This is a genomic window from Actinoallomurus iriomotensis (genome assembly GCF_030269445.1).
In the GTDB taxonomy this organism is placed as follows: domain Bacteria; phylum Actinomycetota; class Actinomycetes; order Streptosporangiales; family Streptosporangiaceae; genus Actinoallomurus; species Actinoallomurus iriomotensis.
In genome coordinates this window covers 1-57,671 of record NZ_BSTJ01000024.1, presented here as the reverse complement: position 1 = coordinate 57,671, position 57,671 = coordinate 1, and the positions used below count along the sequence as shown (strand labels likewise).

General features: G+C 73.1%; 42 protein-coding genes and 1 pseudogene. 19 read left to right on the top strand and 24 right to left on the bottom strand.

Annotation, left to right across the window (positions count from 1 at the left end; translation table 11 throughout):
* Positions 1-261 precede the first annotated feature (261 nt).
* Complete coding sequence (locus tag QSK37_RS50585; RefSeq protein ID WP_285637084.1) at positions 262-1,011, top strand: nuclease-related domain-containing protein; 750 nt, start codon at positions 262-264, stop codon at positions 1,009-1,011.
* A gap of 85 nt (positions 1,012-1,096) precedes the next feature.
* Here the strand turns inward: QSK37_RS50585 and QSK37_RS50580 are convergent, their stop codons facing one another.
* Both QSK37_RS50580 and QSK37_RS50575 read right to left on the bottom strand, forming a co-directional pair.
* Positions 1,097-2,053: a CU044_5270 family protein gene (locus tag QSK37_RS50580; RefSeq protein WP_285637091.1), complete on the bottom strand. Its 957-nt coding sequence runs from the start codon at positions 2,051-2,053 to the stop codon at positions 1,097-1,099.
* Positions 2,054-2,076: 23 nt separating this feature from the next.
* The gene (locus QSK37_RS50575; RefSeq protein ID WP_285637083.1) at positions 2,077-2,679 is read right to left on the bottom strand and encodes an RNA polymerase sigma factor; all 603 of its coding nucleotides are present in this window, start codon (positions 2,677-2,679) and stop codon (positions 2,077-2,079) included.
* A 290-nt stretch (positions 2,680-2,969) separates the two neighbouring features.
* Between QSK37_RS50575 and QSK37_RS50570 the strand changes: the two genes are divergently transcribed.
* The gene (locus QSK37_RS50570; protein ID WP_285637081.1) at positions 2,970-4,268 is read left to right on the top strand and encodes an SGNH/GDSL hydrolase family protein; all 1,299 of its coding nucleotides are present in this window, start codon (positions 2,970-2,972) and stop codon (positions 4,266-4,268) included.
* Positions 4,269-4,305: 37 nt separating this feature from the next.
* Here the strand turns inward: QSK37_RS50570 and QSK37_RS50565 are convergent, their stop codons facing one another.
* Together QSK37_RS50565 and QSK37_RS50560 are read right to left on the bottom strand one after the other, a co-directional pair.
* The gene (locus tag QSK37_RS50565; protein ID WP_285637078.1) at positions 4,306-5,304 is read right to left on the bottom strand and encodes an aldo/keto reductase; all 999 of its coding nucleotides are present in this window, start codon (positions 5,302-5,304) and stop codon (positions 4,306-4,308) included.
* 22 nt (positions 5,305-5,326) lie between these two features.
* Entirely contained in the window at positions 5,327-6,187 is an 861-nt protein-coding gene (locus QSK37_RS50560) for an aldo/keto reductase (protein WP_285637075.1), read from the bottom strand.
* Positions 6,188-6,385: 198 nt separating this feature from the next.
* Here QSK37_RS50560 and QSK37_RS50555 point away from each other — a divergent pair, with 198 nt between their 5' ends.
* A complete protein-coding gene (locus QSK37_RS50555; RefSeq protein WP_285637073.1) occupies positions 6,386-7,291 on the top strand; it encodes a LysR family transcriptional regulator in 906 nt (301 codons plus the stop codon).
* Between the two features lie 117 nt (positions 7,292-7,408).
* On the top strand, positions 7,409-8,038 hold the full coding sequence (locus QSK37_RS50550; protein ID WP_285637071.1) for a scabin-related ADP-ribosyltransferase: 630 nt from the start codon (positions 7,409-7,411) through the stop codon (positions 8,036-8,038).
* 40 nt (positions 8,039-8,078) lie between these two features.
* Here the strand turns inward: QSK37_RS50550 and QSK37_RS50545 are convergent, their stop codons facing one another.
* Positions 8,079-8,237, bottom strand: a complete 159-nt coding sequence (locus QSK37_RS50545) for a hypothetical protein (RefSeq protein WP_285637037.1) — start codon at positions 8,235-8,237, stop codon at positions 8,079-8,081.
* Between the two features lie 35 nt (positions 8,238-8,272).
* Between QSK37_RS50545 and QSK37_RS50540 the strand changes: the two genes are divergently transcribed.
* Entirely contained in the window at positions 8,273-8,608 is a 336-nt protein-coding gene (locus tag QSK37_RS50540; RefSeq protein WP_285637035.1) for a hypothetical protein, read from the top strand.
* A 28-nt stretch (positions 8,609-8,636) separates the two neighbouring features.
* On the opposite strand, the gene QSK37_RS50535 is transcribed toward QSK37_RS50540, so the two are convergent.
* The 8 genes from QSK37_RS50535 to QSK37_RS50500 form a co-directional block, all read right to left on the bottom strand.
* Positions 8,637-10,700, bottom strand: a complete 2,064-nt coding sequence (locus tag QSK37_RS50535; protein ID WP_285637033.1) for a transglutaminase TgpA family protein — start codon at positions 10,698-10,700, stop codon at positions 8,637-8,639.
* A complete protein-coding gene (locus QSK37_RS50530) occupies positions 10,697-11,875 on the bottom strand; it encodes a DUF58 domain-containing protein (RefSeq protein ID WP_285637032.1) in 1,179 nt (392 codons plus the stop codon). Before QSK37_RS50530 ends, QSK37_RS50535 begins: the two co-directional genes overlap by 4 nt.
* Positions 11,872-12,879, bottom strand: coding sequence for an AAA family ATPase (locus QSK37_RS50525; protein ID WP_285637030.1), 1,008 nt, complete (start codon positions 12,877-12,879; stop codon positions 11,872-11,874). Before QSK37_RS50525 ends, QSK37_RS50530 begins: the two co-directional genes overlap by 4 nt.
* 19 nt (positions 12,880-12,898) lie before the next feature.
* The gene (locus tag QSK37_RS50520) at positions 12,899-15,205 is read right to left on the bottom strand and encodes a serine/threonine-protein kinase (protein WP_285637028.1); all 2,307 of its coding nucleotides are present in this window, start codon (positions 15,203-15,205) and stop codon (positions 12,899-12,901) included.
* 97 nt (positions 15,206-15,302) lie between these two features.
* A complete protein-coding gene (locus QSK37_RS50515; protein ID WP_285637026.1) occupies positions 15,303-19,634 on the bottom strand; it encodes an FtsK/SpoIIIE domain-containing protein in 4,332 nt (1,443 codons plus the stop codon).
* Positions 19,635-19,643: 9 nt separating this feature from the next.
* Positions 19,644-19,901: a WXG100 family type VII secretion target gene (locus QSK37_RS50510; RefSeq protein ID WP_285574821.1), complete on the bottom strand. Its 258-nt coding sequence runs from the start codon at positions 19,899-19,901 to the stop codon at positions 19,644-19,646.
* Complete coding sequence (locus QSK37_RS50505) at positions 19,879-21,195, bottom strand: MFS transporter (RefSeq protein WP_285637019.1); 1,317 nt, start codon at positions 21,193-21,195, stop codon at positions 19,879-19,881. The genes QSK37_RS50510 and QSK37_RS50505 overlap by 23 nt, the downstream gene beginning before the upstream one ends.
* Before the next feature lie 107 nt (positions 21,196-21,302).
* Positions 21,303-21,995: an FHA domain-containing protein gene (locus QSK37_RS50500; RefSeq protein WP_285637018.1), complete on the bottom strand. Its 693-nt coding sequence runs from the start codon at positions 21,993-21,995 to the stop codon at positions 21,303-21,305.
* A 128-nt stretch (positions 21,996-22,123) separates the two neighbouring features.
* On the opposite strand from QSK37_RS50500, the gene QSK37_RS50495 reads away from it, so the two are divergent.
* Positions 22,124-24,583 (top strand): PASTA domain-containing protein, encoded by a 2,460-nt coding sequence (locus tag QSK37_RS50495; RefSeq protein ID WP_285637016.1) that lies wholly within the window; start codon positions 22,124-22,126, stop codon positions 24,581-24,583.
* Between the two features lie 2 nt (positions 24,584-24,585).
* On the opposite strand, the gene QSK37_RS50490 is transcribed toward QSK37_RS50495, so the two are convergent.
* From QSK37_RS50490 to QSK37_RS50475, 4 genes are read right to left on the bottom strand one after another with little or no spacing between them, the layout of a single operon-like run.
* Positions 24,586-25,872: a hypothetical protein gene (locus QSK37_RS50490; RefSeq protein ID WP_285637014.1), complete on the bottom strand. Its 1,287-nt coding sequence runs from the start codon at positions 25,870-25,872 to the stop codon at positions 24,586-24,588.
* Positions 25,856-26,752, bottom strand: coding sequence for a hypothetical protein (locus tag QSK37_RS50485; protein ID WP_285637012.1), 897 nt, complete (start codon positions 26,750-26,752; stop codon positions 25,856-25,858). The genes QSK37_RS50490 and QSK37_RS50485 overlap by 17 nt, the downstream gene beginning before the upstream one ends.
* A complete protein-coding gene (locus tag QSK37_RS50480) occupies positions 26,749-27,045 on the bottom strand; it encodes a hypothetical protein (protein WP_285637010.1) in 297 nt (98 codons plus the stop codon). The genes QSK37_RS50485 and QSK37_RS50480 overlap by 4 nt, the downstream gene beginning before the upstream one ends.
* Before the next feature lie 3 nt (positions 27,046-27,048).
* Positions 27,049-27,225: a hypothetical protein gene (locus tag QSK37_RS50475; RefSeq protein WP_285637008.1), complete on the bottom strand. Its 177-nt coding sequence runs from the start codon at positions 27,223-27,225 to the stop codon at positions 27,049-27,051.
* A gap of 146 nt (positions 27,226-27,371) precedes the next feature.
* Between QSK37_RS50475 and QSK37_RS50470 the strand changes: the two genes are divergently transcribed.
* The 5 genes from QSK37_RS50470 to QSK37_RS50450 all read left to right on the top strand — a co-directional run bounded on the left by QSK37_RS50470 (position 27,372) and on the right by QSK37_RS50450 (position 30,754).
* The gene (locus QSK37_RS50470) at positions 27,372-27,635 is read left to right on the top strand and encodes a hypothetical protein (RefSeq protein ID WP_285637006.1); all 264 of its coding nucleotides are present in this window, start codon (positions 27,372-27,374) and stop codon (positions 27,633-27,635) included.
* Entirely contained in the window at positions 27,632-28,480 is an 849-nt protein-coding gene (locus QSK37_RS50465; protein WP_285637004.1) for a hypothetical protein, read from the top strand. Before QSK37_RS50470 ends, QSK37_RS50465 begins: the two co-directional genes overlap by 4 nt.
* Positions 28,465-28,680 carry a hypothetical protein gene (locus tag QSK37_RS50460; RefSeq protein WP_285637002.1) on the top strand — a complete coding sequence of 72 codons (216 nt, stop codon included), beginning with the start codon at positions 28,465-28,467 and terminating at the stop codon, positions 28,678-28,680. The genes QSK37_RS50465 and QSK37_RS50460 overlap by 16 nt, the downstream gene beginning before the upstream one ends.
* Positions 28,665-29,927, top strand: a complete 1,263-nt coding sequence (locus tag QSK37_RS50455; RefSeq protein WP_285636999.1) for a D-alanyl-D-alanine carboxypeptidase family protein — start codon at positions 28,665-28,667, stop codon at positions 29,925-29,927. Before QSK37_RS50460 ends, QSK37_RS50455 begins: the two co-directional genes overlap by 16 nt.
* A gap of 71 nt (positions 29,928-29,998) precedes the next feature.
* Positions 29,999-30,754 (top strand): metallophosphoesterase family protein, encoded by a 756-nt coding sequence (locus tag QSK37_RS50450; protein ID WP_285636997.1) that lies wholly within the window; start codon positions 29,999-30,001, stop codon positions 30,752-30,754.
* Here the strand turns inward: QSK37_RS50450 and QSK37_RS50445 are convergent.
* The gene (locus QSK37_RS50445) at positions 30,751-31,287 is read right to left on the bottom strand and encodes a CGNR zinc finger domain-containing protein (RefSeq protein WP_285636995.1); all 537 of its coding nucleotides are present in this window, start codon (positions 31,285-31,287) and stop codon (positions 30,751-30,753) included. The genes QSK37_RS50450 and QSK37_RS50445 overlap by 4 nt on opposite strands.
* 79 nt (positions 31,288-31,366) lie before the next feature.
* On the opposite strand from QSK37_RS50445, the gene QSK37_RS50440 reads away from it, so the two are divergent.
* From QSK37_RS50440 to QSK37_RS50430, 3 genes are all read left to right on the top strand, one after another.
* Positions 31,367-32,593 (top strand): MFS transporter, encoded by a 1,227-nt coding sequence (locus tag QSK37_RS50440; protein ID WP_285636992.1) that lies wholly within the window; start codon positions 31,367-31,369, stop codon positions 32,591-32,593.
* An 81-nt stretch (positions 32,594-32,674) separates the two neighbouring features.
* A complete protein-coding gene (locus QSK37_RS50435) occupies positions 32,675-33,793 on the top strand; it encodes a glycosyltransferase (RefSeq protein WP_285636990.1) in 1,119 nt (372 codons plus the stop codon).
* Positions 33,790-34,668 (top strand): SGNH/GDSL hydrolase family protein, encoded by an 879-nt coding sequence (locus QSK37_RS50430; RefSeq protein WP_285636987.1) that lies wholly within the window; start codon positions 33,790-33,792, stop codon positions 34,666-34,668. The genes QSK37_RS50435 and QSK37_RS50430 overlap by 4 nt, the downstream gene beginning before the upstream one ends.
* On the opposite strand, the gene QSK37_RS50425 is transcribed toward QSK37_RS50430, so the two are convergent.
* Both QSK37_RS50425 and wrbA read right to left on the bottom strand, forming a co-directional pair.
* Complete coding sequence (locus tag QSK37_RS50425; protein ID WP_285636984.1) at positions 34,662-36,161, bottom strand: ArnT family glycosyltransferase; 1,500 nt, start codon at positions 36,159-36,161, stop codon at positions 34,662-34,664. The two genes, QSK37_RS50430 and QSK37_RS50425, sit on opposite strands and share 7 nt — an antisense overlap.
* Before the next feature lie 69 nt (positions 36,162-36,230).
* A complete protein-coding gene (wrbA, locus tag QSK37_RS50420; protein WP_285636981.1) occupies positions 36,231-36,842 on the bottom strand; it encodes an NAD(P)H:quinone oxidoreductase in 612 nt (203 codons plus the stop codon).
* Between the two features lie 164 nt (positions 36,843-37,006).
* Here wrbA and QSK37_RS50415 point away from each other — a divergent pair, with 164 nt between their 5' ends.
* The gene (locus tag QSK37_RS50415; protein ID WP_285636978.1) at positions 37,007-37,783 is read left to right on the top strand and encodes a hypothetical protein; all 777 of its coding nucleotides are present in this window, start codon (positions 37,007-37,009) and stop codon (positions 37,781-37,783) included.
* 10 nt (positions 37,784-37,793) lie between these two features.
* Here QSK37_RS50415 and QSK37_RS50410 read toward each other — a convergent pair whose 3' ends face one another.
* Genes QSK37_RS50410 through QSK37_RS50400 form a run of 3 tightly spaced genes read right to left on the bottom strand, consistent with a single transcriptional unit; the run spans position 37,794 to position 39,816 of the window.
* A complete protein-coding gene (locus tag QSK37_RS50410; protein ID WP_285636975.1) occupies positions 37,794-39,086 on the bottom strand; it encodes an EsaB/YukD family protein in 1,293 nt (430 codons plus the stop codon).
* Between the two features lie 29 nt (positions 39,087-39,115).
* Positions 39,116-39,424, bottom strand: coding sequence for a WXG100 family type VII secretion target (locus QSK37_RS50405; protein WP_285636972.1), 309 nt, complete (start codon positions 39,422-39,424; stop codon positions 39,116-39,118).
* Between the two features lie 23 nt (positions 39,425-39,447).
* Complete coding sequence (locus QSK37_RS50400; protein ID WP_285636969.1) at positions 39,448-39,816, bottom strand: WXG100 family type VII secretion target; 369 nt, start codon at positions 39,814-39,816, stop codon at positions 39,448-39,450.
* A gap of 173 nt (positions 39,817-39,989) precedes the next feature.
* Between QSK37_RS50400 and eccCb the strand changes: the two genes are divergently transcribed.
* From eccCb to QSK37_RS50380, 4 genes are all read left to right on the top strand, one after another.
* On the top strand, positions 39,990-43,958 hold the full coding sequence (eccCb, locus tag QSK37_RS50395; protein ID WP_285636966.1) for a type VII secretion protein EccCb: 3,969 nt from the start codon (positions 39,990-39,992) through the stop codon (positions 43,956-43,958).
* A 135-nt stretch (positions 43,959-44,093) separates the two neighbouring features.
* Entirely contained in the window at positions 44,094-45,857 is a 1,764-nt protein-coding gene (locus QSK37_RS50390) for a hypothetical protein (RefSeq protein WP_285636963.1), read from the top strand.
* 12 nt (positions 45,858-45,869) lie between these two features.
* On the top strand, positions 45,870-55,370 hold the full coding sequence (locus QSK37_RS50385) for a hypothetical protein (protein WP_285636961.1): 9,501 nt from the start codon (positions 45,870-45,872) through the stop codon (positions 55,368-55,370).
* A gap of 30 nt (positions 55,371-55,400) precedes the next feature.
* Entirely contained in the window at positions 55,401-57,548 is a 2,148-nt protein-coding gene (locus QSK37_RS50380; RefSeq protein ID WP_285636958.1) for a right-handed parallel beta-helix repeat-containing protein, read from the top strand.
* On the opposite strand, the pseudogene QSK37_RS50375 reads toward QSK37_RS50380, so the two are convergent.
* Positions 57,545-57,671 (bottom strand): annotated as a pseudogene (locus tag QSK37_RS50375) (integrase core domain-containing protein); the annotation flags it as partial. The gene QSK37_RS50380 and the pseudogene QSK37_RS50375 overlap by 4 nt on opposite strands.

Sequence of the window (57,671 nt, the reverse complement as noted above, 5' to 3'; positions counted from 1 at the left end):
CGACAACTTCGTTGATGTGCACATATGTACGGTTTTGCAGGCTTACTTCGCTCTTCTGTGGGAAAGCTAGCTGGCGCCTAGGCGGTCCGCGAGATAACAGAATTTCCGGCAAAGAGGTCAGCGATGCCTAGACGATCGATCTACAGCAAGAATCGGGCCACCGCGGCTGGGGAATCGACCCAGGGATATTACGAAGCGCGATGGATTCGACGTCGCCCTCGCCGGGTCGCGATTCGACTACTGGTGTTCTTCGTTCCTTTCATGTTCTTCACCGTTGTGCTCTCGTGGCGGAACGGGTTGGTGATCGGCTTACTCGCGGTGGCCGCGGAATTCGCCTACGTGTGGCGTCGCCATCAGATGGCGACCTCGATCTTCAAGTCGAGGCGCGCGGCGCGGACGACGGTCCGGGCGCTGTTCCGGCTGGAGCGGGAAGGCTACTACGCGTTCCACGATTGTCTCCTGGAAGGGAACGACACCGCCGATCATATACTCGTCGGGCCGACCGGGATCTGGTTGATCGATAGCGAGACCTTCCGGACGCAGACCCTCCTTTGGCCAGACGATGATCGCCTTGATGCGGACGAGTTTCCGCCGGTTTCGCCAATTATGACGGTCCAAAAACAGGCCGAGGCCATGGCCGAGTTCGTTCGCGGCACTCTCGGTAAGAATATCGACACGCATGCGATTCTTGCCGTGAGCGGCGCACCCTGGAGACGTCTCAAAGTCGAGGAAGTAGGGGGAGTGCCGGTCGTCCACAGCCGGTTCGTCGCGGCGTGGATTCTGAATAACGCCGACCCGATCTACTCGCCGGAAGATGTCGAGCAGATCATCATCACCGTGGCAGACCGGCTGTCGCTGCGCGGACAGACCGGCGACGATGAGATTCCCTGGCTGACCAGGGCGCTGCGGTCGCATCGCCCCGACACGCGCGCTCGCCGCCCGTCCCGGCGCTATATCCCACGGCCCGGCCGGGGAGACGCCCGAGAAGGCGGCCGGCGCGGGCGGAGCTGAAGCGCGGCTACCGAACCGTTCTGGTCACGACTCGACGAGCCTCGGGAGGCACCGGCGGTGCCTCCCGAGGCCGTGTCGATCTGGTTCAGCGTTGGCCGGGCTTGTCGACTACCGCGACCTTTTCGGTGGCCAGGCCGCTGGTGACCGTGCCGGCGGGCAGGTTGAGGTTGAGGTGCTTGGTCTTCGCCATCTCGATCTCGGCGGCGGTGGGCTTTCCGCCCCACACGGTCTCTTCCCCCACGACCTGGTATGTCTTCGGGTCCAGAAGCAGGCGGCGGCCACCGCGGGAACCGTAATGGACGCCGATGACATGACGGCCGACTCCGTCGACGATGTCCCGGTCGATCCGCACGTCGGGCAATGTGGCCATGGCGCGGTACACGGCCGCCTGGATCCGTGGCGGGGCGGTGATCTGGGCATTGCGCAGCAGCTGCACCATGCGGGAGTACAACAGCTGGTTCTGGTCCAGCCCTGAATCGCCCGGCAGCTTGTCGAATCGGCCGGACAACGAGGACAGCTTGTCGAGCAGCGCACGCGGATCGGTGGGCAGCGAACTCAGAACGGTGTAGGCGCCTTGCGGTGAATCGATTCCGCTTTCACCGCTCTTCTTGTGGACGATGAACCTGCCGCCGTCGAAGTAGGCTTCCGCGCGGCTGTCGAACCGCGACCACTCTTCGTCGACGCGGTGATGACCGTCGCTGCCGGTGCCGTACTCCACGGTCTTGGTGTAGATCCACTGATGTGGCCTGGGCGTGATCGCCGTGCGCAGGGACACGACCTGCGCGGCGTGGGTCAGGGTCACCGAGGCGCTGTCGAGCCGAACGGGCGTCCGGGCCGGACTCCCGGAGCCCGTCCCGACGGTCGCGACCCCGACCGCCGTCGCCACTGCGGCGGCGGCCAATCCGGCGGTGGCCGGGACGCCCCATCGCGGAATTCTGATCGCTCGGTGGCGGCGTGGGCTCCCGGCCGCCTCCAGCAAGCGTTGCCGCTGCCGCTGTCGCCCGAGTGTGGGCGGCGCCTCCTGGTCCAGCTGCCGTCCCATCCGCGCGAGCATCTCCATCTCATTCATGACGCCATCTCCCCGACGAGCAGAGGGTTGTTGTCTCCAAGGGCCGCCCGCATCTTGCGGCGCGCCCGGTGCAGGCGTGATCGCACGGTGCCCACCGGGATGTTCAGCGCGACCGAGATCTCCTCGTAGGACAGATCCGCCCAGCCGGCCAGCAGAAGCACATCGCGATCGCCGGCGCGCAGGCCGGCCAGTGCCCGTGCGAGTGCCGGGCGGACCGCCACCGCGGAGACGGTCGAGGCCACCTGGTCCGCAGGTTCCTCGGCGGTCGTCTCATGCGAACTTCGCTCCATCATCCGGTAGCGGGCAGCCTCCGACCTGCGATGACGGGAGATCAGCTTGGTGAGGATCCCGAAGAGCCACGGACGAGCGTCCGCACGGCCGGTGTCGAAGCGGTCTCGCCGTTCGAAGGCCACCAGGAACGCGTCACCGACGAGGTCCTCGGCGACGTCCGGTCCCAGCCGTCGTACGACGTAGCGGTGGAGCGTGGCCCAATGACGGTCGAACAGTGCCGCGAACGCCTCTGGTTCGTCCTGGGACTCCGCGATCACCTCGGCGTCGGAACGCTGCTCAGGACGTGAGGCCACCTCGGCGGCGCTCACCGGCGTCCCGTCCGCTGCCGCCTTTTACATCCACTGATCATCGGCAATCCTTCGCATCGAAAACAGTCTCACCCTGTATCGCCACACCTCCCCGATCGAGTTCACGCATCGCCGCGTGGTCCGCTTCCCCGACGTACCGGACCCGGCCTGGCTGCCCGGATACGGCCAGATGCCTTGATGCGTCGATCACTCCGACATATTCCTGACATGGAGCGCCGTCGGAAGCCGGCGCTCGGCCAGAACCCGGCGTGTCGGCCGGGTCGCATCGGGCGATGTGGAGGGCGTTCACCATGGCCGGTCCCCCCACCCACAAGTCACCGCGCGGCCGCGCCGGCCGTCTGGTCCTGATCGGCGGGTTCGGCGCGCTGCTGTTGACGGCGCCGAGCCAGGGAACGGCCCATGCGCGGCCGGCGCACAACGCCGCCGGTACGCGCTGGACGGCGACATGGGCGGCGAGCCCGACGGCGGCCGCTGCGACGGGTCTGTCGGCGATCGGACTGAGCGACCAGACGGTGCGCGACGTCGTCCACACGAGTGTCGGCGGATGGATGCTGCGGATACGGCTGACCAACCGTTATGGCGACCGGCCGGTGACTTTTGACGACATGTCGGTCGGGATCGCCGACGGCGCCGCGCTCGATCACGGCGTCCGGATCACGTTCGGCGGACGGCCGGCGGTGACGATACCCGCCGGCGCCGACGTCGCCAGTGACGCCGTGCGTCTGACCGTCGGCCCGCAGGAGAAGCTGGCCGTCAGCCTGCACGCCCCCGGCCCGACCGGGCCGGCCAGCTGGCACAGCGCGGCCCACACCACGTCCTATGTCGCGGTGGGCGACCACGCGGGTGATCTGTCCGGCGACGCGTTCACGACGCGGGTGACGTCGTGGTACTTCCTCGACGGGGTCGACGTGCTCGCCTCGCCGCGCGACGGAACGATCGTCGCGCTGGGCGACTCCATCACCGACGGCACGGGAACGGCCCTCGACAGCGACACGAGGTGGACCGATGACCTGGTCCGCCGGATCGACGGCGGTCCACCCGGACGCCGGGCGTCCGTCGTCAACGCGGGTATCGGCGGCAACGAGGTGACCCTCGACCGGCAGCCGGCGTACTACGGGGTCAGCGCACTGCACCGGCTCGACGCGGACGTCCTGGCCCAACCCGGGGTGTCGGCCGTCATCGTCTTCGAGGGGGTGAACGACCTGACGGCGGGCGCGGTGCCGGCGACGCGACTGATCGCTGGACTGCGGCAGGTGGCGGACCGTGTCCACGCGGCGCGTCTGCCGGTGATCGGGGCGACGATCACGCCGTGCGGGGGCTACCCGGTGTGCGGCGCCCAGGTAGAGGAGCAACGGCGGCTCGTCAACGCCTGGATCCGTACATCCGGAGCGTTCGACGCGGTGCTCGACTTCGACTCGGTCGTCCGGGACCCGGCGAGGACCGACGCCCTGCGGGCCGGATTCGACAGCGGCGACCACCTGCACCCCAACGCCGCGGCCTATCAGGCGATGGCGGACACGATCGACCTGCGGACGTTGGCACACCTCAGTGGTGCCGGCCCTCGAGACACCGGACAGCACCTGACCTGATTCGTGCAGGTCAGGTGCTGTTCCCGCGAGGCCGCTCTCAGACGGATGGTGTGGCAGGGCCCTCGCCCGCGCCGGTCTGCTCGATCGCGGCGGCGATCTCGTTCAGGTCGGCCGGGGTCAGGTCCAGGTCGGCGGCCGGTAGCCAGCCGTCGACCTGGTCCGGGCGGCGGGCGCCGACGATCGCGCCGGTCACGCCGGTCCACGCCAGGGTCCAGGCGACCGCCACGGCGGCGGGCTGGACCTGGTGCCGCTTCGCGACGGGCACGAGCGCGTCCGCCAGGGCGAGGTTGGTGTCGAGCTTCGTGGTGAAGTCGGGGCTGTGCCGGCGCCAGTCGTCCTCCGGCAGCCTCTCCACCCGCTCGCGAGAGAACGCGCCGGTCAGCAGGCCCGCCTGCATCGGCGAGTAGACGATCACCCCGGTGTCGTGCGCCTCGCACCAGCCGATCTCGGTGGCGGCCGCGCGGTGGATCGCCGAGAACGGCGGCTGGAGCGAGTCGACGTGCCCGAGCTTCTCGGCGGTCTCCAACCGGCTCACGTCGTGGTTCGACAGGCCGGCCGCGCGGATCTTGCCCTGTTGCCTGAGGTCGAGGAACGTCTGCCAGTACTCTTCCAGCGGCGTCCCGTCCTCGGCCGGCCGGTGCATCTGGTACAGGTCGATGCGCTCGACGCCGAGGCGGCGCAGCGAGTCCTCCACCTCGCGGCGGAGCTCCGCGCCGGTGCGGCGTGCCGGCTTGCGGCGGTCGGCGGGGTCCCAGACGAGACCGCCCTTGGTGAAGACGTACGGCCGGTCGGCTTCCGGGATGTCCTTGAGCGCCTGGGCAACGACCTCCTCGGAGTGCCCGAGCCCGTACACGGCGGCGGTGTCGATCCAGTTGACGCCGTGCTCGACGGCGTACCGGATCGCCGCCACGGACTGCGCGTCCTCCTGCGGTCCCCAGGAGAACGCCCAGTCGCCGCCGCCGATCGCCCACGCGCCGAAGCCGACGCGCGTGATCCGCATATCGGTCGTGCCGAGCCGCTTTGTGGGAAGTGCCATGGTTCTCCTCGCTGAACTGGGGTCAGGTCGCGTCGAGCTCGGCGAACTCCTCGTCGGTGAGTTCGAGGTCGGCGGCCTTGGCGGAGTCGACGATCGTCTCGGGACGGCTCGAACCGGGGATGGGGACCACGACCGGCGACTTGGCGAGCATCCACGCCAGCGCGACCTGCTGCGGGCTCACCCCGTGCGCCTCCGCGACCCGGCCGAACGCCGCGTGCTCACCGCCCAGGTCACCGGCGCTGGAGATGCCGCCCAGCGGGCTCCACGGCAGGAACGCGACGCCGAGCACGTCGCACAGGCGCAGCTCGTCCTCGCTGCTGCGGAAGGCCGGGGAGAACTGGTTCTGCACCGACACGAGGCGTCCGCCGAGGATCTCGTTCGCCTCGCGGATCTGAGCCGGATTGGCGTTCGAGATGCCGGCCATGCGGATCTTGCCCTCGTCCAGCAGGTCCCGGAGGGCGCCGATCGAGTCGGTGTACGGCACGGACGGGTCCGGCCGGTGGTGCTGGTAGAGCCCGATCGCCTCGACGCCGAGCCGCTTCAGCGAGGCGTCGCAGGCCCGCTTCAGGTACGCGGGCGAGCCGTCGAGCCCCCAGGAGCCGTCCCCCGGGCGTGTGTGGCCGCCCTTCGTGGCGACCAGCACGCCGGAGGTGTCTCCGCCGTACGTGGCCAGCGCCCGGGCGATCAGCGACTCGTTGTGCCCGATGTCATCGGGGCCGATGTGGTAGGCGTCCGCGGTGTCGATGAGTGTCACGCCCGCGTCGAGCGCGGCGTGCACCGCGGCGATCGACCGGCTCTCCTCGGGGCGCCCCTCGATCGACATGGGCATGCCCCCGAGACCGATCGCGCCGACCTGGACGTCACCGATCCGGCGAGTACGCATGTGACAAGACCTCCAAGATGGCGTTCGTCAGGGCTGCAGCCGCCGGCGGGCGCGGGCCCGGTGCACGGGCGCACGGCGCGGCTCTTCGGGGGCCGCGCGGGCCCGCTGATCGGCGGCTGTCGTCAACAGCCTCCATGCACGGCTTCCCCGTGTCCAACAGAAAAAACAGATGGAATCAAGCAGTTAGAGTGATGAGTCGTGGAACTGCGTCACCTGGAGTACTTCGTCGCCGTCGCGGAGGAGGAGCACTTCACCCGAGCGGCCGAACGCCTGCGTCTCGCGCAGTCCGGCCTGTCCGCCTCGATCCGCTCCCTCGAACGCGAACTCGGTGCCCCGCTGTTCGTCCGCAGCACGCGGCGGGTGGCCCTCACCGAGGCGGGGCGCGCGCTGCTCGCCGAGGCCCGGCGCACCCTCGCGAGCGTCGCGGCCGCCCGCAGCGCGGTCGCCGCGGTCCAGGGCCTGCTGCGCGGCACCGTGTCGATCGGCACCGAGCAGTGCCTGGCCGTCATCGACCTGCCCATGGTGCTGTCCCGGTTCCGCGCCGTGCATCCGGGCGTGGAGGTCCGGCTCCGCCAGGGTGGCTCGTCCGGCCTGGTGGAGCAGGTCCGTACGGGCGGCCTGGACCTGGCGTTCGTCGCGCTGTCCGGCGGGCGCGCGCCGGCCGGGGTCGGACTGACGCCGCTGACGACCGAGCCGATGATGCTGGTCTGCCACCCCGGCCACCCGCTCGCCGCGCGTGAGGCGGTCGACTGGTCCGCGCTGCCGGACGAGACCTTCGTGGACTTCCACCCGGACTGGGGCGCCCGGCAGGTCACCGACCGCGCGTTCGGCGCCGCGGGCCTCGAACGGCACGTGGCGGTGGAGGTCAACGACGTGCACAGCCTGCTCGACTTCGTCGCCGCCGACCTGGGGGTGGCTCTGGTGCCGCGGCCGATCGCGTACAAGAAGAACAAGAAGGTCGTCGCGGTACCGCTGCGCGCGACGGCCCCGGAGTGGGTGGTCTCGGTCGCGGTGCCGTCCAACGGCCCGGCCAACCCGGCGACGGACGCCCTGCTCGCCATCGTCCGCGAGTCCACCTCCGTACGCGACGCCGCCCCCGCCTGAGAATCTCACGCCGCGGTCAGCGAATTACACGCGCTGACGCCGAACAACGCCCGGCTCCGGCCCGGCCGGTTAAGGTTTCCCGCGCGTCTGATGGTGAGTGAGCGCGGGGGTGCGCCGATGAGTGCCGGTGAGGCCGGGGTCTTCACAGCTGTCATACGCAGATTCCTGCGAGGGCCGGAGCAGGACCTGCTACGAGCGGGTCCGGCCGTCGGAAGGGTCGAGCTGCCCTGGTTCGCCAAACTCGGGCACGTGCCGAAGAACGACGCCGAGTGGCGGCAGGGAGTGGACCACGTCATCCAGAAGATGACGCCGTCCGCGGACGAGGTGGTGTGGCGTAAGACGGACGAGCCCCTCTACCGGTACGACGACCGTCCTCCGGGGCGCCTGCTCGACGGCTACTTCACGCCGCACGATTACGTGGACGCCGACCTCTTCCAACACATCGCAGGCCGCTCGGGCTTCGTCAGCACCACGCGGAACGCCGAGATGTCGTGGTCGGGGAGGTTCCAGTACGAGCTGAGCGGCCTGGGCGGCGGCATCGACGTCGACGCGACGGCCGGTGCGCGGATGTACGGCGGAACGCAGCAGGAGGTGGCGTTCCCCGGCGGTTTTCCGGCGCGGTTCGTCAGCCGGTGGCGGTCCGTGCTCAACCCCGAGGAACTAGGCCGCGGTATGCCGCCGAAGTTCAGCGAATGGGTGACGAATCCCAGATTCGATCCATCGTGGGAACGTCGACTTCCGGCGTGACCGGCCCCGCCCACGCGGGGCGGGGCCGGCCCGTACGGCGTCAGTCGATGTAGATCAGGTAGCCGGACGCCTCGGCCTTCTTCTCGAAGTCGGTCACCGGACCGGTCCGCGGGTACTCCTCGGCCAGGTCAGCAGTGGTGATCTGGTGGGCCGCGGCGGCGAGCGTCTTGCAGGTCTGGATGATCCCGTCGGCGGTCATCGTTCCGCAGCGAGTCGCGCGTGGCCTGGAGGAAGATGTCGCAGCGGCCCGCGAGCTTGAGCGTCAGGCACCAGGCATTGGTCATTGCCTGGTCGGTCGTGTCGAGCGTGTCCAGCGGATCGCCGCCGGTGCTCGCCGAGGCGGTGCCTTCGGCGGTCGTGGCCGCCCGGGCGGGCGGCGTCGCGGTCGCGAAGATGCCGACGATGGCGAGCACGGTGGCGAGGAAGGCGGCGGCCTTCGTCGCGGCGCTTCGGGTCGTACGGTCCATGGGGCGTTCCCTTCGGTGCGGTTCGCGGCTTTTGGCGCGAGGTCCTGCCACCGGTATAGGGACGCCAGAATTGATCGCCTACACCCTGGCGTTGTTGGTTTGATCGTGGATTGTTCGCCCTGGTAAGGGGCCTAACGCGGGCGGAGCAGCGTGCGTGGGTCGAAGAACGCGCGGAGCCGGCCGCGCCGGCCCATTCCGTCGCGCAGTCGGCGGCTTACCTCTCCGGCCGTCTCCCACGCCCGCATGGGCAGGTCCGAGGACGTGTCCTCCGGTGCGTACGCCGCGTGGTCCACCATCGTCGCCAGCGCGGACAGCTCCGGCATGCCGTCCGTCAGTGCGACCGCCTGGCCCGTCGTCAGGGACGGGCCCGCCGGGAGGCCGGCCTCCCGCATCCGGTCCACCGTCTCCCACCAGGCACCGAGTACGGCGCGCCGGGGTGAGCGGTCGCGCCGGCGGCGGGCCCGGCGCACCGTCTTGGCGCCTGGTACCGACAGCACGAGCAGTACGAGGAGCGCCGCGGCCGTCAGCCCGATCGGGAGCCACACGTCATCCGACCGTGAGACCCCGCTCGGCGGGCCGTCGCCGCTCGCCCGCGGCCGGGTGCCCCCGCCCCGGCGCGGCGTGGTGTTCTTCAGCGGGTCGTCGACCTGGCCGGTCCGTGTGGGCGTCCGCGGCCGGTTCTCGCGGGTGCCGATCGTGTTGCCGCGCGGGCTGGGGTCGATCGTCACCCAGCCGAGCCCGGCGAAGCGCACCTCCACCCACGCGTCCACGTCGCGGCCGGTCACGGTGAACGCGTCTCCCCGGTACTCCGGGCGGAACCCCATCACGACCCGGGCGTCGACGCCGAGGCCGCGCGCCATCACCGCGTAGGCGCTGGCGTACTGCTCGCTCGTGCCCCGCTTGGTCTCCAGCAGGTGCTGGATCTGGTAGTAACCGTGCCCGCCCGGCACGTCCTTGGCCTCGTCGTACCGGAAGTCGCCCGCGGTCTTGAACCGCTGGTAGAGCGCGATGAGCTGCCCGGACGCCGACGGCCGCCCGGCCACCGTGCGTTCGACGAACCCGCGGATCACGGCGGGCATCGGTGGGGTGAGCGGGGCGGAGGCGGGCACTGGATCGGCCGACAGCAGGGCGCCGGCGTCGGCCTGGTTCACCATCGAGGTCGTGTCGTACGCGGTGGGCGACGCGGTCCCGGCGGGCACGGCGACGTCGCCGGTGCTCTCGTCCACGCCGAGACCCGCGACGGTGAGCCGTGTCGTACGGCCGGGGCTGAGCACCCAGTCCGGATCGCCGGACTCCACCCGGATCCGCGAGGTCACCGTGACCTGCCGGCTTCCGGCGGGCGTGTGCGGCAGCCGGCGGCCGGCCAGCCGGAAGTCTCCGGAGACCGTCCAGTACGTCCCGTCGAAGCGGCTGAGCGTGGCCATCCGCAGGACGCCGCCAGGGCGGGAGGTGGTGCCGGTCACGCGGACCGGCAGCGTCTCGTCGCGCAGCGCGAGGTACTGCTGGAGCGGGCTCACTCCGCTGCGCGGCAGCACCGGCGCGGACACGAGTGTGCGCACGTCGGCCGGCTCGCCCGATCCCGGCGCGGCCGGGCCGAGCAGAAGGGTGGCGGCCACCGCCACCGCGCCGGTCCCGGCCACCATGGCGAGCACGCCCGGCCGCGGCGCCGCGCCCTGACCGGCGAACAGCACGGCCAGCACGAGCACGACGACGGCCGGCGCGTACCAGCCCGGCAGCGGCGGCCCGGACGCGCCGAGCCCCAGCGCGGCGAGCAGGCAGATGAGCGGGGGCACGACCGGGGCGAGCGGGCTGCCGGCGTACGCCGCGAGCAGGCCCGCGAAGAGCGTCGCCAACCCGGCGAACAGGGCGACGGCGCCGAGCGGCGGCCCGGTCGGGTCGGCGGGCAGGGCGCCGGTCAGCAGCCGCCAGGGGCCGTCGGCGATCGCCGCGCCCGACCCGGTCACCGCGATCGCGGTCGCCACCACCAGCACCGCGCCGGCCAGCGAGACGACGGTCGAGGGCAGCCGGGGAACCAGCGCCGCGACCGCCACGACCAGTGTCGCGGCGCCGGCGCACGCGGCCACCGCCGTGACGAACGGCGCCGGTCCGGGCACGCCGCCGAACACCGGCCCGAACCCGAGCCCGGCCAGCGCACCGAGCAGGCCCGCGAGCACGGCGCGCGCGAGACGCCTCATCCGGCATCACCGCTGACCATCCGGTTCCAGGCGACCGCGGCCTCGGCCGCCGACCGCGCGGTGAGGACGGCCATGCCGGGGCGACGCCGCAGCCCGCCGTCGGGCGGCGCCGCGTCACCCGCCAGGGAGATCACGACGACGGGACGGAAGCGCCGCCGCTGCTCGGCGAGCCTGGTGAGCAGGCCGGACTCGGCCGTCCCGGTCACGACCACGAGCGCGCCGCCAGCCGGGCCGCGGTCCACGGCGCGGAGCAGCAGGGCCACGTCGGCGTCCGGGTCGGGCTCGGCGAGGGAGAGCCGGTCGAGCACCGGGCCGTCGCCGGACGCGCCGATGACGTGCAGCTCGACCGGACGGCCGAGGTCCTCGACCGTGTGCACCACCGAGGCGGCCACCTCGACCGCGTCCTCGAACGCGGAGTCGGTCTCGAACGCGCCGGCGCGGGTGTCGAGCACCACGGTCGTCGTCGGTTCGGTCGTGTCGATGTGCTCGCGCACCACGAGGGTGCCCAGCCGGGCGGTCGAGCGCCAGTGGATCTGGCGCGGGTCGTCACCCGGCACGTACTCCCGCAGCGCGGAGAACGTGACGGTGCCGAGCCGGGCGTTCTCGTGGGTACGGCCCTCGTAGTCGAGGACGATGCCGACCGGCAGCGGGCGCATCGGGTGGATCCGCGGATGCACCCACAGCACGTCGTCGCCGGTCTGCCGCCGTGCCCAGCGGAACAGCCCGAACGGGTCGCGCCGCTCCACCGTCAGCGGGCCGAGCGGGATCCGCCCCCGCCGCGGGGCGGGCAGCGGGTAGTTCACCGCCCGCATGCCGCCGGCGGCCACGGTCCGTACGTCCAGGGCGATCGTCTCGGGACCGACGCGGTCCACGGCCGTGAACGCGACGCTCGGACGGCGGCCGGTGTTGCGCACGTGAAGACGGCCCAGCGCGTGCTCGCCCACCGTGACCCGGTCGGGCGTGACCTGACGCGTCAGCCGCACGGACGGGCGGACCGTGACGAAGCAGCCCGCGGCCACGAGGACGGCGGCCGAGCCGATCGCCAGGGCGACGAGCACCGGGTAGCCCAACGCCGCCCCGAGCGCGTACGAGACGGCCGCGAGCACCGCCAGCCCGATGCCCGTGCCGGTGACCGGCCACCGGCGCGGCGCGGCGCCGTCGGCGGGGCCGTTCACCGCGGGGTCGGCGAGGCCGGGTGGCGGGACGCGGACCCGGGCGCCAGAACCGGTACCGGCAGGCGGTCGAGGACCTCGGTGAGCACCGACGACGTCGTGGTGCCGCGCACCTCGGCCTGGGCGGCGAGCACGAGCCGGTGCGTCAGCACCGCCGCCGCGGTCGCCCGGATGTCGTCGGGCACGACGAAGTGCCGTCCGGCGCAGGCGGCATGGGTCTGGGCCGCGCGCAGCAGGGCGAGGCTGCCGCGCGTGCTGACGGCGAGGCGCAGCGCCTCGTGCTCACGGGTCGCCTGAGCGATCATCGCCACGTACCGCGCGATCTCCGGCGCCACGTGCACGGCCGCGATCCCGCGTTGCGCATGGGCGAACCGCTCGGGCGTCGTCACCGCCGACAGTTCGGGCGGCGCCGAGCGCGCCCGGCCGGTGAGGATCTCCTCCTCGACCGCGACGCTCGGGTGGCCGATCGAGATCCTCATCAGGAACCGGTCGAGCTGCGCCTCCGGCAGCCGGTAGGTGCCCTCCATGTCGATCGGGTTCTGCGTGGCGACGACGAGGAACGGCCGGGGCACCGCGTGGGTGACGCCGTCCACCGTGACCTGCGCCTCCTCCATCACCTCCAGCAGCGCGGACTGAGTTTTCGGCGACGCACGGTTGATCTCGTCGGCCACGACCACGTTGGCGAAGACCGGTCCGGGGCGGAACTCGAAGGCGGCGCGGTGCTGGTCCCACACCGAGACCCCGGTGATGTCCGTCGGCAGCAGGTCGGGGGTGAACTGGATCCGGTGCGCGCTGCCGCCGAAGCTCGCCGCGAGCGCCTTGGCCAGCGACGTCTTGCCGGTGCCGGGGACGTCCTCGATGAGCAGGTGGCCACCGGCGAGGAGGCAGGTCAGCGCCAGCCGGATCGCCTCCGTCTTGCCGCGCAGGACCTGCTCGACGTTGGCGACGACGGCGTGCGCCAGCTCGGCCGTCGCGCCGGCGGTGGGCTCGGTGGGAGGTTGCGACATCAGACGGGTCCTATCGCGGTCATCGGGTTCGGGGGGTCGGGCTCGCGCCCGGCGGCGTGACGCAGGCGGGCGGGGCGGACTGGCCGGGCGGCGACGCGGTGATCACCGCGATCACGGCGAAGCACGACCGCCGGCCCGGCGGGAGGTCGTGCAGCGCGAACGAGTGGGTGTTCTTCGGCAGCACGTCCGAGAGCGGCCGGATCGTCCCGCCGCTGACGTCGGACACGAGGTAGCCGGTGAACCCCGGCAGCGACTCGGCCTGCCCCTCCCAGGACAGGGTCCCGCCGGTGCCGGAGACCACGACCGAGGCCGGCACGTAGTAGTAGTGGCCGGTCCGCGGCGTCGACGCCGTCGCGCGGGGCGCCGGGGAAGACGTGCCGTGGTCACGCGTGGCCAGGACGACACCGGTCCCCGCGCCGACGACGGCCACGGCCAGCACGGTGAGCAGCGGCGCGCGCAGCCGCCGCCGCGTCCGGGGCGCGGGCGGCGCCGGGCGTACGGGCAGCGGCCGGGCGGACGCCACCGTGCCGGTCACCGGGTCGTGCCCGGCCGGGAAACGTTCCGCCGCGTCCCCCGGCTGGGGACACCGCGTGGGCGGGAGGTCGGTCGGGGCCGGGAGGTCGGTCGGGGCCGGGAGGTCGGTCGGGGTTGGTTGGTAGGGATCAGCTCGCTGGTCGGGATTAGCTCGCTGGTCGGGATTAGCCCGTTGGCCGGGCGACAGTTCCGCCATCACCCGCGGGCCCGCGAGGGACGCCCAGCCGGCGGCGACCCGTGCGGCGTCGGGGCGCCGGGCCGGGTCGCGGTCGAGACACGCGCTGATCAGCGCCCAGGCGGCGTCGTCGACGCCGTCCGGCCGGGGCGCCCGCAGCTCCAGGTGCGCGCGCATCATCGCCTCCTGGCTGCGCGCGTCGAACGGCAGGCGGCCGGCGATCAGCTCGTACGCGGTGATGCCGAGCGCGTAGACGTCGGTGGCGGCCGTCGGCGCGCGGCCGGCCCACAGCTCCGGCCCGAGGTAGGCCGGGGTGCCGAGCAGCCGGGTGTGCGCCGACCCGGCGATGCCGCGCGCGATGCCGAAGTCGGACAGGTACGCGGTGCGGCGGCCGCCCCGTTCGGCGACGAGGATGTTCTCCGGCTTGACGTCGCGGTGCACGATGCCGCCCGCGTGCACGGCGGCCAGCGCGCTCGCGGTGTGCGCGAGGAGCTCGGCCGCCTCGGCCGCGGGCAGGGGGCCGCGCGCGGCGACGTGCCGCAGGTCCTCGCCCTCGACCAGCTCCATGACGATGCCGAAGACGTCGCCCTCTTTGACGAAGTCGTAGATCTCGACGACGTTCGGGTGGCGGATGCTCCGCAGCACGCGGCTCTCGCGCAGGAAGCGCTCGACCGTGTCCGGGTCCTCCGACAGCTCGCCCCGCAGGATCTTCACCGCGACCGGAAGGCCGTCCTCGCGCCGCCGCCCGGACCAGACCTGGCCGGTCGCGCCGCCGCCGATGCGGCTCAGCAGGTCGTACCGGCTGCCGAGGGGACGCCCGGACGGCGGGGGAGGGCTCGGCGGGATCGTCGGCTTCCGCGTCGCCTCCGCGAGCGCCGCGGCGAGGGCGCCGGGGCCGGCCGGCCGGTCGGCGGGGTCGGCGGCCAGCCCGGACCGCAGTACGGCGATGACCGGCTCGGGCACCCCGGCGCGGCCGAACTCCGGAGGCCCGTCCGCGACGAGACGTGCCAGCCGGCGGTCGGGCCCGCCGTACGGCGGGCGTCCGGCGAGCAGGGTCCACAGCATCGACGCGAGCGCGTAGGTCTGGCCGGCCGGTGTCCAGTCCTCCCCTGCGAGGACCTCGGGCGGTTCGTCGCCGGTGCCCTCGCCGAGCGCCGCCTCCAGCTCCACGAGAGACGGCGGCAGCGGCGTGGCCAGAACCGGCCCGGCGGCGGTGCGGCACACGCCGGGCGGCGGACCGGTCAGGCCCTGCTCGGTGAGCAGCCGCAGTCCCTTGGCGGCGGCGGACGCCGCGGCGACGACCTCGCCGGGCGGCAGCGGGCCGTCCGTGGCCAGCGCCTCACGCAGGGTCGGGCCCGGCCGGTCGGCGAGCAGGAACGGGCGGCCGTCCGCGTCCAGGCCGTGGTCGGCCAGCGGCAGCACCGCCGTCGCGTCGAGGCGGGTCAGCAGGTCCTCCAGGTCGGCGGACTCGGTGCGGATCCGCCGGCGGAGCGCGGTGTCGAGCTCGGCGGTCACGAGGATGAGCCGCACCGGCCGGCCGTCGGCGGTGCGGACCGCCGGAACGTCGGCGACCGGGCCGCGAGCGGGAAGGCTCCCGAGCAGTCGCACGCCTGCCACGGAAGGCATCGTCAAGGGGGTCGCCACCTCATCCATGTCGACGTCCGCCGGCGGCCGCACGAGCGCGCCGACCAAGGTATCGCAGGCATATGGCGGCTTAGAAGGATTCATGTGGATCACCCGCTTCGCCGTTCACCTGCGTGATCACCTGTACGGTCGTCGTCTCGCCGCGCCGGACCAGCACGGCGCGCCCGGCCGGCCAGCCGCCGGACAGCGACCGTGGCAGCCGCAACCCGAACACTTCGCCGTCGACGTGCGTGGCCGGGTTGAGCAGCAGCCCGGAACGGGACCGGCGTACCGCCGCCAGCCAGCCGCGATACGGGTTGGCCAGCACGTCGTCGGTGGTGGCCGCGGCGACCAGCACCGAGCCGGTGTCCCGCGCCGTGCGGCAGAACGACTCCAGCGCGTCGGTCAGCGCGTGGTCGCCGAGCAGTTCCCCGTCGTCGACGACGAGCGCGACCGGGCCGGTGACGGCCGCGTCCTCCACCGCGAGCGCGATGTCGGCCGGCTCGCCGGTCAGCACGCCGGGCGCGCCGGCCAGGTCCCGCAGCGGCGACGGGCGCGGCGCGACCGCCAGCACCGGGAGGGCCAGGCCCGCCACGATCGCGGCCAGCGCGGTGGAACGGCCCGACCGCTGCGGCCCGCACACGAGGAAGGTGCCGCCGTCCGCCGTGAGGTCGACGTCGACCGGGCCCAGGTGGTCGCCGCCCACCGCGGGCGTGCAGACGGCCGGGCCCACCGGTCGCGCGACGGAGCGCAACAGCTCGGCCTCGGCCGCGAAGATCCTGTCGGGGAGCGGGTCGACGCGGCGCGGCAGCCGCTCCGGCGGCACGTCCGCCCACGGGCCGGCGGGCAGGTCCGTGTCCCGGGCGACCTGCACCTCCTCGCCGGTCACCGTCCAGACGGCGCGGCCCGGCGGCATCCGGCGCGGCGTCGTCCGCGGGTCCAGGCCGAAGGCCGCGGCGTCGTCCGGCGTCGCCTGCCGCAGCACGAGCCGGGCCGCGACCGCCGAGGACACCCGGTGGTGGAACCCGGACCGGTCCGTGGTCAGCACCATCGTCACGCCCGCGCCCGGGCCGGTCCGCAGCAGCTCCTCCACGCGGTCGACCAGGCGCCCGCCGTCGCGTTCGGCGTAGCGGGCGAAGAACGCCTCGAGGCGGTCGAGCAGCACGACGACGTACGGCAGCCGCTCCTCCTCCGAGGCCGCGGCGCGCTGCTCGGCGAGCGACCCGTGGCCGCCCGCCGCGAGGACCCGCTGCCGTCGCGTGACCTCGGCGTGCAGGGCGGCCAGCAGCCGTTCGACGCGCGCCGGGTCGGCACCGTCGACCACGGCGCCGCAGTGCGGGAGAGCGGTCAGCGCGGCGAGCGCCTGGTTGCCGCAGTCCAGCGCGTACAGGTGCAGGTCGGCGGGTGACGACGCGCGGGCCAGCGACGCCGCGAGGGTGCGCAGGGCGGTGGAGCGCCCGGCCCGCGCCATCCCCGCGATCGCGACCGGCCCGGTGCGCTCCAGGTCCAGCACGAACGCTTCCTGCGCCTGCGCGGACGGCCGGTCGGCCAGCCCGATCACCCCGGCCTCGCCCGGCAGCGCGGACAGGGAGACGTGCTCGGGCAGCGGCGGCAGCCACGGGCGCGACGGCGCGGGGAGGCCTGCGGCGGCCTCCCGTACGGCCGCGACCAGGTCGGTCAGGTCCGTACGCGCGGCGTTCTCCTCCACCGGGACGGCCTCGGCGACCGGCCGGCCGAGGGCCTCGACGCGACGGAGCGAGACCCGTACGGGCGGCCGGGCGGTGTCCGTCTCGGCGCGGGGCCGGCCCACGCGCGCGGCCTGGAACGCCACCGGCTCTCCGTGGCCCGTGCGCACGTAGGCGCGGCCGGGCCGGCGTACGGGGATGCGGGCGGCGTCGGGGACGTCGATGACGTCGAGCGACTCGGACGTCGCCGTCACCCGCAGGCAGATCCGCAGGTTGAGGTTGGCGCGCAGGTCGGCGGTGACCACGCCGCCCGGCCGCTGCGTGGCCAGGACGACGTGGACGCCGAGGCTGCGGCCCCGCATCCCGATGCCGACGACCCCGGAGACGAAGTCGGGCAGTTCCTCGACGAGGGAGGCGAACTCGTCGACCACGATGACGAGCCGCGGCAGGCGCGCGCCGGTCCGCGCCCAGTAGTCCTCGATGTCCTTGGCCCCGGCGCCGGCGAACAGCCGCTCCCGGCGGCGCAACTCGGCGGTCAGCGAGTCCAGGGCCCGGCCGACGAGATGCCCGTCGAGGTCGGTCACGAGCCCCACGCAGTGCGGCAGGTCCGCGCAGGCGGCGAACGCGCTGCCACCCTTGTAGTCCACCAGGACGAAGGTGAGCGCGTCGGGCGTGTTCGTGGCGGCGAGCGAGGCGACCAGCGTCTGCAGCAGTTCGGACTTGCCCGAGCCGGAGGTACCGGCGATCAGCGCGTGCGGCCCGTCGCGCCGCAGGTCGACGCTCACCGGGCCCGCCGGCCCGGCGCCGAGGAGCACGGTGGTGCAGCGGCCGTCCGGGTTCGCCGCCCAGCGCTCGCGGATCGCCGCGGGCGTGACCGGGGACAGGCCCGCGACGTCGAGCAGGTCCACCCGGTCGGGCAGCGCCGCGTCGCCGCCGCGTTCGCCGAGCAGCCGCAGCGGCGCGAGCGCCCGGGCCGCCGCCTCGGCCGCGTCCGCGACGAGCCCGTCGGCGAGCACGTCCTCCACCGGCGTGCGGCCGGTACGGCGAAGGGTGACCCGGGACCCGGCGGAGGTGGTCGCGACGAGCGTCGCGCCGCACTCGTCGGCGAGCGCCGTCTCGTCGGTGTCGACGCACAGCACGCGCACGCCGACGGCGGGTCCGGTGGCGAGCAACTCGCCCAGCCCGGCCAGGTCGCGCAGCCGCCGCGCGCCGTCGAGCACCACGAGCAGCGCGCGGCCCGGCGGCGGGCTCTGACCGAGCGCGCTGCGCTGCTCGGCGAGGCGCTCGTCCACGAGGCGGCGCAGCTCGGTCAGCCGCGCCTCGGCCTGCGCGGCGTCCGTCGCGACCATCCGCGCGCAGGCGAACGCCGACGAGGCGGGCAGCGTGTGCGGCAGCCAGGTCGCCCACTCCCAGTCGGCCGCCGTGTCCCGGCCGGTGACGAGCACCAGGCCCAGCTCGGCGGGCGAGTGGAGCACGGCCGCCTGCACGATCAATGCCCGCGCGGCGGCGAGCGTCATCGGCCGCGGGCCGGCGACGCCCAGCACCCCGGCGTCGGCCAGGTCGACCGTGACCGGCACGTCGCGTACGGCGGGCGGCTCCGGTCGCGTCGTTTCGGCGGCGCGGACCGGCGCGGCGGGGTCGGGCCGCAGCACCAGGCGCGCCGGGCGGGACACCAGCCCCATGCGCAGGCGCAGGAAGTCGGGGTCGCCCGGCCGCCGCTGCCACAGCGTGGCGGCCGGATCCGCACCGCCCGCACCGGTGCGCCGGACCAGGGCGGACGGGTCCGGGTACGCGGCGCGCTCGGCGCTCTCCTCGGCGGCCACGGCCGCGTCCAGCTCCGTCTCGAACGCGGCCCGCGCCCGTTCGTAACCGGCCCTGGCCCGCGCGTACTCGCGCCGTCCCGAGCGCCGGTCGCCGACCACCGTGGCGAGGGCCATCAGCGGCGACAGCGCCATCATCGGCAGCAGGTAGGCCGTGTACCCGCCGGGGACGACGAAGTACAGCGCGCCGCACAGCAGCAGCGGCAGCATCGTCGCCGCCCAGGGCAGCCGGAAGCCGCCCGGCCGCTCCGGCTCGGCCGGCACGACCAGCTCGGGCAGCCGCTCGGGCACCCGGATGCGCGGCGGCCGGTTGAACAGCCGGGTCCCGCCGGCCGGGTCCGGCACCACCTCGGCGTCACCCGCGGCGGGCCCCCGTACCGCCAGGACCGATTCGCCGAGGCCGACCACCTGGTCCGCGCGCAGGTGCAGCGGTCCGTCGAGCCGCCACGCGCCGAACCGGATGCCGTTGACCGACCCGGCGTCGGTCACCGTCGCGCCGCTGCCGTCCTCGGCGGCGAGCAGCCGGGCGTGCGACCGGCTCACCTCCGGGTCGGGCAGGAGCAGGCCGCCGCACGCCGCCCGCCCCACCGGCACGGCGTCGCCCGGCGTGAGCTTGCACGTGATCCCGGCGTGCAGGCCGCCGACCACGGCGGCCTCCAGCCCCGTGCCGCCGCCGGCGGGCACGGTCGCGCCCGCGCCCAGCGTGCCGAACGTGACGGTCGTGCCGCTGACCAGCCCGGTCAGCGGCGCGGCGTCGTCGAGCGGCACGGGTGGTGAGCCGGCCGTGATCGGCGCGTCGGCCGGCCCCACCAGGTCCTCGATCGCCCGGCGCAGGTCGCCGACGGTCGCCCCCTCGTCGGCCTCGACGGTCACCGCGACGGCCCGGCCGCCGGCGTGCGCCACCAGGTCGAGGTCCACCGCCGTTCCTCAGTTGGCGGCGTGGTCGATCGCGTTCCGGCGGCGCTCGACCTCCTGCGCCGCGTCGGTCAGCTCCGCGGCCATGGTGTCCAGGGCCGGGCGGAACTGGCTCTCCCACACCTGCCGGAAACGGTCCGCCGCGCCACCGGTCCAGGTCGTGGTGTGGATGAGCGTGCTCAGCGCCTGCTTGAGGTCGTGGACGTCGTGGCTGCACGTGCCGAGCCGGCGGGACAGTGCCTCCAGCTCAGGCAGATCCGCCTGGATCATCGGTGTCTCCTCGGGTCGGTGCGGGCCCTGCGTCCCGCGACGCCACCGAAGCTAGAGCCGGCTCCGCCGGAGCGGAATCGGAAGACCTCCCCAAGGCGCCCTCCCGGCGGGGCAGCAGCAGAGGCGTGGCCAGCAGGAGCACGCCCGCGATCCCGATCGCGACGCGGGGACCGGTCAGGCCGGCCAGCAGGCCCCACAACGCGGTCAGCGCCGCGATGGTGGCGTTCTTCGTCACCGTCCAGGCGGACAGCACCCGGGCGACGCGGTCCGTCGGCGCGAGCTCCAGCCGCCGGGTGGCGAGCACCGGGTTGTACACGCTGAGGCAGGTGATCAGCCCGAACTCGACGACCATGACGAGGGCCAGCCCGGCGACTCCGGGGCCGATGAAGGCCAGCCCGACCGGCCAGCACGCCGCCAGCGTCCCGGCGACCAGCACGACCCTCCGCCGCCCGTACCGGGCCACGATCCGGCGGGACAGCCGGGAGCCGACGAGCCCGGCGGTGCAGGGCACCGCGAACGCCAGGCCGTACTGCCATAGAGGGAAGCCCAGCCGGTCGACCATGAGGACGGTCAGCAGGGGTTCGGTCGCGAGGATCAGGCCGCCGACCAGGCTGGAGTGGAGGAACAGCGCCCGCAGCTCCGCGTGGGTGAGGATGTACCGCCACCCGTCGAACAGGTCGCGGGCGCGCGGCCGTGCCGTCTCCCGCCGCGCGGGCGGCGGCTCGTCGCCGCCCATCGCGCGGATGCCCAACGCCGACAGCAGGTAGCTGACCGCGTCGGCCACCACGGTCGTCACCGGGCCGAGCAGCCCGATCGCGGCACCGCCGAGCGGCGGCCCGATCATGGTGGCGGTCCACGTCGTGGACTCGAACCGCCCGTTCGCGACGAGCAGGTCCTCCGGCCGCACGACGGCCTTGAGGTTCGCGCCGCTCGCCGCCCGGAACGCGATGTCGCACGCCGAGACGACGATCGACACGACGAGGAGCTGGACGAAGGTGAGCAGGCCGAGCGCGTACGCGGCCGGGACGCTCAGCATCGCCGCGAACCGGGCCAGGTCCATCGCGACCATCACCGGCCGCTTGCGGCGGAACTCCACCCAGGGGCCGAGCGGCACGGCCACCGCCGCGCCCACCGCCATCCCCACGGCGGCCAGCGCGGACACCTCCGGCGGCCCGGCGTGCAGCACCCGGAGCGCGATCAGCGGAAACGCGTTGAACGCCAGCCACGTGCCGACCGTGCTGACCGCGAACGCCGTCCACAACCACCGGAACTCCCGGCCCAGCGACCGCCTCATCCCGACCTCCCCCGCATCGACCGAGGCGATCCAACAGCGCGCGACCCGCCGGCGGCAAACAACCGCGGGGTGTGGGGCCACAGCCGCCGGTTGTGCGGCCCGGTCGGTCAGGGGGTCCTGCCGATGAGGCGCAGGTCGTCCGGCGTGATCAGCTTCGTCGTGAGGGCGTACTCGGCGAGCGCGCTCAGGGCGTTCCAGCCCTGGAGGTTCGGCACGCCGGCGTTGGTCAGCCGGGTCCGGATGTACTCCACGCGCTTGACGAGCGTCGTCCGTGGCCAGCCGAGCCGGCTCGCCGCCGCCTCGTACGAGCGGGGGCTCGGGTCGTAGCGCGGTCCCTCGTGCAGGTACCCGGCGAACAGGGCGACCAGGGCCAGCCGGTCCCGGTCGTTGATCACCACGTCCTGCCCGGCCGCGGTCGGCAGGCCGGTCACCGCCTCGCCGGGCCCGCCGGCGACCGGGTCCGGGCCCTGGAGGACCAGCTCGTGCGGGCCGCCGGTGCCGTCCACGATGACGCGGACCCGGCCCTCGACGGCGTCGCGCTGCCCCGGCGCCAGCACCCGGCGCAGGCCGGGCCCGTCGACGACGGAGAACGGCCGGCTGGAGCTGCGGTTCGACACGAACCACACCTCGCCGACCCGCTCGATCTCGCCGGCCAGCCGGGAGATCGCGGCGTCGCCGGAGTCTAGGCAGAGGGTGCAGCTCTCGGCGCGGCCGAACGTGAAGGTGTCACCGGGCGCGAGGCGGTACGTCGATCCGTCCGCCTCGATCGTCAGGCCGCCGTCGTCCGCGCTGGACTCCATCCGTCTCCTCCGCACTTCACCCGTATGGCCACGGCCGGTCATTTGGGAAAGGTGTGCCATTCAGCAAATACCTTCCCGTTTATAGTCTTGCCGCCCGGTGGCAGAAATCGGTTCAGAGGGGGAAATTGGTGAGAGGACTCCGCCGCCCCACCTGGCTGCGTCTTCCCTCGGGACCGGCCGGCCGCGCCGGTTCGGCGCTGATGGCCGTGACGCTGCTGGTCACGGTGCTGGCGGTCAGCACCGGTGTCGGCTATTCGGTCGCCCGCCCGCTGCTCGGCGACGGGTCGGCGTTCCTGTCCCGCGGGCACACGGTCGCGCACGTCAACGGTGAGACGGGCAAGTCCGACGCCCAGACCGCCATCGAGCTGGCCACCGGATCCGAGCCGATCCAGACCGTCCGGCTGCCCGACGGCCGCGTGGCCGTCGTCAACAAGACCACCGGAACCGTCACCATCCTCGACGGCTCCACGATGGCGCCCACCGGCCCTCCGATGCCGAACCCGGACGGCGGCACCCAGCTGGAGGCGCTCGCCACCGACTCCTCCGGCTACCTCGTGGACAAGAAGGGCGGCACCATCACCGAGCTGGCCCCGCCGGGCAAGCCCGCGGCCCCGGTCGTCTCCGTCGGGACGGGCATCCTGGACGCCGTCCCCGCCGGTGACTCGGTCTGGGTGCTCACGAGCGCGGCGCAGGTCGTCGAGGTCGCGGACGGCCGTGTCCGCCGCACCGTACGCCTGGGCGAACCGGTCTCCGGGATCACCGTCGCCGACGGGCACCCGGTCGCGGTGACCGGCGCCGGCAAGGCGTACGTCGTGGACTCCGACCGGCCGCACGCGATCGGTGACCTCGGCGTCGCCGGCTCCGGCGTCGTGCTCGGCTCCTGGCGGGGGGCCGGCCGGTACGTCCTGGCGGTCGACCGGACGAGCGGACGCGTCGGCGTCCTCGACCCGCGCACCGGCCGTACGACCCGCGCGACGCTGCCCGCCGGGCCGAGCGCGCGGCTCGACGCCCCGGTCGTGCTCGGCGGCGACGTTTACGTGCCCGACTACGCCAAGCCGCAGCTCTGGCGCGTCGACGCCGCCTCCGGCCGGGTCGGCCGGCCACTGACCGTGCCCGGCCGCCAGGGTGACGCGTTCGACCTCACCGTGAGCGGCGGCCACGTGTGGGCCAACAGCCAGTACGACCGCCGCGCTCTCATCGTGGACGGCGACGGGCGGGACCACACCGCCGACAAGGGCGCCGGACCGGACGTACGGGACTCTCAGTCCGACCGCGAGCCGGCCCCGACCACGACGCCGCGCCCAGGCGAGGGCCCGTCCGGGCCGCCGAGCCCCCGTGACAGCGACGCCTCCGCCCCGCCCGACCGGCCGTCGCGGCAGAAGCCGACGCTGCTGAAGGCGCCCTCGGTGATCGGGCTGTCCCGGCAGGCCGCCTGCCGCCTGATCGGCCAGGCGAAGCTCACCTGCGTACGGCGCACCGACGCCACGCCGGTCGTCGACCCGGACCAGTTCGCCGTCGTGTCCACGCAGGACCCGGAACCCGGCGCCGTACCGGACGGCAAGAAGGTCACCATCACCTACCCGGACCGGTTCACGGTGCCGTCGGTGCTCTCCCAGACCCAGGGGGAGGCCTGCGCACGGCTCAAGGCCTTCACGATGAAGTGCCAGGCCACGATCGGCGCGGCCGCGACCGGCGCACACCGGCCGGGCGAGGTGTATCAGCAGACGCCGCCGGCCGGCACCGAGGCGGGCGAGGGCGCGGTGGCCCGGCTCGTCTACTACAGCGGCACCGGCACGACGCACGACTACAAGGGCCAGAGCGTCGACGCCGCCTGCGGGCAGGTGCAGGCCGACGGGTTCGCCTGCACGCGCAAGGAAGGCGCCACCGCGGCCGGCACCGGGCAGCAGCCCGGCACCGTCTACGACCAGGACGTGCCGCCGAACACCAGGCGGAACATCAAGCAGCCGATCACGCTGACCTACTACAGCGCGAACAACACGCTGCCGAGCTACGTCGGCGGCAACCCCGGCTCCGCCTGCGCCGACATCACCGCACGCGGCTTCACCTGTCAGAAGACCGAGCAGCCCTATCCGTCGACGGACAAGGTCGAGGCGCAGGACCAGCCCGCCGGCACGTACCCGATCGGCACGACGGTCACCATCCACTACTCGCCGTGGGCGCTCGTCGACTACTGGATCTACCAGAAGAACGACGCCGACGTCTGGGTGCTGCGCCCGAAGGGCGACATCCCCGCCGGGTACGGGCACCAGGCGTTCCACGTCGGCCTGGCCTACAAGGCCGGGGAGAACATCCCCGCGCCGCAGGCGATCAACGGCTTCACCTGTACGACGGGCCCCAGCCACTGCAACGGCCTTGACGTCAACCACTTCTACTCCCGGATCGGCGCGTACCAGGACTGGACCGGGCCGAGCCCGGCCGCGACGTTCATGGACTGCGGGGTGAGCGGCACGACGCCGATCTACCGGGTGTGGAGGGACGCCGGCGGCGCACGCCTGTACGGCATCACCAGCGACCCCGCGTCCTGGGGCGCGGAGGACAACGAGCGGTTGGGCTGCGTCTGGCCCTGACCTCAGCCGAGGGTCAGGGTCAGGTCGTGCCAGACGTCGGCCGCGGTCGTACGGGCCAGGGCGACCGGCGTCTCGCCTGCCGGCAGTTCGCTCGTCAGCGCGGCGGGCAGGCCGGTCCGTACGTGCCAGAGTCCGCTCGTGGCGTCGATGATCTCCAGCCGATTCGAGGCCCAGTCCAGCTGCCAGCGGCGTACGAGGCCGCGGACCAGGTCGGCCAGCCGCGCGGCGTCGTCACCGGGCAGCTCCCGGTCGTCCAGCGCCGTACGGACCGCGGCCTCGTCCGGGCCGGCCAGCGCGAGGAGGCGGTCGAGCGCGGGGCACGTGGTGATCAGCATCCGCCGGTCGGCCGGCGCCGGACGCGGGCCGAGCCGCGTGGTCGCGGCGATCCAGAGCGGCAGGAGTGAGGCGGGCAGGTCCTCGGCGGCGGTGTCGTCCGGCCGTATCCGGGCGGTGGGGCCACGCCGGGTGAGGACCCAGGTCTGCGCCGTCGCGACGGTCGGCCGGGGCTCGGCGGTGTGGTCCGTTGGCACCTGGGCGGTGGGGCCGCGCTGGGGGAGGATCCAGGTCTGCGCCGTCGCGACGGTCGGCCGGGGCTCGGCGGTGTCGTGTGTTGGCACCTGGGCGGTGGGGCCGCGCTGGGGGAGGATCCAGGTCTGCGCCGTCGCGACGGTCGGCCGGGGTTCGGCGGTGTCGTGTGTTGGCACCTGGGCGGCGGGGCAGTGCTGGGAGAGCTTCCAGGTGTTCACCGGCGCGATGGTCGGCCGGGCCTCGGCCGCCGGGTCGGCGTTCCCGCCAGGTCGGGGCGGGCGGCCGGCCATCGCCCGCCGCGCGGCGGGTCGTTCGGCGGCGTAGCGCTGCGCCGGGCAGACCCAGCAGGTCACCTCGCCGCCGTGCAGCAGGGTCTCGATGGCGACGCCCTCACCGTCCGGGGCGACGGCCGCGTGCAGGAACCGCACCGACCCGCGCCGTGCGTCCCTCGGGCCGGTCGTGACGTCGATCGGCAGGACACAGGTGAATCGCGTCGTCAGGCCCGCGGTGACGTCGGCGAGAAGCGCCTCCGGCGTCGCGCCGGGCAGGGACGGCACGGCGGCGCGGACGATGGCCGCCGCCGCGTCGACGCGTTCCCAACGGGCCTGCCGCGGGTCACAGACCGACGACACCTTGTGCGTGACGGGGCTGATGCGGTGTCCGACCGTGTGCGCGGTGTCGTCTCCGAGGTGCTGCGCCTCGTCGGGCGCGGCGTCGGTGCGTTCCCAGCGGGCCTGTCGCGGGTCAGAGGCCGACGACACCGAGGGCCTTGTGTGCGACGGAGCTCACGCCGTGCCCGACCGTGCCTCCGACGTGCCCGACCGCGTGCGTGGCGTCGCCTCCGACGTGCTCCACCTCGTTGGCGGCGTCGGCCGCCGCGTCACACTGGACGGCAGGTTCGGGGTGTCCAACCGGCGTCCAGGCCGAACCCGCGCCGAAGCCGACGAGCGTGCCCAGCGGCCCGGCCGCCGAACCGAACGCCGCGCCCGACGCGGCCCCGGCGAGGACCGACACGCCGGTACCGGTGGCGATCGAGGCGGCGGTGCGCCCGACCTTCTGCTCGGCGGACAGCCGGGGATCACGGAGGTTGGAGTAGGCGGTCAGCGCCCAGCCCGCGCCGGTGACCGCGCGCCCGCCGGCCGAGGCCGTACGGGCCAGCGCGGCCGGGACGCCCCGGGTGGCGCTCGCCTCCTCCGCCGTGACGGCGCTGGTGCGGAAGGCACGCCAGGTACCCGCCTTGTACGTCTCGCCCGCCGCTCGGCCCTCGCGTATCTCCCGGGTCGCGACACCCCAGCTCATCGACGTGCTGAGAGTCTGCATGGAGAAGGCGCGGAAGTGCAGGCCCAGCAGGCGCAGCCCCCATCCGGCACCCGCCAGAAGGGGCGCGTCGGCGAGCCGCGCCGCCGCGACCCGCCGCCGTAGGTCCTCCGGCACGCCGGCGAGCCCCCGCGCCCGCGCCCGCAGATCGCGCGCGCCCGCCATGGCGGTGGTCGTGACCCGCGCGGCGAGCACGGGAGGGACGCCGGCCGGCACCGCGACGCCGTCCAGCCCACGGGCCACGTCCTCCAGGAGGGACACCAGCTGCTCGACCTGCGGTACGCCGCGCCACATGGCCTCGGCGTCGACCGAGAGCACCGTCATGGGGTGTGCCTCCTCACCCAGGCGCGCTGGTCCGCTTCCAGGGTGTGCGCGGCGTGGTCGAGGGAGGCGGCACAGGCACGCAGATCGCCCGCCGTACGACCGGCGTCGTGAACGGCCGCACCGAGCAGCGAACGCACGTGCGTGGCCGCCGGCCCGCGCCGCCCGGCCGGCGCGGGAGCCGGCACGGCGGTCAGCCGCCCGGCCATCCGCCGCAGGGTTGCGGCCAGTGCGCGGATCGCCTCGGGGTCACCGTCGGGGTAGGGGGCTGTGCCTGTCGTGTCACCGGTCGTCATCGTTCACCTGTTCCGCGAGGTGCGCGTCGCGCGCCGCCCGGCCGGCGCGGGAGCCGGCATGGCGGTCAGCCGCCCGGCCATCCGCCGCAGGTCCGCGGCCAGTGCGCGGATCGCTTCGGGGTCACCGTCGGGGTAGGAGCCTGCGCCGGGAGGGGTGCCTGTCGCGTTACCGGTCGCCATCGTTCACCTCTTCCGCGAAGAGCGCGTCCCGCGCCCTGGCTCGGTTCCGCACGCTAACCGCCCGGCGGAACGGCGGATATGGGAAACCCTTTCCATTCCCCGGGTGCGCGACGTGCCCGCAGACTCGGCGTACCGGGAGGTGACCCATGGGCACAGGGCACGCCGATCAGGCGGTGTGGGCCGACGCCGAAGCGCGGATCCGGGCCGAGATCCGGCGGCTCGACGACATCGTCGACGGCCTTCGTTCCGGCACCGCGCGCCTGCACTGGCAGGGACCCGGCGCGGGCCGGTTCCGCTGGCGTACCGACCGTCGCGTCCGCGAACTCCACGATCAGCGGGCGACGCTCACGCTGCTGCTGTCACTGTGCGGTCGCGCGGGTGCGGCGGTGCGGACGGGGGAGAAGAAGTGACGCGAGTGACGGCGGACGGTCTGCCCGGCGCGGGCCGGAGAGAAGAAGTCATGCGGGTGACGGGGGATGGCCTGCCCGGGGCGCTGTCCTCGGACGAGTTGTGCGCCGCCGCGTGGCTGGCCGGGCGCGCGCCGCTTCCGGCGTTCGCGAGCGGATGGGCGTCGGAGGAGCACGGCGTCGCCGCGGCCGTGGCCGTGCGGGGGCTGCTGGCGCGCGGGCTGGCCGAGCCCGGACCCAGGCTCGCGCCGGCCGTCCGAGGGGCGTTGGACCCGCTGCTTCACCCGGACACGATGGTCGAGATACGGCACGACGAGGGCCCGGCCGGCCGTCGCCGCCACGTGTTCGGGGAGTCCGGCGACCGGCGGTTGCTGGCGGCCGAGTCCGTTCCGTCCATCTGGGAGCTGGCGCCGATCGAGGAGCCGATCGGCGCGGCCGCGTTGGCCGTCGCCGAGCCGCTCGTCCCGCGTACGGATTCCGCGTGCACCGGTGAGCGTCTGGTGGCGAGCGCGCGGCTGCTGGCTCGGGTCGACGCGCTGCTCGCCCAAGGCGCCGGGCTCGGGGACGAGGGCACCGGCGGAGCACTCACGACCGTCCTGTCCGAGGCGCGAGTACTGGTCACGGTGCGCACGACCGGCCCAGCCGCCCACACGGCGGCGGCGATCACCTGGCTCGACGCGGGATCGGCCGGGCTGTGGCTCATCACGCCGGAGGACCGCGGTGACGCCGATGACGTGGCAGATCCCGCCTACGCGCTCACCGCCACCGGCGGCGAGACCGTCCGGGACGCGCTCGCCGGCCTCCTCGGGTCGTCCGTGCCGAAGGAGGAGTCGTGTCGCACGTCCTGACGCCGAGGTGGACCGCCGTAGTCATGCGGCTCGACGCCGGACCGGCCGGGCTGGGGATCATCACCCCCGATGAGCGCGGCGACGCCGACGATGTGGCAGATCCCGCCTACGCGCTCACCGCCACCGGCCACGAGACCGTACGCGACGCGCTTGCCGGTGGGGCGTCCGCGTCGAAGGAGGAGTCGTGTCGCACGTCCTGACCCCGAGGCGGATCGCCCAGCAGGCTTACGACGCCGGGTTCCGCGGGTCGGCGCTCACCACGGCAGTCGCGGTCGCGCTCGCCGAGTCCGGTGGGGATCCGCACGCGCACAACGCCGTGCCGCCGGACGACTCGTACGGGCTGTGGCAGGTCAACATGATCGGCTCGCTCGGCCCGGACCGTCGGCGGGCGTTCCATCTCAAGTCGGACGCCGCGCTGTTCGACCCGGCCGTGAACGCTCGTGCCGCGTGGTCGATCTCCGGTCAGGGCACCTCCTTCCAGCCCTGGTCGACGTACACGAACGGGGCTTACCGGGCCCATCTGCCCGCCGCGCGGGCGGCGGTCCGAGCGGTGAGCGGCGACGTGAAGAAGCCGACCGCGCACCCCGCGCCGACGCACGGCCGGGTCGTGCTCGACCTGGCCGAGCTGAGCCGGCTCGCCCGTCTCTTCGAGGACTCCGCCGCGCGGGTCGAGCACACCCGTCTCGCCCTGCGGCGGCTCGCCGCCGACGTCGAACCGGCCCGTGCCCGGCTGGCCGATCCCGCGCTCGCCACGCTGGTCACCAACGTGCTGACCGCGCTCGACGCGCCGACCCAGCTGCCGCTCGTCGCGGAGCGGTTGCAGCGCCAGGGCACGTACGCCGCGAAGGTACGGCGGCTCGCCGAGCGGGCCGACGGCGGCGACGGGAAGTGGAGCGCGGCCGACGCCCGCCGCTTCGTCGCGAGCATCGGGCCCACGACCGACCCGTACGAGCGGGCGGTCAAGGAGGCGCTGCTCGGCGGCGTCATCGTGCGCGGCGGGCACCTGGCCGGGCGGATCGGCGGCCACGTGTCGCCTTCGCGCGATACGGGCACGCGCCTGCCGGATCCGGGCGTCGGCGGGCTCAAGAACGGCCGCGTGCCGCCGAGCCGTCTCGGACCCGTGGGTGACGGCGAGACGATGACCAGGGTCGCCGCGGGCCGGTTTCGCAGGATGGACGCGGCGGCGCGCGCCGCAGGACTGGACCTGCGGGTGAACTCCGGCTATCGCACCTACGCCGAACAGGCGCGGCTCTACGACGCCTACGTGCACGGGCGCGGCAACCTCGCCGCCGCGCCCGGCGAGAGCACGCACGGCCTCGGCCTGAGCGCCGACATCGACGTCCGCGACCCGCGCACTCTGGCCTGGCTGCGCGCGCACGCCGCGACCTACGGCTTCGTCAACGACGTGCCGAGCGAGAGCTGGCACTGGACCTACCGGCCGCACTGATCGTTCAGCCCTCGGTGAATCCGCCGCCGCGCGCCCTCGCGAACGGACAGGATCAGAGATAAGGAGGCATCATGCGCGTCGCAGTCCTGTCCGACATCCACGGCAATCTTCCCGCGCTCGAAGCGGTGCTCGCGGAGGTCGAGACCTGCGGGGCCGACGCGATCGTGCTGAACGGCGACATCGCGACCGGGCCGATGCCCGCCGAGACGCTGGACCGGCTGGCCGCGCTGGGCGAGCGCGCCGTCTGGGTCCGCGGAAACGGCGAACGCGAGGTCGCCGACGCCTTCGACGGCACGCTCGCCCCCGGGCTGCCCGACGTGGTCCGCCGGACGGCGGAGTACTGCGCGACCCGGCTGGAGCGGCGGCACCGGGCCCTGCTCGCGGACCTGCCGCTGTCCGTCACGCTGGAGGTCACCGGGCTGGGAGCCGTACGGTTCTGCCACGCCACCGCGCGCGACGACGCCGAGTTCATCCTGGTCGACTCGCCGCTGGACCGGTACCGCGAGGCGTTCGCGGGCACGGACGAGCCGACCGTCGTGCTCGGCCACACCCACATGCCCTTCGACCGTCTCGCGGACCGTCGCCGGTTCGTCAACCCGGGCAGTGTCGGCATGCCGTACGGCGCGGGTCCCGGTGCGCACTGGGCCCTGCTCGGGCCGGACGTCGTGCTGCGGCGCACGGCCTACGACCTGGAGGCCGCCGCGCGGACGTTCCGCACCGAGGCGGCGGACTGCCCGGGCCTCGCCGAGTTCATCGCCGAGAACCTCCTGACCGTGCACTCCGACGCGGAGGCCCTGGCGGCCTTCTCCGGCGCGGCCGGCACCTAACGGCTCGTCTGGCGCCGGCGGTAGGCGGCCGACTTCGAGCGGTTTCCGCAGGCGGTCATGCCGCACCAGCGGCGGCGGCCCGCGTGTGAGGCGTCCAGGTAGAGGCGGCTGCAGTCGGGGTGTGCGCACTCGCGGATGCGGCCGGCGTACGGGCCGGCGAGCAGGTCGATCGCGTCGCGGGCGAGCGTCGACAGCGCCTGGGAGAGGTCGCCCTCGTGGCGTACGGACCCGTCGGCCAGGCGCGGCACCAGCGGCGGACGGGCGGCGGTGGCGTTGAGCGACGCGACGTCGCCGGGCGCCGGGGCCGTGGCCGTCAGGGCCGCACGACAGAGGCGATGGATCGTCTCGCGCAGCTCCCGGGTCTGCTCAAGGCCGGCGTCGTCGACGTCCACCGGCCCGGTCAGCCCGGCCTGTGCGATCCAGTCACGCACGTCCGACGGGGTGTTCAGCGTCTCGACCGGGTGCTCGCGGTGGCGTACCTGAAGTGTCGTCGTCAGGTCCAGGCACGGCCGACCGCTCAGGAAGAAGAACACATCACCATATTGACCGGTGACGCGGTCACGGGGCAAGGTGGGCGTCACCGGTCAATGGGGTGACGCGAGGAGGTGCCGGGTGGCGATCGCCGAGCGGGCGACCGAGCGTCGGCGAGGCCGTGCCGCCGGGCTGGTGCGCTACCTGGTGGCGGCGGCCCTGGTCCGCGGCGCCGACTCGGGCGCGTCGGTGGGACTGGTCCTGCTGGCCGTCGACCCGGGCACCGGACTGGGCGACGGCGCTCCCGCGGCCGGAGGCGTCCTCGCCGCGGCGCTGAGCGCTCCCCACCTGCTGGGCCCCTGGACGGCCCGCCGCCTGGAGCGGGCGCGGGACGCGCGGCGGCTGCTCGCCGGGGCGTACCTCCTCTACGCCGCCGCGCTCGCGGCCGGCGCGGTCGCGCTGGGCCGGCTCCCGCTCGCGCCGGCGGTCGGCGCGGTCGCCGTGGCGGGCTGCTGCGGACCGCTGCTGACCGGCGGCCTGAGCAGCAGACTGCCCGCGATCGTCGGCGGGCGGGCGGATGGGCGGCCGCAGGGGTGGGACGCGCTGACCTACAGCATCGGCGGGACGGCGGGGCCGGCCGTGGTGGCGGGGCTGGCCGCGCTCTCCGGGCCGCTGTCCGCCGTCTTCGGCCTCGCCGGTGCGGCGGCGGCCGGCGCCGTCCTCACGCTGACGCTGCCGCGCGGACCCGCCTCCGGCCGCACCCGCGTCCCGGACGGGGCGTACGGCATGCGGGCCGGGCTCCGCGTCCTCACCGCGCACGCCGGGCTGCGGCGGGTGACCATCATGACGCTGCTCTCCGCGCTGGCGCTGGGCGCCCTGCCGGTGATCGCCGCGCTGTTCGGCCCGCACCTCAGCGACCGGCCGGGCGCGGGCGCGACGCTGACCGTGGCGCTCGGGCTGGGCAACCTCGCCGGCGCGCTGCTCGTCACCGTCTTTCCGCTGCGCGCGGATCCCGACGCCCTGGCCCGGCGGCTCTTCACGCTGCTGGCCGTCGCGACGGCGCTGTGCGCCGCCGCCCCGGCGTACGGGTTCGCCCTGGCCGGGTTCGCCTTCATCGGGGTCGGCATCGCCACGTCGTTCACCGCCACCCTCGCCGCGCGCACGCGGTACGCGCCGCCGTCGGCGCACGCCCAGGTGTTCGTCACCAGCGCCGGGCTGAAGATCGCGGTGTCCTCCGCCGGCGCGGCTCTCACCGGGATCGCGGCCGGGCTCGGCGGGCGCGTCCTGCTCCTGCTCGCCGCCGCCGTCACGGCCTCCGCCGTGCTCGTCGCCCTCGCCGACCGCGTGTTCACCGAGCGGGCGTCCTGAAAGCCGCGCCGTCGGACAAGATTCGCGTTCCGGTTACGCGGGGTTGCGGCGCAGGTCGGTCGCCCGGGCGATCGTACGAGCGTGGGAGGCGTCAGAGTGGTGCGGCTGGCCAATGCCGTCGCGCCCCATTCCGGTGGCCTGCGGACCGCCCTGCGGGAGCTCGGCGCGGGCTACGTGCGGGCCGGGCACGATCCGGTGCTGATCATGCCCGGTCCGCGGCACCGGGACGAATGGAACGAACAGGGGCGGATCATCACGATCCCCGGACCGCTCGTGCCCGGCACCGGCGGCTACCGGGTCATCACCGCCCGCCGGAGGCTGCGGCGGCTGCTGGAGAAGCTGGAGCCGGACCGGCTGGAGGTCTCCGACCGTACGACCCTGCGGTGGACCGGAGAGTGGGCGGCCGCGCACGGTGTCCGGTCGATGATGGTCTCCCACGAGGGGCTCGACGGGCTGCTGCGCCTGCTCGGGCCGCCGGGACTGCCCGCGGAGCGGCTCGCCGACCGGATGAACCGCGCCACCGCCGATTCCTACGACGTCGTCGTCTGCACCACGAGGTGGGCCGCCGCGGAGTTCCGTCGGCTGGCCGTGCCGAATGTCGTCCGCGTGCCCCTCGGCGTCGACCTGGAGACCTTCTCACCCGACCGGTACGACGCGAGGCTACGGTCCGTGCTGGCCGGGCCCGGCGGGCCGCTGCTGGTGCACTGCGGCCGGCTGTCGCCGGAGAAGCGGCCCGACCGGCCGATCGGCGCGCTGGCCGAGCTGCGCCGCCGGGGCGTGCCGGCCACGCTCGTCGTGATCGGCGACGGCCCGCGGCGTCGATCACTTGAGGCGAAGGCGGACGGGCTGCCGGTACGGTTCCTCGGCCATGTGGCCGACCGCGTCCTGCTCGCCCGGCTGCTCGCCACCGCCGACGTCGCCGTCGCGCCCGGCCCGGTCGAGACGTTCGGGCTGGCCGCGCTGGAGGCGCTCGCCGCAGGCACCCCGGTCGTCGTGAGCGGCGAGAGCGCGCTGCCCGAGGTGATCGGGTGCGCCGGGCTCACGGCCGAGGACGACCCGGTCTCCTACGCCGACGCGGTCGAACGGCTCCTGGCCCGGGACCCGTCGCGCCGCCGACGCGTCGCCCGCGAACAGGCGACGCGTTTCGACTGGCAGACCGCGGTCGACGGGTTCCTCCGGGCGCACGGAACTCCGCGATGAGGGGCACCCCGGAGCCGGTGCGGTTCGCGGCGCTCGGCGACTCGGTGACGGTCGGCCTCGGCGATCCGCTGCCGCAGGGCGGCTGGCGCGGCTGGGCGGTGTTGCTGGGCCAGGCGATCGCGCCGCCCGGCGGCCTGGCGCTGGACAACCACGCACGCTGCGGCGCCCTGGTCGAGGACGTGGTCACCGACCAGCTTCCCCGCGCGCTCGCCCGGCGGCCCGCGTACGCCTCGGTGCTCGTGGGCGTCAACGACACCCTGCGCAGCGACTTCGCGATCGCGCCGATCGCCGCCCGCCTGGAGCGGACCGTCGTGGCGTTGCGCCGGTCCGGCGCCGTGGTGCTCACCGCGAGCCTGCCCGACCCCGGCCGGATGCTGCGGGTCCCCGAGGTCGTCCGCCGGCCGCTGGCACGGCGGATCCAGGCGGTCAACGCGGTCGTCGGGCACCTCGCGTCCGCGTACGAGACGGTCCACCTCGACCTGGCCGGGCACCCGTCCCTGTACGACCCGGCGATGTGGGGCGTCGACCGCATCCACCCGAGCGAGCGCGGGCACCGGCTCCTGGCCGGCCTGTTCGCCGACGGCCTGGCCGACCGCGGTGTGCCGCTGTGGCGGCTGCCCGAACCCGAGCCGTCCAACCCGCCGCCGAGCCTGCGCGCCCAGGCGCACTGGCTCGCCACCGAGGGAACCTGCTGGATGGCCCGCCGCGCGCGCGACCTGCTGCCCGGCCTGACCCGGCTGGTGCTCACCGAGGCCTGGCACCGGCTCCGCGACCAGACCGTACGGCTCGACGAGCGGGTGCACGCCGAGCTCGCCCAGGTGCTGCCGTCGCTCGCCGGTGATTACCGACGCGAGCCGGTGGCCGGTCCTCAGTAGTAGTGCCGCAGGCGCGGCCAGATCACCGACCAGGGTGCGGTACTGCCGGAGCACAGGTCGACGTGCGCGCCCCGCTCCTCGTTGTCGGTGCCGGTGTCCACGCGGCTCCCGGCCCGGCAGCCGGTGAAGTACCGGCCGATGTTCCGGTCGCCGTCCTGGTACACCAGCACCACCGGGCCGGTCGCGGAGTCCGGCGGCGGTCCCCAGTCGAAGTCGCTCATGTGGCCCGAGTACGGCACCGGCAGGCCGTGCCGCGGCCCGTACCGCGCGATCGCCCCGTGCTCGCCGTAGTTCTCCGCGAAGATCACCGCGTGGGCACGCTCCGCCGGAGGGATCGCGGACCACTGCGTCGCGACGGCCGAGGTCAGCGCCTGCCAGCCGACCTGCTCGCCCTGTTCCTTGTTGATCCCGTTCACCGCCGACAGCGCGCTCGTCGGCAGCAGCGGCAGGGTGACGAGCGCGGACGTGGCGGCCGCCAGGACACCCGCGACCACGACGACGGCGGTACGCGGGCGGCCGCGCGTCCATCGCGCCAGCGGCTCGCAGCCGGCGGCGGTCAGCACGAGGAGCACCGGAAGTGCGTAGTACGGCTTGCCGCCGGACGCCAGGACGAGGACGCAGAGCACCGGGTACGCCACGACCATCGCGCGGGCCCACCGCAGCTCCGGGTCACGCCACAGGCGCCGGATCCCGGCGATCCAGACCGGGACGAGGAACGGCGACAGGTAGACGATCTGCATCGGCACGAACAGCACGCGGTTCTCCGCGCCGTCGTCGGCGCTGATGCCCCCGGCCACGGTGAGCTGCGGCCAGCCGTGCGTGGCCTGCCACCACAGGTTCGGCGCGGCGATGACGGCCGCGACGAGCACTCCGATGACCGGCCACCGGCCGCGCAGCGCGCCGCGCGGCCCGACGGCGAGCACCGCGAGGAGCAGGGCGGCCGCGAGCATGCCGACCAGATACTTGTTCAGCAGGGCGAGCCCCACGACGACCCCGAGCCCGAGCCACCGGCGGCCGCCGCCCGTACGCATCAGCCCGAGCGCCAGCCACGCGACCAGCAGCCAGGCGAGCAGGTCGAACGTCGTCGTCGAGACCATGTGCCCGACCGCGAGGACGAACCCGGACACCGCCGCGGCCAGCGCGGCGAACACCTGCGCCCGCCGTCCCCCGTTCAGCTCCCGTGCGATGAGCGCGGTGACCAGCACGCTGGCGGCGGACGCGAGAGTCGCGACGACGCGCAGCCCGGCGGGGGTGTCCCCGAACAGCGCCGTGGCGGCCCTCGCGACGAGCGGCGTCAGCGGCGGCTGGTCGACGTACCCCCACGCGGGATGCCCGCCGGCGACGAGAAAGTACAGCTCGTCACGGTGGAATCCGTACCGGGGGGACAACGCGCTGAGCACGGCGGCGAGCCCGACGACCACGACCGCCACGGGCCCGGTCGCGAACCCGGGCCGCCCCGCGCCGACCGGCGTCCTCGCCCGTACGGTCGTCATGCCGCGACCATCCCAACGCGTCCGCGCCGGTGCAACCCCCGATACGCGGCCTACTCCGGCAAATCCGCGTCAGGCGGCGCGGCCCGCCTTGAGCGACGCGGCGGTGTCGACGACGCGACGGGCCTGGTGCCGGGCCGCCCGCAGGACCACCTCGCCGGGCGGACCGTCGCCGGCGACGTGGGAGGTGCCGTAGGGATTGCCCGACTGGAACTGGACAGGGTCGGTGTAACCGGGTGGCACGATGATGCCGCCCCAGTGGTAGAAGGTGTTCCCCAGCGCCAGGAGGGTGGACTCCTGCCCTCCGTGGGCGGTGTTGGAGGCGGTGAACGCCGAGTACACCTTGTCCGCGAGCTTGCCCTGGAACCACAGTGGACCGGTGGTGTCGAGGAACGCCCTGAGCTGGCCGGCCGGGTTGCCGAAGCGGGTGGGGGTGCCGAACAGCATCGCGTCGGCCCACTCCAGGTCGTCGAGGCGGGCCTCGGCGACGTCGGCGGTGTCCCGTACGTGCTCGGCCCAGGCCGGGTTGGCGCTGATCGCCTCCGGCGGGGCCACCTCGGCGACCTTGCGCAGCCGCACGTGCGCACCGGCCTTCTCCGCGCCCTCGGCGGCGGCTCGCGCCAGGGCGTGCACCGTGCCGGTGGCGCTGTAGTAAATGATCGCGACGTTGACCGGTTCCAACATCGGTTTCCTTCCTTCGCGGTTCGTCTCCGCACTACGACGACACAGCCGCTCGGAATGTGAGGCGGACGCGGTCCCGCGGGTGCGCGTTCCGGTGAGCCGGAACGCACCGCGCCGGCCCGTACGGTGCGAGGGCAACGCTCATCGGCAGGCATGTGAGGCGCCACGTGACGCAGCAGGACCCCTCCCAAGAGACGGTCGACCGCTGGGCCTTCGCCGAGACGGTCGAGTCCGACGTGCGCAGACCGGGCGTACGGCTCGGGCCGGCGCTCGGCGCGGCGGCGGCCGCCGCCGTCGTGGTCGTCGCCGCCGCGGTGATCCCCCAGATCAAGAAGGACCCGCTGGGCACGGCGCGAGGTCCGGCGACGACGGCCGGGCAGCCCGCCGCCGGACAGGCTCCGGCGGGACAGGCGTCGATGGCCCCCCAGCAGACACCGCAGAGCGGAGGCGGCGATCTCACCTACGCCAACCACGCGATCGCCGGCCCCGGCGGCGCGTGCTGCTCGACGTCGGGCGGCGCGTGGTCCCCGGCCGCGAGCGGCGGCTACCCGGAGTACACCGGGCCGGTGCGCACCACCACCGACCGGAACGCCTGGTACGAGTGGAACCTCGGCCGGCCGGCGGGCGGCGCGCGGTGGGACCAGATCAAGGTCCGCCTGTGGATCCCGCAGGCCCAGGCCGGCGCGTGGGTGCGGGTCACGGTCACCTCGACCGCGGGGAGCGCGTCGAACGTCGCGACCTTCGACGTGGCGGAACAGGAGTACCAGGGCTGGTACGAACTGCCCGCGACCTTCACCATCGGCACACCGGACCGCCGCACCGGTTCGGCGTGGGTGAAGATGACCTACCTGCGCCCGTACACCGACCAGGCGGCCGCCCAGGCCTGCGCGGACGACTCCTGCGACCGCATGGCCGCCGCGCAGGCCGAGTTCCTCTGGAGCTGAGGGGAGGCGCTCAGCCGAACAGGCCGCCCATGCTTCGGCTGAGGGCGTCGAGGACGCCGAGAGAATAGAGCGTCAGCGGAGCGGCACAGACGTCGAGCAGCGTCCACCACATCGTCGTGCGCCGCACGCCGTCCCCGAGTGGCACGAACGTGAGCAGTGCCGTCCCCACTCCGGCGAGGATCAGCAGCAGGGCGCCCGCACCGGCGGCCGGCACCGTGACCGCGACGCCGAGCAGCGCGCCGACCAGGGTGAGACAGGCGCCGATCGCCGGAGCCGCGGCCTCACGGGCGAAACGGTAGGTCAGCGCGCGAAGCGCGAGCATCCCGCCCGCCACGGCGGCGAGCGCGATCGTGAGCGGGTCACCGGCCGCGACCAGCAGCACGGACCCCGCGACGACGGCGGCGACGCAGCCCGAGGTCAGCGAGACCAGCAGCGAACGCGAGGCGCGGGCGAACTCCGTCACCCGTCCCGCTTCCGCGCCGGCCGTCCGGCGGGACAGCCGGTCGCTCAGCAGGCGGGGCAGACAGCGCGCCAGGACCGCACCGGACATGACCACCAGGGAGGCCGCCTGCACCGGCCGCAGGCCCAGGGCGGCCAGCAGGAATCCCACAGTGCCGAAGGCGCCGGCCAGCGCCGCGCCGAGGACCACGGGCGCCAGCATGGATGCCGACGCCAGGACCGTCACGACCAGCGCGATGGCGGCGCCGCAGCCACCGGCGGCGTCGAACCGGCCACCGGCCAGCGCCCAGCCGGCCACGGCCGCCAGTCCCCAGGCGCCGGCCGCCAACGCGGGACGGCCGAACCGGCGGCGTTCCCCGGCCGGCAGGAGATAGGCGGCGGCGAGAACGGCGGCCACCGCTGCCAGCAGCGCCGGCCCCGCGCCGTGGCGCAGCGCCGGCCGCACCGCGACGAACCCGGCCGCACCGAGCGACAGCGCCGTGCTCAGCACGCCGAGCACCGGTTCGAGCAACCGCCGGGAGGACCACTCCCGATCACCGGTGGCCGTGGAGACGACCGGCTCATCGAGCCGCGACGGGATCGGCGAGGTCCAGACACCCGGGTCGACGAGATGCAGCACCTCGCCGTCCACCACGGACACATCGGCCAGGGTCGCGCTCAGCGAGAACGGCTCCCGGCCGACGCGTGACAGCGTCCACGCCGCCGGCCGGACGTCGTCCTCACCGCTGCCGCACAGCTCGGCGATCGTGGGCGTCAGCTCGGCGATCGGCACGGTGTTCGGCAGGACCAGGTCCACGCGACGGCCGGTCGCGTGGACGGTGACGGCCGACAGGTCTCCGCGCATCTTCCCGGTTCCTCCTCCGCAGGGCCGATTCAGGAGCTCCAGAAGCTCTCGATCGCCTTCTCGCTGGTCGTGTAATTGGTGTGCGCGTCGGTGAGCGCCTGGTACAGCTGGCCGAGCACCAGGTAGAGGCCATCAGCGGCGTTGTGCCACCGCTGCTGCGCGTGGTCCCAGCTCTCTCCGCCCACGCCTCGCCACTCACCACGCAGCCGGCTCAGGAAGCCCTTGAGGTCCTCCTGCTGCTGAATGAGCGTGTTGTGGCAGGCGCGGACATCCTCGGCCGCGGTGTCCATCCACGGGAAGTGGACGGTGATGACTCCGTCATCGGCGGGTGTGCCCATCGTCTCCTCCTCGGATCGTTGCCTCAGTACGGCAGGCCGGCGGCGGCCTGGGTGATGCCGAGGCGGTTGTTCTCTTCCATCTCGTTGTAGGTCTTGTGGCTCTGCGCGAGCCCGTCACCGATGTTGTAGAGGGCGTTCTTCAGCTCGGTGGCCTGCGTGTTCCAGTTGCCCATCGCGGTGTTGTACGCGCTGGCGGACGAGCTCCTCCAGTTGTCGCTCAGCCCGTCGATCGTGCTCATGAGCCGCTGGATCTCGCCGTAGATGAGGTCGGCGACGTCGTGCACGTACTGTTGCGCGCTCACCATGGCGCCCAGGTCGGTGTTCAGCCGGCTGCCGCCGGGAGCGCCGCCCCCGGGGTACGGCGTGGTCTGCGGTCCGGTCCTGAGTCCCAACGAACTCTCCCCTCTGCGAAGTGGTGCGTCGCGGTCGTCCCGCCGCGAGATTACGAAGCCGCCCCGCGCGTTCCGCTCCCTCGGAACGCGCGGGGGTCCGGGGAGATACTGGGCCGGACGGTGTCGCGGGTCGTCCCACCACCGCGTCGTCCGTCTCACGCCTGGATGTGTCCATGAGCCGTGTCCTGCTGCACCGGCCCGCCCGCGTGCTGCCGCCGGCCGTACCCACCGAGCCGATCGTCCTCGTCCCGCCACCGGCCGAGCCCCCCGCGCCACCGCCGGGTTCGTGGTTCCAGCTGCTGTTGCCGATGATGAGCGGCGTCAGCGGCATGATGTTCATGCTCTACAACCCGCGACCCCTGTACATCGTCATCGGCTCGACGATGGCCGTCGGCTCGATCGGCATGAGTTTCGCGATGTTTCACCAGCAGCGGGCGCTGGTGCGTCGCAAGAGCCGGGCCGATGCGACGGAGTACCGGGCCTACCTGCGAAAGACCGCCGCGCAGGCTCGCGCCGTCGCCTCGATGCAGGCCGTCGGCTCCGGCTTCGCCCACCCGGACGCGCGGGGCCGCTGGGCGATCTGCCGGAGCCGCGTCCGCGTGTGGGAGCGGCGGCCCGACCACCCCGACTTCCTCACGGTACGGATCGGCACGGGAGACGTGCCGCTGGCGACCCCGATCGGGTTCCAGGCGACCGGCGACGGTCCGTTCGCCGCAGGACGCACCGAACTGCGCGCCGAGGCCGAACGGCTGATCGCCCGAGCGGGCCGGCTGTCCGGCCAGCCGATCCTGCTGGACCTTCGCGAGACGCCGGTGGTGAGCCTGGTGGGATCCGCCGTGCGCACGCGGGCGATGGCCGTCGACCTCGTCACCGAGCTGACGACGTTCTGTGCCCCCGACGACCTGCTCGTCGCCGTGTGCCATCCGAAAGAGGTCGAGGACTGGGAGTTCGTGAAGTGGCTTCCGCACGCCAGAGCCGGCGAGTCGGTCCTCGCCCTGCCCGATGGCGACGGGTTCGGAGAACTGCTCGCCGAGGATCTCGAACGCCGCCGGGACCAGGCGCGCCGCCGTACCTCGCCGTTCACCGAGCAGCCCGCCGATGAGTCGCGCCGCCGCCTGCTCGTGATCGTCGACGGCTATGGCGCCGCGTCCCCCGCCGGTCGCCTGGACATCCTCGGTGAACTGGCCGAACGCGCTCCCGCCCTGGAGGTCAGCGTCGTCTTCTGCGTCGAGGTGCAGCGCGACGAGCCGCCGCGTGTCCAGACCCGCGTCCGGGTCGCCGACGACGGTGCCTTCACGCTCGAGTCGCCCGACCGCGAGGCGACCGGGCAGGCGGATCCATCGGACCCCGTGCTCCGCACGGCGATCGCCCGGAGCCTGGCGCCACTGCGTCTCGACGACCCCGCGGCACGCACGGCGCTCAGTGAGACCACGCGGCTGGTCGAACTCCTCGGCACGCCCGCCGCCCGCCATCTCGACGTGACCCACATGTGGTCCACGCTGTCATCGCCGTACGACGTCCTCAGGGTGCCGATCGGGGTGAGCGGGGACGGACAGCCGGAGATCCTCGACCTCAAGGAATCGGCCATGCAGGGCATGGGGCCGCACGGCCTCGTCGTCGGTGCGACCGGTTCCGGCAAGAGCGAGTTGCTCCGCACTCTCGTGACGGCCCTGGCGCTGACCCACCCGCCGGACGTGCTCAGCCTCGTCCTGGTCGACTTCAAGGGCGGCGCCGCGTTCGCCGGGCTCGCCGACCTCCCACACGTCGCCGGCATGATCACCAACCTGGCCGACGACCTCACCATGGTCGACCGGATGTACCTGGCGCTGTTCGGTGAACAGCAGCGCCGGCAGAAACTGCTCCGCGACGCGGGGGACGTCGACAACGTCCGCGAGTACCAGCGCCGCCGGACCGCGGGCCTGCTCGGACCCGACGCGCCCCCACTGCCGTACCTGCTGATCGTGGTCGATGAGTTCGGGGAACTGCTGGCCGGCCGGCCCGACTTCATCGAGCTGTTCGTGGCGATCGGGCGGCTCGGCCGCAGCCTCGGCATGCACCTGCTGCTCTCCAGCCAGCGTCTGGAGGAGGGGCGGCTGCGCGGTCTGGAAAGTCACCTGTCGTACCGGATCTGCCTGCGGACGTTCAGCTCGGTGGAGAGCAACGTCGTCATCGGCGAACCGGACGCCTACCACCTGCCCCCGGTCCCGGGCTCGGCCTACCTGAAGGTCGACACCACCATCTACGACCGGTTCCGCTCCGCGCTCGTCTCGGCCCCCGACATGACGCCCGAGGAGATGCCGGATGACACCCCACGCACCGCCCTGTTCACCGCCGGCGCGGTGTCGGCCGAGCCGGAGCCCGCATCGGCCGCCCCGGCATCGGGTGACGGTGAGCGGCCGACCGAGATGGCGACCGCGGTCACGCTGATCCGTGCCGCCGGCGCGTCACCCGCTCACCAGGTCTGGCTTCCGCCGCTGGACCCGAAGATCCCGCTCGGGCGCCTGCTCCCTCCGCTTGAGCGTGATCCGCGCCGTGGACTCCAGGCCCGCGGCTGGACCGGTGCGGGCCTGGGCGCGGTGCCGGTCGGCGTCCTCGATCTGCCCGAGGCCCAGGCACAGCGTCCGTTCGGCGTCGACTTCACCCGGTGGGCCGGCCACCTCGCCGTGGTGGGGGCGCCGCAGACCGGCAAGAGCACGTTCCTGCGCACCATGCTGCTGTCCGCCCTGGTCACCCACACACCGCGAGAGCTCAACGCCTATGTCATCGACTACGGCGGCGGGTCGCTGTTCGCCCTGGCCGGAGCACCGCACGTCGGCGCGGTCAGCGGACGGCTGGAGCCCGACAAGGTTCGCCGCGTGGTCGGGCAGATCTGGAAGCTGGTCGACGAGCGCGACGAACGGTTCCGCGAGCTGGGGATCGACTCCGCCGAGACCATGCGCCGCCGTCGCGGCGAGAGGGACCTTCCGCCGGAGGCCGTCGCCGACGTCCTGCTCGTGATCGACGGCTGGGGCGCCGTGCGCACCGAGCTCGAGGATCTCGATCCGCAGATTCTCGACATCGCCGCGCGCGGGCAGCGCGTCGGCGTTCACCTGGTCATCGCGGCGAACCGGTGGATGGAGCTGCGCCCGCAGCTTCGCGACAACATCGGCGGCCGGATGGAGTTCCGCCTCAACGATCCCGCCGACTCACAGATCAACCGCAAGGCCGCGGCGTCCCTGCCCTCCGGTGCGCCGGGACGCGCGCTCACGATGGAGGGCGACCACGTCCAAGTGGCGCTCCCCGAACTCGGGACGTCCGTCGAGGAGGTCGTGAGTGCCGCGGCGTCGGCCTGGCAGGGACCGGCCGCACCGCCGATCCGGCTGCTTCCGGCCGAGCTGTCGCACGCCCACCTGCCCGGGCCCGGTGAGGACACCGAACGCGGGGTGCCGATCGGCATCGACGAGCTGGAGCTCGGGCCCGTCCACCTCGACCTCGCCGGGGCCGACTCGCACTTCGTGGTGCTCGGCGACGCCGAGTCGGGCAAGACCACGTTCCTGCGGTCCTGGCTCGCCGGACTCCAGGCTCGCAGAGGCGGCCAGGAGGCGATGTTCCTCGTCATCGACTACCGGCGCACGCTGCTCGGCGCCGTACGGCAGGAGCAGACCTGGGCCTACTGCGGCGCGGCTCCGGCGGCGGCCGCGGCGGTCAAGGAGCTCGCCGACGGCATCGTCGAGCGGTTGCCCCCGGCCACGCTGACCCCGAAGGTCCTGGCGGAGCGCTCGTGGTGGACCGGCCCGGAGTTCTATGTCGTCGTCGACGACTACGACCTCGTCGCCTCGCCGTCGGGCAATCCCCTGTTGCCTCTGGTCGACCTGCTCGCGCAAGGGCATGACCTCGGCCTGCACGTGGTGCTCGCCAGGCGGGTCGGCGGGATGGCGCGCGGCGGCTTCGAGCCGCTGCTCGGCCGGCTGCGCGAACTCCGCCAGCCCGGACTGGTCATGTCCGGTGATCCCGGCGAGGGGCCGGTACTCGGGAACGTGCGTGCGACGGCACAACCGCCGGGGCGTGGGCTCCTGGTGCGCCGCAAGCAGCGTCCGGTGCTCGTGCAGACCGCACAGGCGCCGGTGGACCCGCTCGCCGCGGGCGATGAGCCCGCGTCGTGAGCGTGGAGACGGTGCGTGTTCTGACCTTCGGGATCGCGCACATCGGGCTCTCATCATGGGATGCGTCCGAGAAGCGTTCGCCGTGCCGCGCGCTCACCCGGGCATCCCAGCTCAGACGTTGATCGGGGTGGTGTTGTGGCAGAAGAGGTCAACAGCCCGGGACCCGCGCCCGAGGAGGGAACCGAGCCGGACGAGCGCGCCGTCCGGGACGGCGATGACGCGGAGCGCGCGAAGACTCTGGCCGCGGGTGCCGCGGTCGGCGCCGCGGTCGCGATCGGCGAGACGCCGGACGACGCCCTGGCCGCGCCTGAGGCGCGGACACGATCGACCGTACGCGCCGAGCCGTCCACGCCCACGGCAGGGCGCCCGGCCGTCCCTGGGACGGGTACGCCCACCGTGCGGTCGAAGAAACCGGCCGACCCTGGGACGGATCCACACGCCGGCCCGCCGGACTCCGCCGGAACCGGCGGGGCCGGCCCGGCCCGGACGCTCGGTCTGGGGGCGGCGGCGGGCCTGGGCGGCGTCGCCGCCGCAGGTCTGCTCAGCGGGGGCCATGCCGATGGCCACGCTCCCTCCTCGCACACCTCGCATCAGGGTCCGGTCCACCCCGGGGCAGGTGTTCCACCGGGGCCGGGCGACCAGGGATACACGCCCCTGGATCCGGGGACCGCGTCACTGATGCAAGGCTCCGACCCCGGCTCGCCCGGCAAGCAGGTGCCGGACCCGGCCGCGCAGTCGCCCACCGCCGCCGGAACCCCGAGCACGCACGGGCATCACGGAACGGACCCTGCCTCGCCCCAGCAGGACACGGTCGGCTGGACCGGCTCTCAGGACACGCGAGACCGGCCGTACGACACGTCCAGCCAGCCGCTCGGCGGCGAGATCTCCGACCGGGCCACGTCGGCCGACGCCGCTCCCACCGTCCTGTACGACTCGTCCGGTCATCCGGCGGGGACCGTGGACGACTCTGGGCGGTTCAGCCCGATTTCCGGTGGCACGCCGTCGTCGGATGCCCCGGGATCGATCCTCTATGACGCGTCCGGGAATCCGGTCGCCACCACCGACGCCTCCGGGAACGTGGTCCCGCTCTCGGCGGAACGGCCGGCGACCGGGACCGACGCCACGGCGCAGGGAGCGGGGCAGGACGACACCACACCGGCCGATGGGGTCCAGCCGCGGTCGGCGACACAGACGCCGGGCGGCGAGCCGACGTACACCTACGACTACACCTACCCGGAGATGACGGATGACCAGCGGCTTTGGTACGACCCGCTGTCGCTGACCCCCGAGCAGCGCGACAAGATCCTCCGTGACGAGATGGCCAAGAACGGCGTCAAGCTTCCGCCGGCGGACGGCAAGGACATTCCCCTGCTGCCTGACTCCTTCTGGCAGAAGGACGGCTACGACGTCAACGGTCAGCACCTGACGCCGGTCGAGGCCGCCGCCACGATCTACGGGATCGCCAGTTCGTTCTCGGTGAACGTCAACGAGCTCGGAACCCTGGCCGGGCACATGGACGACCTGTACCAGACGCTGTCCGGCGCCTGGGCGAAGCTGTACGGGAAGATCGCCGATCTGAAGGTCGACGACGTCTTCGGGGACGACGAGAACCTCGCGGACTTCCACCAGCAGTACACCGACACGACGAACAGTCACAGCGACGCCGCGCTCCAGGTCATGAACGGGCTCACCGCCCAGGCCGGCGGTCTGCGCCAGACGGCCTCGGCGTACATCCAGCAGGAGAACGCCAACCTCGCCCCCTTCGGGGTGACGGCGGTCGACCCGAGGTCGGCGATGGACCAGGCGCGCTACCAGAACGGGCAGGACATGTCGGATCACTACCCGTACTGGTACTTCGACACGAGCGATCCGCGCAGCCCGTTCTTCAAGAAGAGCTGAGGCGGGGCCACGATGACCTATCCCGCCGTACCGAGTCCCACGCCCACCCCGACGCCCACGAGCGGCTATCCCGCCAACGGCGGCCAGTGGACGGCACAGCAGGCCCAGGACTACGCGTGGCAGCACATCCCCTGGATCAAGAGCAGGGTCCAGCCGCTCTACGACGCGGCGCAGGCGTTCCGTGACTTCGCCGCGACCGTACAGACGGTGATCGACCAGGGGACCGACGACGTCAAGAACGACCTCAAGTCGTGGGTCGGAGACGGACGGGACTCCTTCGTCCGCGAGTGGGCACGGGACTTCAGCGGCGACAGGGCCAACTGGTACTCAGGCCTGTCGTACGGGGCGAAGAAGCTCACGAGGCTGGACGACCAGGAGCAGCCACCGGCGGAGATGCTGCTGATCCTCAAGGACGGCAGCCTGGACGCGGCCGACCAGATGGAGGGCCTCGCCAACGCGGTGGGGTCCCTGCTGTTCACTGACCTGGTCCTGCAGGTCATCGACGTGGTCCTCACCGTCGTGACGGTCCTCGTTCCGATCGCCGGGCTGTTCGGGAAGATCGGCGAGATGATCTTCATGAAGGGGGTCGAGGAGGTCAGCGTCCAGGCCGCGAAGGAAGTGGCCGTCCAGTTCGTCAAGACGTCAATCACCGCCGCTCTGAAGAACCTCGCGGAGATGACGGCCAAGAATCTGGCGCTCCAGTTGCTCAAGGGCGCCATCGTCGGCGCCGGCATCGACATCGGGTTCCAGATCTTCAACCAGAACGCCTTCAACCAGATCTACAGCTCGATGATGGGCGAGGAGCCCCCGCCGTTCCAGGCGAACATCAACGTCGTCGAGGTCATCGAGTCGGCCGCCGTGGGCGCCGCGTCGGAGGGTTTCACCCACTGGGCGACGCCGAAGATCAACGCGTTGACCAAGGACAGCGAGTTCTGGCAGTCCGGCGCGGGGCAGCGGGCCATCAACGCCTCGCTGGCGATCGGCACCGGCCTCGGCACGGATGCCGCGCTCCAGGGCTTCCACATCGCGATGGGCTGGCAGAAAGGCTGGAACTGGGAGCAGTCGGCGCAGAACGTCGCCATCGGTGTCTTCTCCGGCTTCCACCCGCCGCACACTCCGCCGCCCGACGGGTTCACCGTCCGGCAGGACCACCCGGGTGGATACACGAAGACCTGGCAGTTCACCGAGCACAACGGCACACTGAGCGTCCTGGACCCCCGGACCGGACGCGAGGTCGGCACCGGTCATTGGAACGACGGGGCCATCGACGTCACGTACAAGGACGGCGGGTTCGAGAAGGTCACCCTGGCCGGCACGCACGTCGACCATCTCACGAACGGCACGCAGACCGTGCGGCTGGTGGATCCCAAGACCGGCAAGCTCACCGACGTTCAGATGCCGACGAAGACCCTCACCAGCTACGGGGTCGACGGCGCCGGTCAGCAGCACTTCGAGCGGCAGGCCACCTACTACGCCAACGGCACGGCCGAGATCCGGGACGAGCACGGGATCTACCAGACCCAGCACCGGCTCGACCATTCGATCACCGTCGACCCCGAGACCGGAAAGATCATCCAGTACGACGGCAAGAGCGGGACCCTCGACCCCTCGGTGTTGCGACTGCCCGAGGGATCCGTGGTCACCGTGAACGACCAGGGGATCGTCACGTCCGTCATGCGTCCCGGTGGCGACCGCGCCGTCGACCTCTACGCCCTCGGCCCGGACGGTCACCTCGATCGCGTCGGCACGCTTCGCCAGAACGGTGACGGTCTCCTCACGATGACCGACGACCCGGGCCACCGGACCACCGTCGAGACCAAGGACGCGACCTACTCGGCGGCCGACACCCCGGTCGACCGCACCGGCCGCGGAGCGCCCACATCGGAGTACCGGCTCCCCACCCGCCGAGAGACGGGGACGATGTGGGAGCAGCGCGAGAACCCCCTGTTCACCCTCCATAAGGGCCAGGTCACGCCGGTCGTCCCCACCACGCGCGAGCAGGCCCACGCGACGCCCGTCTCAGAACTCCAGCCCACCGAGCACACCGCGCCGTCCCTCCCGGACGCGCCCGAGCAGCGGCAGCACGGCGCGAGCGATGAGACGCCTGGCGTCACACCGGACCTCGCCACGGCGCAGTCGCTGAACAGCGTGCTGGGGTCGGTCCACCCGGACTGGATGCGAGGCGCGGTCGATGCCTTCACGAGCGTCGCCCCGGGTGGCCGGGAGACGTTCCGGATGCCGGTGCCAGGGACGAAGGACCCCATCACGGTCACCGTCACCCGGGACCCGGCGACCAGGGCCACAACGCTCACCCTCGATCCGGACGGACCGGCCGCGGCGCTCGACCGGACGCGGCTCGCCCCGGGGATCGAGGACTCCCTTCGGAAGATCGCCGACGCCACCGGGACCGGCTTCCGTGTCGAGGTCCCCGGCGGGGAGGCCGGAAGCCGTGCGTTCGGGTTCCATCCCAGTGAGGGGGCGCACGCGTTCCACCAGGTTCTCGAGTCGATCTCCGTCGCGCGCGGCGAGCCGGTACGGACGACGGTGGACCTAGGCGAGGGGACGCGGGTCTCATTCACGCCGCGGGTCGTCCGCGAGCCCGGACGGCGGGAGACCATCCGGCTGACCGACCTCGAAGTCGAGGGTGACGCGATGCCCGAGCACGAGGCCGTGAACCGGATGCGGTCGCTGGTGACCGACCTCGCGGACGCGCTCGGTCGCCGGGTCGAAGTGATCCACGGCGACGGGCCCGGCGTTCGGGGAGAGAACATTCTGCTCGCACACATACCGGACCTTCCCGTCCATACGGCGCCGGTCGTCGCGCCGACGGGCGCGGAACTCTTCCCACCGGTCGAGTCCGGGAGACCGCCCGTCCTGCCCGCCCCCGTCCGGCAGCCGTCCTCGGTACCGGAGTTCGGCCGGGGCGAGGTCGCCGAGTACGTCGCGGCCGTGTACCAGACCGGCGGGGAGATCCAGCGGTTCTCCTTCCCGATCGAGCACGAGGGCACGACCGCGTTCGTCGACGTCACGGGCGACGTCGACATCAGGACGGGTGAGGTGACGCTACGCCTGGCGCCGGGAGAGAACGCCGAGGCGTTGCGCGGCCGGATTCCGCGAGAGGTCGTCGTCGCGCAGGCGGAGGAGACGCTCCGGGGAATCGCCGAACGGCTCCCCGGGTCGCTCACCGTCCACAACGGCGAACTCGACGTCGTGCTGAACCCGCCCAAGGTCGCGCACGCGCCGGGCGAAGGCGGCGCGTACGGCGTCCGCGTCGAGGACATGCGCGCCATCCACGGCGCGGCCCTCCTGCCCGGCGGAGACAAGAGGGTCACGGTGCACGTCCCGCCGGACGTCACGCCGGAGAACGCGGCGTATGAGATCAGCTGGACCACGCGGTACGTCCTGGGCGGGGACGGCGAGGCGCGGCTCGTGCTGCACGAGCCGATGGTCGACAGGACACTGCCCGACGGCACCCGCACGTACGGGCCGCTGGAGTCGCTGAGCGAGACCGAACGTTCGGAGGTGTTCGGTCCGATCCAGCGGCTCCTCGAGCAGGTGTCGGGCAGACCGGTCGACGTGGTCGGCGCGGAGTCCGCGCGGGTCCAGCCGGAGACGATGAAGGTGGGCGAGGTCGGGGTCACCTCCGGCAAGCCGGAACAGGTCGTACCGAAGATCGCCACATCGCCGGAACAGACGGCCGCCAAGGTGCCCCTACCGAAGCCCCGGGTGCTCACCCAGGCCGAGCCGGGCGGGAACAACGTTCCGGACTATCCGCAGGCCGAGGTGTTCTCCAAGAACAACGGCCTGAAGCCGCTCAGTCCGAATGCCACCCGGCCGCTCAACCCGTACGGTCCGGTCGAGCCGCTGCCCAAGGGGCAGGACTTCGGCCCGAACAACCTTCCGCCGGGAGACGTGTATCCGGAGCTTCCATGGGCCGCTCCAGGAAAGCTCGTGGTCGTTCCCGACGTCGATCCGTCGGCGGTCCTCCACCCCGACTCGCCGGCCTTCGAGCGCTTGTGGAAGGCGCTGTGGCACCTGAACCTGGACACCCATCTCGAGCACAATGTCGTCGAGTTCGAGGACGGAAGCTTCCACATCGTCGAGGCCGGTAAGTACGCTCTGCTCGACGACGGATCGCTGGCGATCAAACGCATCTGGATGCACGTCCATCCCCACTGGCTGCCGGCGACCGGCCCGTCCATGGGCGATCTTCGGTTTCTCGGCATGTCGCCGGGGCAGAAGTCGGCGATCCTCATCGAGCAGGGGCTCCACCCGTACGAGTACGAGGTGCCGGACGCCGTACGGGCGGTGCTCGGGCTGCCACCTGCCGGGACATCGATCGACGTCGGACCGCGCATCGCGGCTCTCCGGGACCTGCTGACCACGCCTGATGAGGACCTGGTCGTTCGGCTGGACGGCCTCGTCGACGCGCTCGCCCGCGACTCTTCGCGGCTCCCCCCGGACGCCGCGCGCGCCAGCCTGATCGGCGACGTCAAGGACATCGCCGCGGATCTCGCCGAGACCCCCACTCCTCAGCTGCGCGAGGCCCTCGGCGAACGCCTGCAGCTGCTGGAACAGCATCTCAGGGGTGGCACCGCGTCTCCGCTCGCCGATGACCTGTCGCACCGGGAGTCGGCCGGCCTGGAAGCCGATGAGGTCAAGCTGCTTCCGTCGCCGCGCTTCCGCGACAAGGTGGCGGACGTCGCGGGACTCGACAAGGTGCTCAAGCTGCTGGGCAAGGAGGGCGGGGCGGGATTCTCCGACATCACGCTTCACGAGATCTTCGGTCCTGACAATCCGGCCGGCATCAAGCGCATCGTCGATGCCGTTCTCAGGAATCCCTTCGTCACGGTGCCGAAGCCGCCCAGAGAACCGGTGGCGCCGAAGGAGCCCGCGCCGCCCGGCGTTCCCGAGGATCAGGCACCGAAGCAGTGGGAGAAGTACCGCCAGGCATTGGAGATCCACGAGAAGTACAAGCTTCCGCGTTACGCGAAGGAGATGGCGGAGTATCCGGCGAAGCTGCGGGCGTACGAGGATCTCAGGGCGGCCAACACCCGGCTCGTCCGGAAGGCGAGCGCGTTCGCGCTGCGATACGCGCGGCGTACCGCCCTGCCGTTGGACCAGACGAAGTTCGGCAATCTCTACGAGTACTACGGTGCGCTGTTCACCGAGTTCACCCTGCATCCCGACTGGTTCGGTCACGTCGACGACAGCGGTCGGCCCCTGGCTCCTCTGCAGCGAAACGACTCGGCCGCGCTCGTGGCCTATGGGCGGAAGTTCGACGACATCATCGGCGAACGTTTCCGACTCGAGTTCGCGCAGGCCTCGGCGAAGCCGAACAACTTCGTCTCGGAGGCATTCCTGCAGGAGCTGGCCGCCGTGGACTTCGACGATCCGATGGTGCGGCAGCGGTTCGCCCAGGAGATCCACGCGAAACTGATCGGCATCGCCGACGACATCAACTTCGGCAATCCCGCGGCAGCCGCCTACCACCCGCACAAACACGCGCCCGGCCTGGTGCCCTCACCGAATGAGCGCAACTTTCCGGCCGGCGGTTATATGCGCTCCGTCGCGGAGGCGATGCGGGCCGGTCATGTCGCGACCATCGAGCGGATGCGGAATGGCAGCGTCATGGTCGAGGTGCACGCGACCCTTCCCCACGCCGACGGGGAGGGAAAGGGCACCGTGACGACGAAGTCGATCGTGTTCGTCGAGGCGAGGAGCGGACGCATCGTTCTCGCGACCCACCAGGCCGAACGGGACACGAAGGCCACCGTGGGGACGGAGCCGGACGCGATCGCCACGCAGGTGGCGAAGCGCGTGGACGTCGAGGTCCCGGAGGCGCGGCCGCTCCCCGAACAACATCGACCGGCGTCCACCGAGCCGGCGCCGGAGACGCACCTCCCCGCCCAGGCGGAGAACGTCGAGGCGAGCATCGCGACGCGGAGACAACACCTCGAGACCGTCACGGCCCGGCTCGCCGAGCTGGCGAAATCACCGCTCACGCGGATCCATGAGTCGATGGAGCTCGTACGGCGGCTCACGCGGACCTACCAGGGACATCTCGACGCGGCCGGCGCCAAGCTGGCGGAGTTCCGGGCGACGGCACTGCGCATGCCCGTCCGCGGCCCCATCGGCCGAGATGACGTGCTCCGATTCCGGCAGGAATCCCTCGACCGGCTGAGCCGCACCGCGTTGGGCGACATCGAGGAGGTCGCCCGGCTGGAGCGGCTGGTGGACCGCGCCCGGCGGGTGGTGACGCTGTCGGCGGAGATGACCTCAGCCGTTGACGACCTGTTCAAGGACTTCGCCGATCCGGCGGCACTGCCCGAGGCGCAGCGGCGAATGGCCGAGGACGTACGGCAGTCCGTGATCGACGCCGTGAAGGTCCACGAGTATCTGAGCCGGCACGGGCTGGCGGGCCTCGCCGAGGGCGGTTCCGAGGCGCTCCGTACGGACCTGCTCTCCCGGCTGCCCGAGGTGGAGCGCACCGTCCACGAGCTGCGCTCCGAACTCCATCGGCTGGACACGGAGAGTCCGGCCGGTGACGCCGCTCAGGCGCGACACCAGGAGGTGGTCGCCCGGCTGGAGGCCGCGCTGAGCGAGCGTGACCGCCTCGACCGCGCCGGTCGGCGGTACCTCCAGGCACATCCGGAGCTCCTGCCGGTCGAGGAGGCGGTGTCGCGCACGCGGGTCGGTGGGCTGGAGGCCGCCTTGGCGGAGGCGACGTCCCGGGGGGACGGGACGGCGGCCGGGGTCATCCTCGACGATCTCGGCCGGGCCAGGGACCAGCTGCGGTGGATCGAGAGCAGGCGCGCCATGACCGACCTGCGTTCCCACATCGACGAGGTCCGTGCCCAGGCCGACGCCGCCCGCCACGCGGGCGACACCGCCCGGGTGACCGAGCTGGAGAGCAGGCTGGCCGAGCTCGAACGAGCGCTCGGCTCGCTGCGATCCGTGCCCGGGGCGACCCGGTCCGTGGAGTACGCGCTCGGGCGGCTGGCCGGGATCGACGCCGGGCCGGCGGCGTCGGAGCAGGAGCGGGGCAGGGCACTGCACCGGCTCGTCACCAAGCTGTGGAAACTTCACGACGAGGGTCACGTGGCACTCGACCCCGACGCCCTGCGGAAGGCGGCCGCCGGGGACGACGATGCCCTGGCCGGACTTCTCGACCAGGTGCGCCGAGCGGGCGAGCCGGAGACCATCCTGAGCCAGGCCGGCGTCCACGGTCCGGTGGAGCACTCGCCCGAGCCGACCCGGCCGCTTCCCGTCGACCCGCGCAGCCGGACCGTACGAGCCGCCCTGGCCGACTCACGGAAGGCGTCGCCCAAGCTGTGGAGACTCGGTCACCTCGAACGGCAGGCCGCCAAGCTGGAGACGACGGATCCGGTCAAGGCCGCCCGGCTCCGGGCGAAGAAGGCGGACCTGACCGTACAGATCAAGAAGCTACTGGATCCGGTGGAGCCGCTCGCCGAGAAGGTGATCGCCGACGAGATGGCCGCACGACCGGACGTCGCGTTCGTCCAGGCGGCGATCGACGAGGCGCCGGCCCTGCATTCTCTGTGGAACGGCGACGTCATCGACGTGGCCTCCAGGCATGTCGGCGAGGCGTACCGGCCGGTCGCGAACGAACGCGTGAATCTCGACTGGCAACGGCGCCAGGATGAGACCTACATCCAGACCCGCGGCGAGGCGCAGCGGCTCGACGCCGCCGACGGCCGGGAGCTGTTCCGCCACATGGCCCAGGTCATGGGCGGTGGCCGGAAGGGCCTGCTCGGCGGCCATGTGGCGGCGACGCTCGGCGACCCGCGGAGTTGGCAGGGCGTCACCACGACGGATCTCGACGTGCCCGTGATCCGCAAGGTCCATCTCACCCATCGGGAGATCATCAAGGACTGGCTCACGGGAAGGCAGCCGTGGCCCGACCCGATCGGGGGGATCCTGCCGGTCGACTCCAAGATCCTGCACAGCCGCCACACCGTCGCGACCCCGAACGGCGTGGAGCTGACGGTGGAGGTCTACCGGCACCAGTCGCTGATCATCGACAGCGGCCGCGTCACCGAGGGCGGCCTGAGCATGCTGCGGATCGACGGCGGACTCGGCGACGGCATCCTGCCGTTCTGGCACATGCTCAAACCGGTGGACGTGCCGATCGAGCTCGGCCCGATCACCCTCAAGGTGTCGGTGCCGGTGGGGCCCAACCTCGACCTGCAGTACATTCCGGGGCTGCGCCGCGACTTCCACCTCTACGACCAGGTCGGCCGGGAGACGATCGTCACGAGGTACGGCCCGGGACCACGCGATTTCTGGGTGTACGAGACCCCCGCCTCAGAGCTGCGTCCCGCCGGCGACGTCTTCCAGACCGAGCAGTTCTACACCAAGTGGGGCGTGCAACTCGCGACGTTCCCCACGGTGCAGGTGGCGGCCACCGTTCCGGGGATCCCGCCGAACGAGCGCCCGGCGTTGTTCCAGTTCGGTGGCGTCGGTCTCGTCCAGGTCACCGGAGAGTTCTCCCTCTTCTTCGACCCGCACACCGGTCACTTCCTCCAGCCGGACTGGACCGTGGGGGCCGAGGCGCTGACCGGCCTGTTCGCCAGCGTCCCCGACGTGATCGGCGGAGTCCGGATCCACCCCGACCTGCACGGCTTCCTCGGCTGGGGACCGAGCCCGGGGACCGTGCCGTGGAACCGGGTCCGCACCTTTGATCTCAAGCCCTGGATCGAGCACTACGGCCGGCGGCTCCTGCTGAAGACGCCGGGAGTCAAGAACGTCATCCACGAGCGTCTCGCCGCCACCGAACGGGCCGCCCTCGCCACCGCGGAGGCGAAGGCGGCCGAGGAGACCCGGATCGGCCGCCTACTGGAATCCTTGAAGAACCCGTCGCCCGTGCCTCCTCCCGCGGGGGAGACTCCGCCCAAGGTCGCGGACGTGCTCCGAGGCGAGATGCGCGCCCTCGTCACCGATGCGGGCAAGCGTGTCCGGGCCGCGGTCGAAGCGGGCGCGATCGGGCCGGAGGAGCAGGCGAGGATCGAGACGCTGGTCGGCCGGGTCCAGCGGCTCGCGGACGGCAGCGGCGCCATCCCCCGTGAGGTCCTCCAGCGGCACGCGCCGGCAATCCGTGAGCTGCGAAAGTGGCTTGGCCGCCTGCCGGTCCCGGACGTCCCCGCCAAGCCGGTACCCGGCGCGCACACCCCGGGCGGTGCCGCCGGTGAGGCCCGGCCCCAGGCGGCGTTCCGAGTGCCGCCCCGGCCACGGCCGTCGCTTCCAGGGGACACGGACGGTCGCCCGCGCGTACGGCCGGACGCACTCCCGCGGCGCGTCGTCCTCCAGCCGGAGCCGTCGGGTTCGTGGTCGCGTCCGTTGCGCGAACGGCCACCTCAGGGCCTCCCGTCGCGGCACGACGCGCGGCCCCAGAACCCTCCCGGACCGCGGAAGCTGCGCCTGATGCCGATCACGCGAACCGCTGACGAACCACACCTGAGCCCCGACGAACCCGAGCCCGGCACCAAGTGAGGACGGCGCACGATGGAAGGACCTGCGGCCATGACCGCCGCGCAGTTCGCCGAACCGGCACCCGGCCTCCGCACCCTGCGGGTCGAGCGCGGCAAGTGGGGCGGCTTCGCCTCGATCGGTGCGGCCCTGGAGGCGGCGGCGGACGACGACCGGGTCGTGGTGATGCCCGGCACCTATGTCGAGAACCTCACCGTGACCAAGAACGTCACGATCGAGGCGGCGAGCGAGGCCGCCGGTCCGGTGCTCGTCCAGTCGCACTATGGAGTCACACTGTCGGTCTCGGCGGCGTCGGCCACCGTCCGCGGGCTGTCCGTGCGCGGTGGCGACGCCGGTGAGCCGGCGGTGCGGATCGACGCGGGCACGATCGAGTCCTGTGAGATCACCGCCGAGCACGCGGGCGGAGTCGCCATGACCGGTGGCAGCCCGACGCTGCGGGACTGTGACGTGACCTCGGCCGGATTCGGGATCAGCGTCCGCGACGGCGCGCGGGGCCGCGTCGAGCGATGCCGCGTCACGGCCGGGCGCGGCGGGGTCCTGGTGACCGCGGCCGCCGACCCGGTCGTCACCGGCTGCGCCGTTACGGGGCCCGACGGCAACGGAATCTATGTCACCGGCGGAGGGCGCGGCAGTTTCGACGACTGTGTCGTCTCCGGAGCCGGCCAGCCCGCCGTGGCGGTCGACGGCGGCGCCGACCCGGTCATGCGCGGCCTGCGGATCTCCGGGTGCGACAGCCACGGCGTCTGGATCGATGAGGACGCGACCGGGCTGATCGAGAACTGCCAGGTGGACGACGTGCGCGGGCACGGTGTGTACGTCACGCGCGGCGCGGATCCGGTCATCCGCTCGGTCACCGTCGAACGCGGTCAGACGTCCGGAATCCAGATCGCCGGTGCGCGCGGGACGTTCGAGGACTGTCTCGTACGGGCCTGCGGCGGCAGTGGAATGGCGGTCGAGGGCGGCGATCCGGTGGTACGGCGGGTGATCGTCTCCGACGTGGCCGAGTACGGGATCACGGTGGAGGGCGGCGGGGGATCGTTCGACGAGTGCGTCGTCTCCCGTACGGGCCCGGGCCGGGCGGGGATCCGCATCGGACGGGGCGGCGCGCCGCACCTCAGCCGGTGCACGGTCTCGCACGTGCCGGGCGAGGGCATCCGTACCGAGGAGGGCGCCGCGGGCTCACTGGAGGACTGCCTGATCAACGAGACGGAGGCCGTTCCGGTCGGGATCGCCGGCGGTACGCACGGCGAGGGCCGCTACACGCTCGTTCTGGGCACCGCCGAAGGCGCCCTGACACGCGTCGATCGGCCGGCGGCCGACACGGAACCGCACTCCGGACGCGGCGGCGGCAAGACGGCGGATGGCACCGTCTCGCCCGCCGTGGACGATCTTGACGAGTTGCTCGCCGCGCTGGACGGCCTCGTCGGGCTGGCACGGGCCAAGCAGGAGGTCGGCGATCTGGTGAAGCTGACGCTCGTCGCGAAGCAGCGGGAGCGGGCCGGGCTGCCGCCTCCTCCGCTCAGCCGGCACCTGGTCTTCGCCGGCAGTCCCGGCACCGGCAAGACGACCGTGGCGCGCATGTACGGGAAGATCCTCGCCGCTCTCGGTGTGCTCGCCAAGGGGCATCTCGTCGAGGTCAGCCGGGTCGATCTGGTCGGGGAGTACGTCGGGCACACGGCGCCCAAGACGCAGGCGGCGTTCGACAAGGCGCGCGGTGGTGTGCTGTTCATCGACGAGGCGTACATGCTCTCCTCTGGCTCCGACGACTTCGGCCGAGAGGCGATCGGGACGCTCGTCAAGCTGATGGAGGACCACCGCGACGAGGTGATCGTCATCGTCGCCGGCTATCCGGACGAGATGGACCGGTTCCTGTCCGTCAACCCCGGTATGGCGTCGCGGTTCACCCGGACCATCACCTTCGAGGACTACTCCTCCGAGGAACTCGTCACGATCGTCGGCGAACAGGCCGGGAAGCTGCACTACGAGCTGGCCGAGGAGACCGAGTTCGCGCTGCTCGGCCACTTCGCGGCCATCCCGCGCGACCGGCACTTCGGCAACGGCCGTACGGCCCGCGTCGTGCTCGAGGAGATGATCCAGCGGCAGGCGCGGCGGCTCTCGGCCGTGGCCGAGCCGACGCGCGACGAACTGCTCGCCCTGCTGCCCGCCGACCTCGAGCCCTAGGTGTTCTGTCCCGTGAGGTTGGGGATGCGGCTGGCGGGTGGTCGGCCTCCTAGCGCGGTGTGTGCGCGGTGGTGATTGTAGGTGTGCAGCCACTCGGGGAAGGCTTGGCGTCGTTCGGTCTCT

Excerpts from the sequence above, each read along its gene's own strand:
- QSK37_RS50585 (WP_285637084.1), top strand. The coding sequence starts at position 262 with ATGTTCTTCACCGTTGTGCTCTCGTGGCGGAACGGGTTGGTGATCGGC.
- QSK37_RS50580 (WP_285637091.1), bottom strand. The coding sequence starts at position 2,053 with ATGGGACGGCAGCTGGACCAGGAGGCGCCGCCCACACTCGGGCGACAG.
- QSK37_RS50570 (WP_285637081.1), top strand. The coding sequence starts at position 2,970 with ATGGCCGGTCCCCCCACCCACAAGTCACCGCGCGGCCGCGCCGGCCGT.
- QSK37_RS50565 (WP_285637078.1), bottom strand. The coding sequence starts at position 5,304 with ATGGCACTTCCCACAAAGCGGCTCGGCACGACCGATATGCGGATCACG.
- QSK37_RS50560 (WP_285637075.1), bottom strand. The coding sequence starts at position 6,187 with ATGCGTACTCGCCGGATCGGTGACGTCCAGGTCGGCGCGATCGGTCTC.
- QSK37_RS50550 (WP_285637071.1), top strand. The coding sequence starts at position 7,409 with ATGAGTGCCGGTGAGGCCGGGGTCTTCACAGCTGTCATACGCAGATTC.
- QSK37_RS50545 (WP_285637037.1), bottom strand. The coding sequence starts at position 8,237 with ATGACCGCCGACGGGATCATCCAGACCTGCAAGACGCTCGCCGCCGCG.
- QSK37_RS50540 (WP_285637035.1), top strand. The coding sequence starts at position 8,273 with ATGTCGCAGCGGCCCGCGAGCTTGAGCGTCAGGCACCAGGCATTGGTC.
- QSK37_RS50535 (WP_285637033.1), bottom strand. The coding sequence starts at position 10,700 with ATGAGGCGTCTCGCGCGCGCCGTGCTCGCGGGCCTGCTCGGTGCGCTG.
- QSK37_RS50525 (WP_285637030.1), bottom strand. The coding sequence starts at position 12,879 with ATGTCGCAACCTCCCACCGAGCCCACCGCCGGCGCGACGGCCGAGCTG.
- QSK37_RS50510 (WP_285574821.1), bottom strand. The coding sequence starts at position 19,901 with ATGATCCAGGCGGATCTGCCTGAGCTGGAGGCACTGTCCCGCCGGCTC.
- QSK37_RS50505 (WP_285637019.1), bottom strand. The coding sequence starts at position 21,195 with ATGAGGCGGTCGCTGGGCCGGGAGTTCCGGTGGTTGTGGACGGCGTTC.
- QSK37_RS50500 (WP_285637018.1), bottom strand. The coding sequence starts at position 21,995 with ATGGAGTCCAGCGCGGACGACGGCGGCCTGACGATCGAGGCGGACGGA.
- QSK37_RS50485 (WP_285637012.1), bottom strand. The coding sequence starts at position 26,752 with ATGACGGTGCTCTCGGTCGACGCCGAGGCCATGTGGCGCGGCGTACCG.
- QSK37_RS50480 (WP_285637010.1), bottom strand. The coding sequence starts at position 27,045 with ATGACGACCGGTGACACGACAGGCACAGCCCCCTACCCCGACGGTGAC.
- QSK37_RS50475 (WP_285637008.1), bottom strand. The coding sequence starts at position 27,225 with ATGGCGACCGGTAACGCGACAGGCACCCCTCCCGGCGCAGGCTCCTAC.
- QSK37_RS50470 (WP_285637006.1), top strand. The coding sequence starts at position 27,372 with ATGGGCACAGGGCACGCCGATCAGGCGGTGTGGGCCGACGCCGAAGCG.
- QSK37_RS50450 (WP_285636997.1), top strand. The coding sequence starts at position 29,999 with ATGCGCGTCGCAGTCCTGTCCGACATCCACGGCAATCTTCCCGCGCTC.
- QSK37_RS50430 (WP_285636987.1), top strand. The coding sequence starts at position 33,790 with ATGAGGGGCACCCCGGAGCCGGTGCGGTTCGCGGCGCTCGGCGACTCG.
- QSK37_RS50425 (WP_285636984.1), bottom strand. The coding sequence starts at position 36,161 with ATGACGACCGTACGGGCGAGGACGCCGGTCGGCGCGGGGCGGCCCGGG.
- wrbA (WP_285636981.1), bottom strand. The coding sequence starts at position 36,842 with ATGTTGGAACCGGTCAACGTCGCGATCATTTACTACAGCGCCACCGGC.
- QSK37_RS50410 (WP_285636975.1), bottom strand. The coding sequence starts at position 39,086 with ATGCGCGGAGACCTGTCGGCCGTCACCGTCCACGCGACCGGCCGTCGC.
- QSK37_RS50405 (WP_285636972.1), bottom strand. The coding sequence starts at position 39,424 with ATGGGCACACCCGCCGATGACGGAGTCATCACCGTCCACTTCCCGTGG.
- eccCb (WP_285636966.1), top strand. The coding sequence starts at position 39,990 with ATGAGCCGTGTCCTGCTGCACCGGCCCGCCCGCGTGCTGCCGCCGGCC.
- QSK37_RS50385 (WP_285636961.1), top strand. The coding sequence starts at position 45,870 with ATGACCTATCCCGCCGTACCGAGTCCCACGCCCACCCCGACGCCCACG.
- QSK37_RS50380 (WP_285636958.1), top strand. The coding sequence starts at position 55,401 with ATGACCGCCGCGCAGTTCGCCGAACCGGCACCCGGCCTCCGCACCCTG.